Here is a 53,213-nt window from a genome sequence, read left to right as displayed (position 1 = left end):
TATTACCCTGGTCGATACCAATGGCGACCGTTTGCGCGGTCTGCAGGATAAGTTCGATCTCCGCGTCGTTCAGGGCCACGGTTCTCATCCGCGCGTGCTGCGTGAAGCTGGCGCCGATGATGCCGATATGCTGGTCGCCGTGACCAGCTCAGATGAGACCAACATGGTGGCCTGTCAGGTCGCCTATTCGCTGTTTAATACGCCGAATCGTATCGCCCGAATTCGTTCACCGGATTACGTTCGCGATGCCGATAAACTTTTTCATTCAGAAGCGGTACCAATTGACCATCTGATTGCTCCGGAGCAATTAGTCATCGATAACATCTACCGTCTGATTGAATATCCGGGCGCGCTTCAGGTAGTGAACTTCGCTGAAGGGAAAGTGAGCCTGGCCGTTGTGAAGGCTTATTACGGTGGACCACTGGTCGGTAATGCACTATCAACGATGCGTGAACATATGCCGCACATCGACACGCGCGTTGCGGCAATTTTCCGCCACGACCGACCAATTCGCCCACAGGGATCAACCATCGTTGAAGCTGGCGACGAAGTCTTCTTTATCGCCGCATCGCAACATATTCGCGCAGTAATGAGCGAACTCCAACGTCTGGAGAAACCCTACAAGCGCATTATGCTGGTCGGCGGCGGCAACATCGGCGCGGGTCTCGCGCACCGCCTGGAGAAAGACTACAGCGTGAAGTTGATCGAGCGCGATCAACAGCGTGCCGCTGAGCTTGCCGAAAAGCTGCAGAATACGATCGTCTTTTATGGCGATGCGTCGGATCAAGAGTTACTGGCGGAAGAGCATATCGATCAAGTCGATCTCTTTATTGCCGTCACCAATGATGACGAAGCCAATATCATGTCGGCAATGCTGGCCAAGCGGATGGGCGCGAAGAAGGTCATGGTGCTGATCCAGCGTCGCGCTTATGTCGATCTGGTTCAGGGAAGCGTGATTGATATTGCTATATCGCCGCAGCAAGCCACTATTTCTGCACTGCTGAGCCACGTACGTAAAGCTGATATTGTCGGTGTTTCGTCGCTACGCCGCGGCGTTGCCGAAGCGATTGAGGCCGTCGCGCATGGCGATGAAAGCACCTCTCGGGTAGTTGGCCGTTCAATTGATGAAATTAAACTGCCGCCGGGAACGATTATTGGCGCGGTAGTGCGCGGTAATGACGTAATGATCGCCAATAATAATTTACGTATTGAGCAAGGCGACCACGTAATTATGTTCCTGACCGACAAGAAATTTATCTCCGACGTTGAGAGACTATTCCAGCCGAGCCCGTTCTTCCTGTAATTACAATGGGCGTCGCTCAGACGCCTTTTTATTATCCCTTATTTATCAATGGATAATATTTTCCGGCAATTATTCAACAGCAATGGAAAATGGAAATACATTTGATAAACTTATCAATGTCAGCTGGCTCAAGGAGAGTAAAATGGGTATGTTAAAAGAATTCCGCGAATTCGCAATGCGCGGGAATGTTGTCGATTTGGCAGTGGGTGTCATCATTGGTGCAGCATTCGGTAAAATTGTATCGTCTTTAGTGGCCGATATTATTATGCCTCCGCTGGGTTTGCTCATTGGCGGGATCGACTTTAAACAGTTCGCCGTTACGCTACGCGATGCGCAGGGAGATGTCCCGGCCGTTGTCATGCATTATGGCGTGTTTATTCAGAACGTCTTCGATTTCATCATCGTCGCCTTCGCGATTTTCATGGCGATCAAACTGATGAATAAACTGAACCGTAAGAAAGAAGAAGCGCCTGCCGCTCCGGCGCCGAGCAAAGAAGAAGTACTTCTGAGTGAAATCCGCGATCTGTTAAAAGAACAAAATAACCGTTCTTAATCAGCACACAGAAAGCAGAAGGCCAGTGGTAAAAAAGCGATTCGCTTGCTTGCCGCTGGCCTCCCGGTCATTACGTCCTGCATGTTTTTCTTTACGTTGATAGCTTCCTTTCCCTTTCTTATTTTTCTCAACGCGCTGTCTGAATAATGGGTCATGCAGTAATGCCTCAATCGCATTATCTTTAATTTGCCCTTTGGTATGCTGATAGCGACTCATAGTAACTCCAGTGAATGTATGAATTCGGCGCGAGTGTAGATCCGCGCGCGGAAAAAATCAACGCCCGGCATGGCTACCGCTGGCGCCTTGCTCTAAAGCTTCAAGAATTGAGCAGTAAACGCTACTGTGCGCCGTGCCGCAGCAGGCATCATTCAGCCGCTGTAAAGAACGCCGCATCGTTTCCAGTTCTTTAATACGCGCTTCGACTTCACTTAGCCGGGCCTGGACGATCCCTTTAGACTCCTGGCAAGTATGATGTTCGGGATCGATACGGATCGATAACAGTTCGCGGATCGACTCTAGTGTAAAGCCTAATTGCCGGGCATAACGGATAAAACGCAGTCGCTGCAGATCGTTATCCGAATAGAGGCGAAAACCGCCTTCAGTGCGGATGTCGTGATCCATCATTTGCTGCTTTTCATAATAGCGGATGGTATCCGGGGTGACATCAGCCAGTTTGGCCAGCTCGCCAATACGATACATAGCTACTCCTCGTTCATTTTGTGCCACAGTCTATCGGCATAATCACCGCGTAGAAAATCGGTATTCATCCCTGCCTGACGTAATTTCAGCTCAAACAGAGTCAAGCGACGGTTTAACTCGGCATACCGCGGGTCGTCATGCTCAACGGTCTTGAGTAGGTCGCTCAACGCCATGGCATCTCTACGTAACTCGAGTTCAGGTGGTAAACAGCCGGCATTTTTTAATAAGCGGTAACCGGCGCGTAGTTCCGGCGGCACATGTGAATCATCATCCAGCGCCAGCGGTTCGCCGCTGCCCGTCAGATTATCAAACTCGCCTTTAGATTGTGCGTCGAGGATGTGGCGTTCTGCCCACTGGTCCAGTAACCACATTATACGGCTCCCAGGGATGAACAAAAAGAGTACAGATAGTGTAATGAAGTGGGGTGGCGGTAGATATAAAAAAACCCGCCGGGGCGGGTTTTTTTACGTTACTACAGATTACTCTGCAGCAGCTTCTGCTTTCAGCTCAGCACGATCAACCAGCTCGATGTATGCCATCGGCGCGTTGTCGCCTGCACGGAAGCCACACTTCAGAATGCGAGTGTAACCACCGGCGCGGCTCGCGAAACGCGGGCCCAGCTCGTTAAACAGTTTTGCCACGATCTCGTTATCACGAGTGCGGGCGAATGCCAGACGACGATTAGCAACGCTATCAGTCTTGGCAAGAGTAATCAGCGGCTCAACTACGCGACGCAGTTCTTTCGCTTTCGGCAGGGTCGTCTTGATGATCTCATGACGAACCAGCGAACCTGCCATGTTACGGAACATAGCCTGGCGATGGCTGCTGTTGCGGTTCAGTTGACGACCACTCTTACGATGGCGCATGACCTTATCCTTCTCAGTAAAACCTTAACCTGTGATCCGGTTACTCGTCAGCAATGCTTGCCGGCGGCCAGTTTTCCAGGCGCATGCCCAGAGACAGACCACGTGAAGCCAGCACGTCTTTAATCTCGGTAAGAGATTTTTTACCCAGGTTCGGCGTTTTCAGCAACTCAACCTCGGTACGCTGTACCAGATCACCGATATAGTGGATAGCTTCTGCCTTGAGGCAGTTAGCAGAGCGGACAGTCAATTCCAGATCGTCAACAGGGCGCAGCAGGATCGGATCGAACTCTGGTTTCTCTTCTTTCACTTCCGGCTGACGTACATCACGTAAGTCAACGAAAGCTTCCAGTTGTTCAGCCAGAATGGTTGCCGCACGACGAATCGCCTCTTCAGGATCGATTGTGCCGTTGGTTTCCATCTCGATGACCAGCTTGTCCAGGTCGGTACGCTGCTCAACACGCGCGGCTTCAACATTGTAGGCAATACGCTCTACAGGGCTGTAGCAGGCGTCGACCAGCAGACGGCCGATTGGGCGCTCATCTTCTTCCGAATGAATTCGGGCAGAAGCCGGCACATAACCGCGACCGCGCTGAACTTTGATGCGCATGCTAATAGATGCGTTCTCATCGGTCAGGTGGCAGATCACGTGCTGCGGCTTGACGATTTCGACATCACCGTCGTGGGTAATGTCGGCTGCAGTCACAGGGCCAATGCCAGATTTATTCAAAGTAAGGATGACTTCATCTTTACCCTGAACTCTCACCGCCAGCCCTTTCAGGTTGAGCAGGATTTCAAGGATGTCTTCCTGAACGCCTTCTTTGGTGCTGTACTCGTGCAGTACACCATCAATCTCAACCTCGGTCACCGCGCAACCCGGCATCGATGAGAGCAGAATACGGCGCAGTGCGTTACCCAGAGTATGGCCGAAGCCACGCTCTAAAGGCTCAAGGGTCACCTTGGCGTGCGTCGAACTCACTTGCTCGATATCGACCAGGCGCGGTTTTAGAAACTCTGTCACAGAACCCTGCATTGTGTCCTCTCTTTGGTACTAAGCTTTACTTGGAGTAAAGCTCGACGATCAGGTGTTCGTTAATGTCCGCAGACAGATCAGAACGCTCCGGCTGACGCTTGAACGTACCTTCCATCTTGCCAGCATCAACTTCCAGCCAGGTTGGCTTTTCACGCTGCTCAGCCAGCTCCAGAGCGGCTTTCACGCGAGATTGCTTTTTCGCTTTCTCACGGATGCTAACAACGTCATTCGCTTTTACCTGATAAGAAGCGATGTTAACAACACGACCGTTTACCATGATAGCCTTGTGGCTAACCAGCTGGCGTGCTTCAGCACGAGTGGCGCCGAAGCCCATACGGTATACAACGTTGTCCAGACGACCTTCCAGCAGAGCCAACAGGTTTTCACCGGTGTTGCCTTTCAGACGTGCTGCTTCTTTATAGTAGTTACGGAACTGACGCTCCAGCACACCGTACATACGGCGAACTTTTTGCTTTTCACGCAACTGCACACCATAGTCAGACAGACGCGGCTTACGCGCACCGTGCTGGCCAGGAGCTTGTTCAATTTTACACTTGGTATCGATCGCGCGAACGCCAGACTTAAGGAATAAGTCAGTGCCCTCACGACGGCTCAGCTTGAGCTTAGGACCCAAATATCTTGCCATTTTCTTTCTCCAACAATCCTAGAAACGAGGCGTTATACGCGACGTTTTTTCGGCGGACGACAACCGTTATGAGGGATCGGAGTCACATCAGTAATATTAGTGATGCGGAAACCAGCGGCGTTCAGTGCACGAATAGTAGATTCGCGACCTGGACCCGGACCTTTAACCATAACTTCCAGATTCTTGATGCCGTATTCTTTTACGGCTTCTGCGCAACGCTCTGCTGCAACCTGAGCTGCAAACGGAGTGGATTTGCGAGAACCACGGAAACCGGAACCACCGGCTGTTGCCCAACCCAGCGCGTTACCCTGACGATCAGTGATGGTAACGATGGTGTTGTTAAAAGAAGCATGGATATGAGCCACGCCATCAGAGACTTGTTTTCTTACACGCTTACGTGCACGAACTGGTGCCTTTGCCATTATTCAATCACCCCGATTATTTCTTGATCGGTTTACGCGGACCCTTACGGGTACGTGCGTTGGTCTTAGTACGCTGACCGCGAACCGGAAGACCACGACGATGGCGTAAACCACGGTAGCAACCAAGGTCCATCAGACGCTTGATGCTAAGGGTGATTTCACGGCGCAGATCACCTTCAACGACAAATTTACCTACTGCTTCACGCAGAGAATCAATCTGTTCTTCAGACAGCTCACTGATCTTAACATTTTCAGCGATACCCGTTTCAGCGCAGATGGCTTTAGAGCGGGTCTTGCCGATACCAAAAATTGCGGTTAAAGCAATTACGGTATGTTTCTGATCAGGAATGTTAATGCCTGCTATACGGGCCACTATGCACTCCTACTATTTAATATGTACGTACCATGCTGAAAAGCCCGTTTTCAGGATACTCAAATGGAAACGTACAGACATACAAAAGATTGGCTGGCTAATCTAGCCAGCTCAACCCAACTTTGCAAGAAAAATATGCGAATAAATCAGCCTTGGCGCTGTTTATGCTTTGGCTCGGCACTGCAAATCACACGGATGACACCATCACGCTTAACGATTTTGCAGTTACGGCATAATTTCTTGACGGAAGCACGAACTTTCATTTTTACTCTCCGTAACTTCTCGGGCGACCAGTTAGCGGCCGTAGCCTTTCAGGTTCGCCTTCTTCAATGCAGACTCATACTGACTAGACATCATCAGAGTTTGCACTTGAGCCATAAAGTCCATAATCACGACGACAACAATAAGCAGCGAGGTTCCACCGAAGTAGAACGGCACTTTCATTGCATCACGCATGAACTCCGGGATCAGGCAGATAAAAGTGATATACAACGCACCGACCAGAGTCAGGCGGGTCATTACTTTATCGATATACTTCGCCGTTTGTTCTCCCGGACGAATTCCTGGTACAAATGCACCGGACTTCTTCAGGTTATCTGCTGTTTCACGCGGGTTGAAAACCAACGCCGTGTAGAAGAAACAGAAGAAGATGATTGCAGACGCATAGAGTAACACATAAAGCGGTTGCCCAGGCTGCAAATACAGCGAAATTGTTGTCAGCCAGTTCCAACCAGTACCGCCCCCGAACCATGACGTGATGGTCGCCGGGAACAGAATAATACTGGAAGCGAAAATTGCCGGGATTACCCCCGCCATATTCACTTTCAGCGGTAAATGTGTGCTCTGTGCAGCATAGACACGACGACCCTGTTGACGCTTAGCGTAGTTTACCACAATGCGGCGTTGACCACGTTCAACGAATACAACGAAGAAGGTCACTGCAAATACTAATACTGCAACCAACAGCAACAGGAGGAAGTGCAGGTCGCCTTGACGCGCTTGCTCGATAGTATGGGCGATGGCCGGCGGGAGTCCCGCAACGATCCCGGCGAAGATCAGGATCGAGATACCGTTTCCGATACCGCGTTCGGTGATCTGTTCGCCGAGCCACATCAGGAACATAGTCCCTGTGACCAGACTAACAACAGCGGTGAAATAGAATGCAAAGCCCGGATTAATCACCAGGCCCTGCATACCAGGCATATTCGGCAGACCGGTAGCAATACCGATCGACTGGAATATAGCCAGCACCAGAGTACCGTAGCGGGTGTACTGGCTGATCTTACGACGACCAGACTCCCCTTCTTTCTTCAGTTCTGCCAGCGGTTGATAAACAACGGTCAGCAGCTGGACAATGATCGACGCCGAAATATACGGCATGATCCCCAGAGCAAAGATAGAAGCACGGCTGAGAGCACCACCAGAGAACATGTTAAACATTTCAATGATGGTGCCTCGCTGTTGCTCAAGCAGTTTGGCAAGTACAGTGGCATCAATACCAGGGATCGGAATAAAAGAGCCAATACGGAACACAATCAGCGCACCGATAACAAACAGAAGTCTGCGTTTCAGTTCGCCAATTCCACCTTTGGCACTTTGAAAATCTAATCCCGGTTGTTTAGCCATCTGCTACTTATTCCTCAATTTTACCGCCAGCAGCTTCGATAGCAGCACGAGCGCCTTTAGTCACGCGCAGGCCACGAACAGTTACCGGACGAGTTACCTCACCAGACAGGATCACTTTCGCGAACTCGATCTGGATACCGATAATGTTAGCCGCTTTCAGCGTGTTCAGGTCTACCACATCGCCTTCTACGTGAGCCAGATCAGACAGACGAACTTCTGCGGTGATCATTGCTTTACGAGAAGTGAAGCCGAATTTCGGCAGACGACGGTACAGTGGCATCTGACCACCCTCGAAACCGCGACGTACGCCACCGCCAGAACGAGAGTTCTGACCTTTGTGACCACGACCACCGGTTTTACCGAGGCCAGAACCGATACCACGACCCAGGCGTTTACCCGCCTTTTTGGAGCCTTCGGCCGGAGACAGAGTATTTAAACGCATCTCTTACTCCTCAACTTTAACCATGAAGGAAACCGCGTTGACCATACCACGAACAGCAGGAGTATCCTCGCGCTCTACGGTGTGACCAATACGACGCAGACCCAGGCCAAGCAGCGTTGCCTTGTGTTTCGGCAAACGACCGATTGCACTGCGGGTTTGAGTAATTTTAATAGTCTTTGCCATGGTTTATTTCCCCAGAATTTCTTCAACGGATTTACCACGCTTGGCAGCGACCATATCTGGAGACTTCATATTTTCCAGGCCATCAATAGTTGCACGAACCACGTTGATCGGGTTGGTGGAACCATATGCTTTAGCCAGAACGTTACGAACCCCAGCGACTTCCAGAACGGCGCGCATTGCACCACCGGCGATGATACCGGTACCTTCGGAAGCCGGCTGCATGAATACACGAGAACCCGTGTGAGTACCCTTAACCGGGTGCTGCAGGGTGCCAGTATTCAGCGCGACGTTAATCATATTGCGACGGGCTTTTTCCATCGCTTTCTGGATCGCTGCTGGAACTTCACGCGCTTTACCGTAACCAAAACCTACGCGACCGTTACCGTCACCAACTACAGTCAGAGCTGTGAAGGAGAAAATACGACCACCTTTAACGGTTTTAGATACGCGGTTAACCGCGATCAGCTTTTCCTGCAGTTCGCCAGCTTGTTTTTCGATGTGAGCCATCTTACACCTCTACCTTAGAACTGAAGGCCAGCTTCACGGGCAGCATCTGCCAGTGCCTGGACACGACCATGATATTGGAACCCGGAACGGTCAAAGGAAACATCTTTGATGCCTTTTTCCAGAGCGCGTTCAGCAACAGCTTTACCCACAGCTGCAGCCGCGTCTTTGTTACCGGTGTACTTCAGTTGTTCAGAGATAGCTTTTTCTACAGTAGAAGCAGCTACCAGAACTTCAGAACCATTCGGAGCAATTACCTGTGCGTAAATATGACGCGGGGTACGATGTACCACCAGGCGAGTTGCACCCAGCTCCTGGAGCTTGCGGCGTGCGCGGGTCGCACGACGGATACGAGCAGATTTCTTATCCATAGTGTTACCTTACTTCTTCTTAGCCTCTTTGGTACGCACGACTTCGTCGGCGTAACGAACACCCTTGCCTTTGTAAGGCTCAGGACGACGGTAGGCGCGCAGATCTGCTGCAACCTGGCCGATCACCTGCTTATCAGCGCCTTTCAGCACGATTTCAGTTTGAGTCGGACATTCTGCAGTGATACCGGCCGGCAGCTTATGTTCAACAGGATGAGAGAAACCTAAAGCCAGGTTTACTACATCCCCTTTGACCGCTGCACGATAGCCTACACCAACCAGCTGAAGCTTTTTAGTGAAGCCTTCGGTAACACCGATAACCATTGAGTTCAGCAGGGCACGCGCGGTACCAGCCTGAGCCCATCCGTCTACGTAACCATCACGCGGACCGAAGGTCAGAGCATTATCTGCATGTTTAACTTCAACAGCATCGTTGAGAGTACGAGTCAGCTCGCCATTCTTACCTTTGATCGTAATAACCTGACCGTTGACTTTAACGTCAACGCCGGCAGGAACAACGACCGGTGCTTTAGCAACACGAGACATTTTTTCCTCCGATTAGGCTACGTAGCAGATAATTTCGCCACCAAGACCAGCTTGGCGCGCTGCACGATCAGTCATAACACCTTTAGAGGTAGAAACAACTGCGATACCCAGACCCGCCATAACTTTCGGCAGCTCATCTTTACGTTTGTAGATGCGCAGACCTGGGCGGCTGACACGCTGAATGCTTTCTACAACAGCTTTACCCTGGAAATACTTAAGAGTCAGTTCCAGTTCCGGCTTGATGTCGCCTTCAACTTTAAAATCTTCAATAAAGCCTTCTTCCTTCAGCACGTTGGCAATTGCCACTTTCAGCTTGGAGGAAGGCATGGTGACCGCAGCTTTATTCGCGGCCTGACCGTTACGGATACGGGTCAGCATATCCGCGATCGGATCTTGCATGCTCATCTGTCTTTACTCCCGTGATTCAATTGGTGACAATTACCAGCTAGCCTTTTTCAGACCCGGGATTTCACCGCGCATAGCGGCTTCACGGACCTTGATACGGCTCAACCCGAACTTCCGCAGGAAACCATGCGGACGACCTGTTTGACGGCAGCGATTACGCTGACGAGACGGGCTGGAATCACGCGGCAGAGTCTGCAGCTTGAGAACAGCGTTCCAACGATCTTCGTCGGTTGCGTTCACATCAGAGATGATAGCTTTCAGTTCAGCGCGTTTAGCGAAGAATTTATCAGCTAAAGCCACGCGCTTTACTTCGCGTGCTTTCATTGATTGCTTAGCCATTAAGTAACCCTACCTTACTTGCGGAACGGGAAGTCAAAGGCAGCCAGCAGAGCGCGGCCTTCTTCATCAGATTTCGCAGTAGTGGTAATGGTAATATCCAAACCACGAACGCGGTCGACTTTATCGTAGTCGATTTCTGGGAAGATGATCTGCTCACGGACACCCATGCTGTAGTTACCACGACCGTCGAAAGACTTAGCGGACAAGCCACGGAAGTCACGGATACGCGGTACAGCAATAGTGATCAGGCGCTCAAAGAACTCCCACATGCGCTCGCCGCGCAGAGTTACTTTACAGCCGATCGGATAGCCCTGACGGATTTTGAAGCCTGCAACTGATTTGCGTGCTTTGGTGATCAGCGGTTTTTGACCGGAGATTGCTGTCAGGTCAGCTGCTGCGTTATCCAGCAGTTTCTTGTCAGCGATCGCTTCACCAACACCCATGTTCAGGGTGATCTTCTCGACCCGAGGGACTTGCATGACAGAATTGTAGTTAAACTCAGTCATGAGTTTAGCGACTACTTCGTCTTTGTAGTAATCATGCAGTTTCGCCATCGTACTACTCCAAATTACTTGATAGTTTCGCTATTAGATTTGAAGAAACGGACTTTTTTGCCGTCTTCGAATCTAAAGCCTACACGGTCAGCCTTGCCGGTTGCCGCGTTGAAGATAGCAAGGTTAGAGACTTGAATAGCTGCTTCTTTCTCTACGATGCCGCCTGGTTGGTTCAGGGCCGGAACCGGCTTCTGATGTTTCTTAACCAGGTTGATACCTTCAACAATGACCTTGCCGGAAGACAGGACATTTTTAACTTTACCGCGTTTACCTTTATCTTTACCGGTTAACACGATAACTTCGTCATCACGACGGATTTTCGCTGCCATGATTCGCTCCTTAGAGTACTTCTGGTGCCAGAGAGATAATTTTCATGAACTTCTCGTTACGAAGTTCACGAGTTACCGGCCCAAAAATACGCGTACCGATAGGTTGCTCGCTGTTATTGTTTAAAATAACGCATGCATTACCATCGAAGCGAATGACAGAACCGTCCGGGCGACGAACACCCTTCTTGGTGCGCACCACTACCGCCTTCAGCACATCACCTTTCTTGACCTTACCACGCGGAATTGCTTCTTTGATGGTGATCTTGATGATGTCGCCTACGCCTGCGTAGCGACGGTGCGAGCCACCCAGAACCTTGATACACATTACGCGACGTGCACCGGAGTTGTCGGCGACGTTCAGCATAGTCTGTTCTTGGATCATTTTAGTGCTCCGCTAATGTCAACTACTACTGGGACCCAAAAGCTGGGTCGTTAAAAAGCCCCATATCGAGGGCGCGGCATTATAACACCGCTTCTGCAATATGGGTAGAAAAAATAAACGGCCCATCGCTGAGCCGTTTATTCGTATTGAGAATGCGTACTCTATTACAGAACCGCTTTCTCTACAACGCGAACCAGCGTCCAGGACTTAGTCTTGGACAGTGGACGGCATTCACGGATTTCAACCTTGTCGCCGATACCACATTCGTTGTTCTCGTCATGTACGTGCAGTTTGGTCGTACGTTTGATGAATTTACCGTAGATCGGGTGTTTCACAAAACGTTCGATAGCAACAACAATGGATTTCTCCATTTTGTCGCTAACTACGCGACCTTGCAGAGTACGGATTTTATCGGTCATTACGCACCCGCCTTCTGAGTCAGTAAAGTCTTAACGCGTGCAACATCACGACGCACTTGCTTCAGCAGATGAGTCTGTTGCAGCTGGCCACTTGCAGCCTGCATACGCAGGTTGAACTGCTCACGCAGCAGGTTCAGCAGCTCAGCGTTCAGCTCTTCAACGCTTTTTTCACGCAGCTCTTTTGCTTTCATTACATCACCGTCTTAGTTACAAAGGTGGTTTTGATCGGCAGTTTCGCTGCTGCCAGGCCGAATGCTTCACGGGCCAGCTCTTCCGGTACGCCGTCCATTTCATAAAGGACTTTACCCGGCTGAATCAAGGCAACCCAGTACTCCACGTTACCTTTACCTTTACCCATACGAACTTCCAGCGGCTTCTCGGTGATCGGTTTGTCCGGGAATACACGGATCCAGATCTTACCTTGACGCTTAACTGCACGGGTCATAGCACGACGTGCTGCTTCGATCTGACGTGCAGTCAGACGACCACGGCCAACAGCTTTCAGACCGAAAGTGCCGAAGCTAACATCCGTACCCTGCGCCAGACCACGGTTGCGGCCTTTGTGCACTTTACGGAATTTTGTACGCTTTGGTTGTAACATCAGCGACGCTCCTTATTTACGGCCTTTACGCTGCTGCTTTTTAGGTTGAGCAGCCGGTTCCGGTTGTTCAACAGCAGCCATACCACCCAGGATCTCACCTTTGAAGATCCATACCTTAACGCCGATTACACCGTAAGTGGTGTGCGCTTCAGAGGTGTTGTAGTCGATGTCAGCACGCAGAGTGTGCAGCGGTACGCGACCTTCACGGTACCATTCGGTACGTGCGATTTCCGCGCCGCCCAGACGGCCGCTAACTTCAACTTTGATACCTTTAGCGCCCAGACGCATTGCGTTCTGTACAGCACGCTTCATAGCACGACGGAACATAACGCGACGTTCCAGCTGAGAAGTGATGCTGTCAGCAACCAATTTAGCGTCCAGTTCAGGCTTACGAACTTCGGCAATATTGATCTGTGCAGGAACGCCAGCGATATCCGCTACGACCTTGCGCAGTTTTTCTACGTCTTCGCCTTTCTTACCGATAACGATACCCGGGCGAGCAGTGTGAATGGTCACACGGATGCTCTTAGCCGGACGCTCGATAACGATGCGAGATACAGACGCTTTAGCCAGCTCTTTAGTTAAGAACTGACGTACTTTAAAATCGCTGTCCAGGTTGTCAGCGAATTCTTTGGTGTTCGCGAACCAGGTAGAGTTCCATGGTTTGACAATACCCAGGCGAATACCATTAGGATGTACTTTCTGACCCATTGCTAGTCTCCAGAGTCTCAGCGATCGGACACAACCACAGTGATGTGGCTGGTGCGCTTCAGGATGCGATCTGCACGACCTTTAGCACGCGGCATAATGCGCTTCATGCTCGGGCCTTCGTCTACGAAAATTTTCGCAACTTTCAGATCATCAATGTCAGCGCCATCGTTGTGTTCAGCGTTAGCAATGGCAGATTCCAGTACCTTCTTGACCAGTACAGCAGCTTTTTTGTTGGTGTAGGTCAGAATATCCAGGGCCTGCGACACTTTCTTACCGCGAATCAGGTCAGCTACAAGGCGAACCTTCTGAGCAGAAGAACGAGCATGGCGATGTTGAGCTAAAGTTTCCATCTCTTCCTCCTACCTTATTTCTTCTTCGCTTTTTTATCAGCAGCGTGGCCGCGATAAGTACGAGTCGGTGCGAATTCACCCAGTTTGTGACCAACCATTTCGTCGGAAACAAAGACTGGAACGTGCTGACGACCATTATGGACAGCGATGGTCAAACCGATCATGTTAGGAAAGATCGTTGAACGACGGGACCAAGTGCGCAGGGGCTTCTTGTCTCCGCTTTCCACCGCTTTCTCTACCTTCTTCAGCAAGTGCAGGTCAATAAAAGGACCTTTCTTGAGAGAACGTGGCATGGCTTATCCTCTAAAATTATTTGCTACGGCGACGTACGATGAATTTATCAGTACGCTTGTTGCTGCGGGTCTTCTTACCTTTGGTCTGCAGGCCCCACGGGGATACCGGGTGCTTACCAAAGTTACGACCTTCACCACCACCATGTGGGTGATCGACTGGGTTCATCGCAGTACCGCGAACGGTAGGACGAACACCACGCCAGCGTGCAGCACCTGCTTTACCCAGAACGCGCAGCATATGCTCAGCATTGCCAACTTCGCCCAGAGTAGCGCGGCAGTCTGCTTCGACTTTACGCATTTCACCAGAACGCAGACGCAGGGTGACATAAGCACCGTCACGAGCAACGATCTGAACGTAAGTACCAGCGGAACGAGCCAGCTGACCGCCTTTACCTGGTTTCATTTCTACGTTATGAACGGTAGAACCAACCGGGATATTGCGCATCGGCAGGGTGTTGCCTGCTTTGATTGCAGCATCAACGCCAGACTGAATCTGGTCGCCAGCTTTCAGGCCTTTCGGGGCCAGAATGTAACGGCGCTCACCGTCTTTGTACAGAACCAGCGCGATGTTCGCGGAACGGTTCGGATCGTACTCAAGACGTTCAACAACTGCCGGGATACCATCTTTGTTGCGTTTGAAGTCAACAATACGGTAAGCCTGCTTGTGACCACCACCGATATGACGAGTGGTGATACGGCCATTGTTGTTACGACCGCCGGATTTGCTGTTTTTTTCAACCAGCGGAGCAAAAGGTTTGCCCTTGTGCAGCTCTGGGTTGACCACTTTAACAACGTGGCGACGACCCGGAGATGTCGGTTTACATTTAACAACTGCCATTGTATTACTCCTCCGACTTACTCAGCGCCGCCGACGAAGTCCAGATTCTGGCCTTCCTTCAGGGTGACGTAAGCTTTTTTCCAGTCGCTACGACGACCGATACGCTGTCCGTGACGTTTAACTTTCCCTTTAACTACCAGGGTGTTAACGACTTCGACTTCGACTTCAAACAGTTTCTGCACAGCAGCTTTGATTTCTGCTTTGGTCGCGTCTTTAGCAACTTTGAGAACGATGGTGTTGGTTTTTTCCATCGCAGTAGACGCTTTTTCAGAAACGTGCGGTGCGCGCAGCACCTTCAGCAGACGTTCTTCACGAATCATGCCAGCATCTCCTCAACTTGCTTAACAGCATCAGCAGTCATTACGACTTTGTCGAAGGCGATCAGGCTAACCGGGTCGATACCAGTCGCATCGCGTACGTCAACCTTGTGCAGGTTACGTGCGGCCAGGAACAGGTTCTCGTCCAGCTCACCGGTGATGATCAGCACATCTTCCAGAGCCATGTCTTTCAGTTTCTGAGCCAGCAGCTTAGTTTTAGGCGCTTCTACAGAGAACTTCTCGACAACGATCAGACGATCCTGACGTACCAGTTCGGACAGAATGCTTTTCAGCGCGCCGCGGTACATCTTCTTGTTAACTTTTTGACTGTGGTCCTGCGGACGAGCAGCGAAGGTTACGCCACCGGAACGCCAGATCGGGCTCTTGATAGAACCTGAACGCGCACGGCCGGTACCTTTCTGGCGCCATGGCTTTTTGCCTGAACCAGTTACTTCAGCACGAGTCTTCTGAGCACGAGTACCCTGACGCGCACCAGCTGCATAAGCAACAACAACCTGGTGAACCAGCGCTTCGTTGAAATCACGACCGAAGGTAGTTTCGGAAACAGTCAGCGCGCTCTGCGCGTCTTTCAATACTAATTCCATTGCTATCCCCTTACGCCTTCACAGCTGGTTTAACGATCAGGTCGCAGCCGGTTGCACCCGGAACACCACCTTTAACCAGCAGCAGGTTGCGCTCAGCGTCAACACGTACTACGTCCAGGCTCTGAACAGTAACGCGTTCGTTGCCCAGCTGACCTGCCATTTTCTTGCCTTTGAACACTTTGCCCGGAGTCTGGTTCTGACCGATAGAACCCGGAACGCGGTGAGACAAGGAGTTACCGTGGGTAGCGTCCTGGGTACGGAAGTTCCAGCGCTTAACGGTACCAGCGAAACCTTTACCTTTAGAGGTACCGGTTACGTCAACTTTTTTAACGTCAGCAAACAGTTCAACGCTAATGTTCTGACCAACGGTGTATTCTTCACCATCTGCCAGACGGAACTCCCACAGGCCGCGGCCAGCTTCTACGCCAGCTTTAGCAAAGTGACCAGCTTCCGGCTTAGTTACACGGTTAGCTTTTTTAGCACCAGTGGTAACCTGAATAGCGCGATAGCCATCGTTAGCCAGATCTTTGACCTGAGTAACGCGGTTTGCTTCAACTTCGATAACGGTTACTGGGATAGAGACGCCATCTTCAGTGAAGATGCGGGTCATACCCACTTTTTTACCGACTAAACCAATCATTGTATCAACCTCTCAATCGCTCGATGACCTGATTAACCCAGGCTGATCTGCACGTCTACACCGGCAGCCAGGTCCAGACGCATCAGAGCATCAACGGTTTTTTCAGTTGGCTCAACGATGTCAACCAGACGCTTGTGAGTACGAATCTCGTACTGATCACGCGCATCTTTGTTGACGTGCGGAGAGATCAGAACGGTGAAACGCTCTTTGCGGGTCGGCAGCGGGATCGGACCACGGACTTGCGCACCAGTGCGCTTAGCAGTCTCGACGATTTCCGCGGTTGATTGATCGATCAGACGATGATCAAACGCTTTAAGGCGGATACGGATTCTTTGGTTCTGCATGAGACCAGAGCTCCAATTATTTTATAGACGAAATGATTACTCCTCATACCCATTACGATTGATGGGAGAGTGTAACCGTTCTTACAGAGTTCCCCGATTGGGAACATTGTTAGGTAGCAAACTGCGCTACCAGGGCTCATATCGAACCGGCCGTCAATTTTGACAGGCCCGCGCATTATACGCAAATTCAGGCGCGACGCAAGTGCTGATTAGAAAATCATCACCACAATTTGCGCGTCTTCTCGCGCAGGCGCTCAGCAATGCAATAACACGATAAATAAGTCAGGAAGAAGCCTTCCATCTTGCACAAATGCGCTTTGCGCAAACGCGCGACGATAAGCAAAGTGAGCGCATTATCCCCGAACAGGAGTGTTCCATGCTTACCGTCCTCCCCTTCTTAGTTTGCTACTGTGCATTAACCCTGGCGTTGTGCCGGCAGGACCTGCTTCACGGTCTTCTTCCCGACAGTCTCACCTGCCCGCTGCTGTGGAGTGGTTTAGTTTTTTACCTGTGTCTTGCGCCGCAGCGGCTAGAAGATGCCGTCTGGGGGGCTATTGCCGGCTATCTTTTTTTTGCCCTGCTCTATTGGCTATATCGCATGTTTCGCAGCTATGAGGGATTAGGATACGGCGACGTTAAATATCTTGCCGCCCTCGGCGCCTGGCACGGTTGGCAAAAGTTGCCACAGCTGGTATTGGTCGCCTCGCTGTTTGCCGGGATGACATGGATGACATTGGCGTTGGTCAGGAGGAGGAAGCAACAACGATGGGATTTGAACAACCCGCTGCCGTTTGGGCCATTTCTGACTGCAGCGGGTTTTTGGTGCGGTTGGCAGACGTTCGCTAGTCTGACACTTTGATCTGCGATTGAAGGTAATTTTGCAGACCGATTTTGCCGATCAGATCTAACTCGGTTTCCAGCCAGTCAATATGGCCTTCCTCATCCGCAAGGATTTCAATCATCATATCGCGACTGACATAATCATGAACGCTGTCGGCATAGGCGATTGCCTCACGCAGGTTTTGCGCGCCTTCGAGCTCCAGCCGTAAGTCAGACTGCAGCATCTCTTCGACATCCTCACCGATGCCAAGTTTGCCAAGATCCTGCAGGTTAGGCAGCCCTTCAAGAAACAAAATACGCTCGATGTACTTATCGGCGTGTTTCATCTCATCGATAGATTCATGATATTCAATATCGTTGAGGCGCATCAGGCCCCAGTTCTTGAACATTCTTGCATGAAGAAAATACTGGTTAATAGCAACCAGTTCGTTTCCCAATAATTTATTGAGATAACTTATGATTTTGACATCACCTTTCATTATAAAGTCCCTCCGCTTCCACTTATTGAAGCGTAGTCCGGGCTATAAGGATGTCAAAAAGAGAAGGGTCGCGATCAGGCGATTTCTTTGAATTCCGGCATGCTGGTTAATTCATCTTCCATCACTTCACGTGCCGCGCGGACGCACTTACCGCATTGATTTCCAACGGGAATAAACTTGCGTAATTGTTGAAAAGATTGCGGTTGAAATTGACGCACAACCTGGCGGATTTTTTTATCGCTAACGCCATTGCACAAACAAACGTACATATAAACTCCCGTTCAATTTATGCACAAAGTTTAAATGAGAATAGTTATGATTACAATAGACTGTTTATTAATTATCCGTAGCGGCGCACTTTATGAATATTTAAACCAACCTGGCTTATCACCAAATCACCGACAGCAAAAAGGGCGCCGAAGCGCCCTTTTTAATTCAAAGCTAACGAATTAGCCCAGAACTTTAGCTACAACGCCCGCGCCAACGGTACGGCCGCCTTCACGGATTGCGAAACGCAGACCGTCGTCCATCGCGATCGGGTGGATCAGGGTAACAACCATTTTGATGTTGTCGCCCGGCATTACCATCTCTACGCCTTCCGGCAGTTCGATGGTACCAGTCACGTCAGTAGTACGGAAGTAGAACTGCGGACGGTAGCCTTTGAAGAACGGAGTATGACGGCCGCCTTCGTCTTTGGACAGGATGTACACTTCAGATTCGAACTTGGTGTGCGGCTTGATGCTGCCTGGCTTAGCCAGTACCTGACCACGTTCGATTTCTTCACGTTTGATACCACGCAGCAGAACACCAACGTTCTCACCAGCACGGCCTTCGTCCAGCAGTTTGCGGAACATTTCAACGCCAGTACAGGTGGTTTTCGCGGTTTCTTTGATACCAACGATTTCAACTTCTTCACCAACTTTGATGATACCGCGCTCTACACGACCGGTAACAACGGTACCACGACCGGAGATGGAGAATACGTCTTCGATCGGCAGCAGGAACGGCTTGTCAATCGCACGCTCTGGTTCCGGGATGTAAGAATCCAGGAAGCCAGCCAGTTCGATGATTTTAGCTTCCCACTCTGCGTCGCCTTCCAGCGCTTTCAGAGCAGAACCACGAACGATCGGAGTGTCGTCGCCCGGGAAATCGTACTGAGACAGCAGTTCACGAACTTCCATCTCAACCAGTTCCAGCAGCTCTTCGTCATCAACCATGTCGCATTTGTTCAGGAACACGATGATGTACGGAACGCCTACCTGACGACCCAGCAGGATGTGCTCACGAGTCTGCGGCATCGGGCCGTCAGTCGCAGCAACAACCAGGATCGCGCCATCCATCTGAGCAGCACCGGTGATCATGTTTTTAACATAGTCGGCGTGGCCCGGGCAGTCTACGTGTGCGTAGTGGCGAGTCGGGGTGTCATATTCAACGTGGGAAGTGTTGATGGTGATACCACGAGCTTTTTCTTCCGGCGCGTTATCGATCTGGTCGAATGCGCGAGCAGCACCGCCGTAGGTTTTAGCCAGTACGGTGGTGATTGCAGCGGTCAGAGTAGTTTTACCATGGTCGACGTGGCCGATAGTACCAACGTTGACGTGCGGTTTTGTACGTTCAAATTTTTCTTTAGACACGGCTATATTCCTTACTATAGTGCTCTCCCCTCAGGAGAGAGCACGGGACTTAGGTTTTAATCCTGTGGATTATTTACCACGGGCTTCAATAACGGCCTGAGCAACGTTGTTCGGCGCATCATCATACTTCAGGAATTCCATGGTGTATGATGCACGACCTTTGGTCAGAGAACGCAGCTGAGTTGCATATCCGAACATTTCAGACAGCGGAACTTCAGCGTGGATCTTAACGCCAGTTACTTCAGATTCTTGACCGCGCAGCATGCCGCGACGACGGCTCAAGTCACCGATTACGTCACCGGTGTTCTCTTCCGGAGTTTCTACTTCAACCTTCATGATCGGCTCAAGCAGAACTGGTTTCGCTTTCTTAAAGCCTTCTTTAAAGGCGATAGAAGCGGCCAGTTTAAACGCCAGCTCAGAGGAGTCAACGTCGTGGTAAGAACCGAAGTGCAGACGGATACCCATATCAACTACCGGGTAACCAGCCAGCGGACCAGCTTTCAGCTGTTCCTGGATGCCTTTATCAACGGCCGGGATGTATTCGCCAGGGATTACACCACCTTTAATGTCGTTGATGAACTCGTAACCTTTCGGGTTAGAGCCCGGCTCCAGCGGGTACATGTCGATCACAACGTGACCGTACTGACCACGACCACCAGACTGCTTGGCGTGTTTACCTTCAACATCGGTAACTTTCTGGCGAATCGCTTCGCGGTAAGCAACCTGAGGTTTACCGACGTTCGCTTCAACGTTGAATTCACGCTTCATACGGTCAACGATGATGTCGAGGTGCAGCTCACCCATACCGGCGATGATGGTCTGGTTAGACTCTTCGTCAGTCCATACGCGGAATGACGGGTCTTCTTTAGCCAGACGACCCAGAGCCAGACCCATTTTTTCCTGGTCAGCTTTGGTTTTCGGCTCAACGGCGATGGAGATTACCGGCTCAGGGAATTCCATACGCTCCAGAATGATCGGCGCATCCGGGTCACACAGGGTGTCACCAGTGGTTACGTCTTTCAGACCGATAGCGGCAGCGATATCGCCCGCGCGAACTTCTTTGATCTCTTCACGTTTGTTAGCGTGCATCTGAACGATACGACCGAAACGCTCACGTGCAGCTTTCACGGAGTTCAGTACGGTATCACCAGAGTTAACCACACCGGAGTACACACGGAAGAAGGTCAGGTTACCAACAAACGGGTCGGTAGCGATTTTGAACGCCAGTGCAGAGAACGGCTCGTCGTCGCTTGCGTGACGCTCAGCCGGGGTATCTTTACCGTCGTCCAGGATGCCGTTGATTGCCGGAACATCAACCGGGGATGGCAGGTAATCAATTACCGCATCCAGCATCGCCTGAACACCTTTGTTCTTGAACGCAGAACCACAGGTTACCAGGATGATTTCGTTGTTCAGAACGCGCTGACGCAGAGCTTTTTTGATCTCTTCTTCAGTCAGTTCTTCACCACCCAGGTATTTTTCCATCAGCTCTTCGGAAGCTTCCGCAGCGGACTCGATCAGGTTCTGGTGCCATTCGTCAGCCAGGTCCTGCATGTCAGCCGGGATATCTTCGTATTCGAAGGTAACGCCCTGGTCTGCATCGTTCCAGTTGATGGCTTTCATTTTCACCAGGTCAACAACACCGGTGAAACCTTCTTCAGCACCAATTGCCAGCTGCAGCGGAACCGGGTTCGCGCCCAGACGGGTTTTGATCTGACCAACAACTTTCAGGAAGTTCGCACCCATGCGGTCCATTTTGTTAACGAACGCAATGCGCGGAACTTTATATTTGTTTGCCTGACGCCATACGGTTTCAGACTGCGGCTGAACACCACCAACTGCGCAGTAAACCATTACCGCACCATCAAGAACACGCATGGAACGTTCTACTTCGATAGTGAAGTCAACGTGCCCCGGGGTGTCGATGATGTTTACACGGTGCGGTTCATACTGTTTAGCCATACCAGACCAGAATGCAGTAGTCGCAGCGGAAGTGATGGTGATACCACGTTCCTGCTCCTGCTCCATCCAGTCCATGGTAGCGGCGCCGTCATGAACTTCACCGATTTTGTGGTTTACACCGGTGTAGAACAGAATACGTTCGGTAGTAGTGGTTTTACCGGCGTCGATGTGCGCACTGATACCGATGTTACGGTAGCGTGCGATGGGTGTTGTACGAGCCATTTGATTCCTCGTTTATTTCTTTAGGCGTTCAGTTAAGTTATCCAGAGCGGGCGACTCATCTGAAACGCCCGCCTGGTGACTATGACTCCGAAGGGATTACCAACGGTAGTGTGCGAACGCCTTGTTGGCTTCGGCCATACGGTGAACGTCTTCACGTTTCTTAACTGCAGTACCTTTGTTGTCTGCAGCGTCAGTGAGTTCGTTCGCCAGGCGCAGAGCCATGGATTTATCACCGCGTTTACGAGCAGCTTCAACGATCCAACGCATTGCCAGGGCATTACGACGAACCGGACGTACTTCAACTGGAACCTGATAAGTAGAACCACCTACGCGGCGGGACTTAACTTCGACAGTCGGGCGCACGTTTTCGAGTGCAACTTCGAAGGCTTCCAGTTCAGTTTTACCAGAGCGCTGAGCCAGGGTCTCCAGCGCGCTGTATACGATAGTTTCTGCAGTAGATTTTTTACCATCTACCATCAGGATATTTACAAATTTAGCCAGCAGTTCTGATCCGAACTTCGGATCCGGCAGAATTTTACGCTGACCAATGACGCGACGACGTGGCATGGAAATACTCCGTTGTTAATTCAGGATTGTCCAAAACTCAAAGAGTTTAGTTTGACATTAATATAAAACGTTTGGCCTTACTTAACGGAGAACCATTAAGCCTTAGGACGCTTCACGCCGTACTTGGAGCGAGCCTGCTTACGGTCTTTAACGCCGGAGCAGTCAAGCGCACCACGAACGGTGTGGTAACGAACACCCGGAAGGTCTTTAACACGACCGCCACGGATCAGGATCACGGAGTGCTCCTGCAGGTTGTGACCTTCACCACCGATGTAGGAGGTGACTTCGAAACCGTTAGTCAGACGCACACGGCAAACTTTACGCAGTGCGGAGTTCGGTTTCTTAGGAGTGGTGGTATATACGCGAGTACATACGCCACGTTTCTGCGGGCAGGCTTCCAGCGCCGGCACGTTGCTCTTTGCAACTTTGCGCGCGCGTGGTTTGCGTACCAGCTGGTTAACTGTTGCCATTAAATAGCTCCTGGTTTTAGCTTTTGCTTCGTAAACACGTAATAAATCGCCTCATATAATATGAGGACGCAGAATTTTAGGGCGGTGCCGAAAAGGTGTCAAGAAATATACAACGATCCCGCCATTACCAGGCCAACTGACCTTCATGTTTGACCGTTAGACTGACGAAATCAGTATAGTCAACCCTGACGACACTGTCCGCAATTTGACCAGCCAGCCCGCGGGCTTCGATATCGTCTTGCAGAGCATGTAGGGTTATGGGGGCGGATTGCAGGATTTCAAGGAAACGGCCGCCGTCAATCGCCGCGACCACGCCATCGGAGAGCAGCAGCAGATCGTCATCTGGCTTCACCAGACGCAGCATCGCATCGATATCGGCGTGCCAGGGAGAGACACTTAGAGTATGAAGCATGTGGGCCTCAGAATCGTAGAATCACGTTGAACTCGTCAAGCCGGGCGCGCAGCGCTTCTGGCTCGAGGCTTTCTGCATCCACCACCCACGGCGTATCGGCGGCCAGACCGCGTTCGCGGGCAGACGCCGCGCATAGCCAACACTGTTCGATGTCATACAGCGATAACAGCTTGAAGGTGGCGATATAATCACGGGCGAGGATTTTTCCCGGCTGCTGGCCAGGGATAATCTGAAACACGCCGTCGCCGACAAAGAACACGCCGAGATCATCGGTAAGCGCCGAGGTCGCCAGTAAGGCGTCCAGCCCTTCCCTGCCGGCTGCGCTGCCGTGCGGCGCGGAAGAAAATACGAAAGCCACGCGTTTCATCAGAACTGCACCATTCTATCGCAGGTTAACGACGCTTCAGCCAGCGCGCCTAGTCCGCTTAAGGTGAATCCCGGCTGCAGATTCTGCGCCGGCAAACCAAGCTGCTGCGCTTCGCGTTCATCGGTCACGCCGCGGCGTAGCGCGGCTGCCACGCATATGTGCAGCGCAACGGCATGTTCATCATGCAGGCGCTGCCAGTGACGCACCAGGTCTACCTCATCGCTGGCAGGGGCCGTCAGCTGATTGGCGTTGTAGACTCCTTCACGATAGAAAAACACGCAGGCCAGTTCATGCCCTGCGTTAATAACCGCCTGCGCAAACTGCCACGCGCTACTGGCCTGCTGAGTACCGTAGGCAGGCCCGGTTACCGTGATGGCAAAACGCATTACTTATCGAGTCCCTGGAAATCACCGCTTTTAAACTGGCGGATGTAGAGGTACACCGTGTGTTTAGAGATATTCAGGCGATCGGCTACCTGGTTAATCGCATCTTTGATATCGAAGATGCCTTTCTCGTAAAGATTCAACACGATTTGGCGGTTTTTCGCGTTATTCGACACGTTGCGATCGGCATTCACCTCTTCAATGGTGAACTCCAGCGTTTGTGCGACCAGGTCATCTACCGACGAGGCGAAGTTGACCTGCGAGTTGACTTCCGGCGTTTCCGGCGGAATGAAAGTGCTCATAATCTGCGAGAACGGGACATCGAGGTTCATGTTGATACAAAGCAGACCAATCACCCGATGTTCGCGGTTACGTATGGCGATAGTCACCGATTTCATCAGCACGCCGCTTTTCGCGCGGGTAAAATAGCACTTCGATACGCTGCTATCCGCTCCCGTCATATCGTGCAGCATACGTAACGCCAGATCGGTAATCGGCGAGCCAATTTGGCGGCCGGTGTGTTCACCGTTAGCGATACGAATAGCGGAGCATTTTAAATCCTGCAGTGAGTGCAGCACGATTTCACAGTGGGAGCCAATGAGCATCGCTAACCCGTCCACCACCGCTTCATAGGATTTTAGGATATCGAAGTCGGTCTGGTCGAAAGGACGTTGATCCAGCAGGTCAAGCTCGCTGGTTTCGTTGGTTAAAAGCGACCTGGACATGTAAAAAAGCACTCCTTTTCAGGAGCCTGTCGTTATCGTCAGGGCAGGCTCATCATCATTATTAAGCTATCTAAAGTAATACAGCGCCTGAGGAATTTTCCAGTTTTAATTATATCTGCTGCCAATAAAAAAGCCGCCGCCCCTGAAGGCGGCGGCTTATGGCAGATTACTTCTTAGCGTCTGCAGCCGGTGCTTCGGCAGCGGCTTCTGGCTTAGCATCAGCCTTCGGAGCCGGTTTGATGTCCAGCAGTTCTACATCGAATACCAGCGTAGAGTTAGCCGGGATACCCGGAACGCCAGTTTTGCCGTAAGCCAGATCCGGTGGGATGACCAGCTTGATTTTGCCGCCTTTTTTGATGTTTTTCAGGCCTTCGGTCCAGCCCGGGATAACGCCATCAAGACGGAAAGAGAGCGGCTCGCCACGGGTGTAAGAGTTGTCGAACTCTTTACCATCGATCAGCGTACCTTTGTAGTTCACCACGACGGTATCGCTGTCTTTCGGCGCATCGCCGGTACCGGCTTTCTCGACTTTATACATCAGGCCGGATTTAGAAGTTTTCACGCCCTTCTCTTTAGCGAAGGCGTCACGGAACGCTTTGCCTTTGGCATCGTTCTCAGTCGCATCTTTTTCCATCTTCTGCTGAGCGGCGGTTTTCACGCGGGTCTCAAAGGACTGCAGAGTGGTTTCAATTTCTTTGTCGGACAGTTTGCTCTTATCGGCAAACGCATCCTGCACGCCGGCGATCAGCTGGTCTTTATCCAGTTTGATACCCAGCTTCTCTTGTTCTTTCAGGGAGTTTTCCATGTAACGGCCGAGGGATGCACCCAGCGCATAAGCGGATTTTTGATCGTCATTTTTAAATGCCGATTTGCTGTCCGCCGCCGGTGCGGCTTTTGCTGCGGTATCGGCAGCAAAGGTCAGCGGTGCATTCAGGGCAACGGCCATCGTGGTCGCCAGCAGCGTTACTTTAAACAGTGATTTCATCCATTTCTCCAGGGCCGGGGCATCTCACCCCAGGGTTATCATAAAAAGCAAAAAACGTACTATAGAACGTTGCAGAACAAATCTACATACGGACCTACCTGAATATCGCCTCATTTCAGACTATTTTTGTATGAATTAGTTTCCTCTCTGACGTTACGATGCTGCGTTAACGCGGAAACTTGAGTAGAATCCGCCCGCAAACAAGACAGAAGAGGCGACCTATGAACGATAGCACAATGGAGACGCGTCTGGCGGAACTGGAAAGCCGACTGGCGTTTCAGGAGATCACCATCGAGGACCTCAACAAAACCGTCACGGCGCATGAAATAGAAATGGCCAAAATGCGCGAACATATGCGCTTGATGATCGAAAAACTGAAAGCGACGCAGCCGTCGCACATCGCGTCACAGTCTGAAGAGACGCCGCCTCCGCATTATTGAGACGTAAAAAAAGCGGGTCTCCCCGCTTTTTTTAGCTATTCGCGCGAACGCGACGCCATTAGTGGCAACCGCAACCGCCGTTACCGCAACCACCTTTGCCGTGTTCATGGTCGTGACCATGATCGTGGCCGTGGCCGCCGCAGCAACCGTCATGACCGTGGTCATGATCGTGATCGTGGCCATGAGCGCCGTGTACGTGACCGTGTTCCAGCTCTTCTGCAGTGGCTTCGCGCAGGGCGACAACTTCTACGTTGAACTTCAGATTCTGGCCAGCCAGCATGTGGTTGCCGTCAACCACCACGAAATCGTCGCCGACTTCGGTGATTTCTACCGGTACCGGACCCTGGTCGGTTTCAGCCAGGAAGCGCATGCCAACCTGCAGTTCGTCAACGCCCATGAAGACGTCTTTAGGAACGCGCTGAACCAGGTTTTCGTCATACTGGCCGTACGCGTCATTCGCGCCGACTTCGACATCAAATTTGTCGCCCACTTCGTGGCCGTTTAATGCGTTTTCCAGGCCGGAAATCAGGGAACCGTGACCATGCAGGTAGTCCAGCGGCGCACTCACCGGAGACTCATCAACCAACACACCGTCTTCTGTACGTACCTGATAGGCCAGGCTGACCACCAGGTCTTTTGCTACTTTCATGATATCTCCTGAGCATGGGAAGAATAGTGGCGCAGATTGTAGCGGAATTCTGCAGCCGTGTACCCTCTAGCTTAAAAAAAGGCGACAGATAACGCTAGTCCGGATGAAAAATGCCGATCACTTGCTCTTCTTTGCGAACGTGTTCGCGGACCTCTTTATCGGCCTCGCGCATCTGATGTCCGCACTTAACACACTCAACAATATCGACATTATTCTCGCGCCACATCGCCAGTGAATCCTGTGCCTGGCACGCCGGACATTTTGCGCCGGCAATAAAACGTTTACGTACCGCCATTTTGCTCTACCTTCTATTCAAACTCGTCCCAGCCGTCCAGCTGCCGGCTTTCTTTCTGCATCTCACGCTCAAAAATCTCTTCCAGCTCGCGCCGGGCTTCCCGCACGCGGGATATCTGTACGGTATCAGTATGCACCGGCATTAACTCGCGAAGCATTCGCATATCGAGGCGTCGAAAGTGTAACTGCGCGCGCTGCGCCTGATGCGGATGCATTCCCAGGGTCACCAGCGCCTTGCGCCCCAATTCCAGGGCGCTGGAGAAGGTTTCTCGCGAGAACTGCGTCACGCCGGCCTGTAATAGCTCATGCGCCTCTACGCGCCCCCGCGCACGCGCCAGAATATGGAGGTGGGGAAAATGCTGTTGGCACATCTCCACCAGCTTCATGGTATCTTCCGGCTCGTTGCAGGTAATCACAATAGACTGCGCCTCTTCCGCCCCCGCCGAACGCAGCAGCTCAAGCTGCGTCGCATCGCCGAAATAGACTTTGTAGCCATATTTGCGCATCAGGTTGACCGCGCTGATATCGCGTTCAAGCACGGTAATACGCATTTTATTAGCCATCAGCAGACGCCCAATCACCTGACCAAAACGCCCGAAGCCGACGATAATCACCTGTGGCTTATCATCCTCGACCCACGGCGCCTCATCGGTATCTTCCGCCGGGTTAAGCCGTCGCGACAGCACTTTATCAATGATCTTCATCAGGAGCGGCGTGGTCATCATCGATAAGGTTACGGTAACCAGCAGCAGCGCCATCTGATCGTTATGGAACAGTTTCTGCGAAGCCGGCATGGAAAAGAGAACAAAGGCGAACTCGCCGCCCTGGCTCAATACGCCGGCGAACTGCGTGCGCTCGGAGCTGCGCAAACCATATACCCGAGCCAATACATAGAGCACCAACGCTTTCACCGCCACCAGCGCGGCAACGCTTACCACCACCCACAGCAGATGGGTGTAGAGCACGCCAAGATTCAGCGCCATGCCGACGGAGATAAAAAACAGCCCCAGCAGCAGGCCTTTAAACGGCTCAATAGCGATTTCCAGCTCGTGGCGATATTCGCTTTCCGCCAGCAGCACGCCGGCGATAAACGTCCCCAGCGCCATCGACAGCCCCAGGGCGTCCATAAACAGCGCGGAACCCAGCACCAGCAGCAGCGTGGCGGCGGTGAAGACCTCACGCACGCCGGAACCAGCGATAAAGCGGAATACCGGGCGCAGCAGAAAACGGCCGCCAATCAGCATGCCGGCGAATGCCAGCACCTTCATCCCTACCGACATCCAGTTGAAGTTATCGTCGCCGTGTCCGGCGAGCAGCGGGACCAGCGCCAGCGCCGGGATCACCGCTAAATCCTGAAATAACAGAACTGAAAAACCAAGCTGGCCGGATTCGTTACGGCTCATTCCTTTCTCGCGCATCAGCTGCAGCGCCATCGCGGTAGAGGACATCGCCAGACCAATACCGCCCACTACGGCCGCCTGCCACGAAAACCCGGTGACCACCAGCAATCCGCCGAGGATCGCCGCGCTAAACAACACCTGCGCCGCGCCGACCCCGAATATTGAGTTGCGCAGTTGCCACAGTTTGGCGGGGTTGAGCTCAAGGCCGATGATAAACATGAGAAACACGACGCCCAGCTCGGAAAAGTGAAGAATTTCATCCACATCGCTAATAAACCCGAGCCCCCACGGGCCAATCGCAATCCCGGCCAGCAGGTAACCGAGTACGGCGCCAATACCCAGCCGGGCCGCCAGCGGAACCGCCACCACGGCGGCAAACAAAAACAGTACCCCTGCTAATAGCAAATCAGCTCCCGCCATTGGCGCCTCCTGTTGCAACAGGATTCGCGAGCCAATCGCGGTACGCGCGGGCGTGGCTTTGCAAATCTTCCGGCCGCTGTCGGCGCGCCCAGTAGACAATAATCGGACTCAGCCAGTGCATGCGGCACATGCCGGCCGTTAACTCAAAAGGGCGCAGAATATCGTTCATCGGATAGCGGTTAGCATCGCGGCGGTAAGCGCTCTCCGGCTCGCCGGTGGTGATCACGCTACGCCAGTACTTTCCCGCCAGTTGATTTCCTCCCGCGCCGCTGGCGAAGCCGCGGCTCAGCACCCGGTCCAGCCACTCTTTCAACAATGCCGGACAGCTCCACGTATACAGCGGATGTTGGAACACAATCACCTGATGCTGACGCAGGAGATCCTGCTCATGGGCGATATCAATAAAAAAATCTGGATAGTGCGCATAAAGATCGTGCACGGTGACATTCGGCAACTGTAAAGCCGGTTCAAGCAACACCCGGTTGGCCACGGAATCCTGAGATTCTGGGTGGGCATACAGCAGCAACACTTTCGCTGTCTGAGACATCATTCCCCTCCCGAACGTCATCTGGCGGCTTGCGAAGCGGCTGCGTCTCGACGCAACCAGAATGACTTTGTCTATCGTCTTCATTTTGGGCTACCATTGCGGCCCAATGGAGCGTTTCGCTTTCACACTACATTATCATAAAGACAAATTAACATAGTCTGAACATACGGCGCCTTATGATTGTTTTCTCCTCGTTACAAATTCGTCGCGGCGTACGCGTCCTGCTGGACAACGCCACCGCCACCATCAATCCTGGCCAGAAGGTCGGTCTGGTGGGTAAAAACGGCTGCGGTAAATCTACGTTGCTTTCGCTTTTGAAAAACGAGATAAGCGCCGACGGCGGTTCCATGACCTTCCCGAGCAACTGGCAGCTGGCGTGGGTTAATCAGGAAACGCCGGCCCTGCCGCTGCCGGCTATTGATTATGTTATTGATGGCGATCGCGAGTTCCGCAAGCTGGAAGCCGATTTACAGCAGGCCAATGAGCGCGACGACGGCCATGCCATCGCCACCGTCCACGGTAAGCTGGATGCGATTGACGCCTGGACGATTCGTTCCCGCGCCGCCAGCCTGCTGCACGGCCTTGGTTTCAGCAACGAGCAGCTCGAGCGGCCGGTCAGTGATTTCTCCGGCGGCTGGCGTATGCGCTTAAACCTCGCGCAGGCGCTGATCTGTCGTTCCGATCTGCTGCTGCTCGACGAACCGACCAACCACCTCGATCTTGATGCGGTGATCTGGCTGGAAAAGTGGCTAAAGGGCTATACCGGTACGCTGATCCTGATTTCCCACGATCGTGATTTCCTCGATCCGATCGTCGATAAAATTATTCATATCGAACAGCAAACGATGTTCGAATACACCGGTAACTACAGCTCGTTTGAAATCCAGCGCGCGACCCGTCTGTCGCAGCAGCAGGCCATGTATGAAAGCCAGCAGCAGCGCGTAGCCCACTTGCAGAGCTACATCGACCGTTTCCGCGCCAAAGCCACCAAAGCGAAGCAGGCGCAGAGCCGTATCAAAATGCTTGAGCGTATGGAGCTTATCGCCCCGGCGCACGTCGATAACCCGTTCCACTTCAGCTTCCGCGCGCCGGAAAGTCTACCGAACCCGTTACTCAAGATGGAGAAAGTCAGCGCCGGCTACGGCGAACGAATTATTCTCGACTCCATCAAGCTGAATCTGGTACCCGGTTCGCGTATCGGTCTGCTGGGGCGCAACGGCGCCGGTAAATCAACGCTGATTAAGCTGCTGGCCGGCGAACTACAACCGCTGTCCGGTGAAATTGGCCTGGCTAAGGGCATTAAGCTCGGTTACTTCGCCCAGCATCAGCTCGAATTCCTGCGCGCCGATGAGTCGCCGATACAGCATCTGGCCCGCCTGGCGCCGCAGGAGCTGGAACAAAAACTGCGCGACTACCTCGGCGGCTTTGGATTCCAGGGGGATAAAGTCAGCGAAGAGACCCGCCGTTTCTCCGGCGGCGAAAAAGCGCGTCTGGTGCTGGCGTTAATCGTCTGGCAGCGTCCTAACCTGCTGCTGCTCGATGAACCGACCAACCACCTTGATCTTGATATGCGCCAGGCCTTAACCGAAGCGCTGATCGACTTCGAAGGGGCGCTGGTCGTGGTCTCGCACGATCGCCACCTGATCCGCTCCACCACTGACGATCTGTACCTCGTACACGACGGCAAAGTCGAACCCTTTGATGGCGATCTGGAAGATTATCAGCAGTGGCTGAGCGATTCGCAGAAGCTGGAAAACCAGACCTCTGAAGCGCCAAAGGATAACGGCAATAGCGCGCAGGCGCGTAAGGATCAAAAACGCCGCGAAGCCGAACTGCGTACGCAAACGCAACCGCTGCGTAAAGAGATCGCCCGTCTGGAAAAAGAGATGGATAAATTCAACGCGCAGCTGGCGCAGGCGGAAGAGAAACTGGGCGACAGCGAGTTGTATGACGCCTCGCGCAAAGCGGAATTAACCGCATGCCTGCAGCAGCAGGCGAGCGCCAAATCAGGGCTCGAAGAGTGTGAGATGGCGTGGCTCGAGGCGCAGGAACAGCTCGAGCGGATGCTGCAGGAAAGTTAATGAATAACCGCCCGGCGGTGAGAGAAAATTCATCGTCGGGACTTTCTGCTTAGGCATCCCGGGAGAGTTTCCGAAATTCATCGCTCAGCCATTCTCTTGAGCCATTTTCATGTAATCTATACCGATTACCCGCAAGACCACATATTGGCTAACCGCCCACTTTTATGCGCGGTATAGTGTTCTAAAAGTTTCTTAATAATCCTGGTACTATGGTTGAAATAACCCCGACAGCAGTGACGCCCCCCGATAACGACTCGCGTGAATTCCATCCGATGCGCGGCGTGGGCAATCGTCATCTGCAAACCATGCTGCCGCGGATCATCCGCCGCAAGCTCCGATTTACGCCGCACTGGCAACGCCTTGAGCTGCCGGATGGCGATTTCGTCGATCTGGCCTGGAGCGAAGACCCCGCCGGCGCGCGCCACAAACCGCGACTGGTGGTCTTTCACGGTCTGGAAGGCAGCCTGCACAGCCCTTACGCCCACGGTTTGATTCACGCCGCCATGCAGCGCGGCTGGCTCGGGGTGGTGATGCATTTTCGCGGCTGCAGCGGCGAGCCGAATCGCAACAGTCGTATTTATCACTCTGGCGAAACGGAAGACGGTACCTGGTTCCTGCACTGGCTGCAGCGCGAGTTCGGCACAGCGCCGACGGCGGCGGTAGGCTATTCGCTTGGCGGCAACATGCTGGGCTGTCTGCTGGCGAAAGAAGGCGACAATATTCCGCTCGATGCAGCCGTCATTGTCTCGGCGCCCTTTATGCTGGAAGCCTGCAGCTACCATATGGACAAAGGATTTTCGCGCGTCTATCAGCGTTACCTGCTCAACCTGCTGAAAGCCAACGCCGCGCGCAAGCTAAAAGCCTATCCAGGCTCGCTGCCGGTCGATCTTCGCCAGCTTAAAAGCATGCGCCGCATCCGCGAATTCGACGACATGATCACCGCCAAAATCCACGGTTTCGCCGATGCGCTAGACTATTACCGACAGTGCAGCGCGATGCCGCGCTTAAGCGATATCACCAAGCCGACGCTGATCATTCACGCGAAAGACGATCCGTTTATGGACCATCATTCAATTCCGCCGCAGGAACAACTGCCGGCTAACGTCGAATATCAGCTCACGGAACAGGGCGGTCACGTTGGCTTTGTCGGCGGTACGCTGCGAAAACCGCAAATGTGGCTGGAGCAACGTATTCCGGATTGGTTAACCCGCTGGCTGGGAGGACAAGCATGATTATTCCCTGGCAGGATCTCGATCCCGAAACGCTGGATAATCTGATTGAAAGCTTTGTGTTGCGCGAAGGCACCGATTATGGTGAACATGAACGTTCGCTTGCCGATAAAGTCGCCGATGTAAAACAGCAGCTTAAAACTGGGGAGGCCGTGCTGGTGTGGTCAGAACTGCACGAGACGGTCAACATCATGCCCCGCAAGATGTTTAACGGCTAAGCGCCATGCCCCTCTAACCGCGAGTGCCTGGCGCGATACGGCGACACACCATCACTTAATCAGGGAGTTGTTATGTCTGCCAAACATCCAGTGATCGCAGTCACGGGCTCCAGCGGTGCGGGCACCACCACCACCAGCCTCGCGTTTCGCAAAATTTTCTCGCAACTGAACCTGCATGCCGCGGAGGTCGAAGGGGATAGCTTCCATCGCTATACTCGCCCGGAAATGGACATGGCGATCCGCAAGGCGCGCGATCAGGGCAAACACATCAGCTACTTTGGCCCGGAAGCCAACGACTTCAGCCTGCTTGAACGCACCTTTTTAGAGTACGGCGAATTCGGCAAGGGCCAGTCGCGAAAATATCTCCATACCTACGATGAAGCGGTTCCCTGGAATCAGGTTCCCGGCACCTTTACCCCATGGCAACCGCTGCCTGAACCGACCGACGTGCTGTTTTATGAAGGGCTGCACGGCGGCGTGGTGACGCCGCAGCATGACGTGGCGAAACATGTCGACCTGCTGGTCGGCGTGGTGCCGATCGTCAACCTTGAATGGATCCAGAAGCTCATTCGCGATACCAGCGAACGCGGCCATTCGCGCGAAGCGGTGATGGACTCGGTGGTGCGTTCGATGGAAGACTATATCAATTTCATCACCCCGCAGTTCTCACGCACCCATATCAACTTCCAGCGCGTGCCGACGGTCGATACCTCGAATCCGTTTGCCGCCAAAGGCATTCCATCGCTCGACGAAAGCTTCGTGGTGATTCACTTTCGCAATTTGCAGGGGATTGATTACCCCTGGCTGTTGGCGATGCTACAGGGGTCGTTTATCTCGCATATGAACACCCTGGTGGTGCCGGGCGGTAAGATGGGGCTGGCGATGGAGCTCATTATGGCGCCGCTGGTCGAGCGCTTGATGGAAGGCAAAACCATTAGTTAAGGGCAAAATAAAACCCCGGTCGCCGTGCTGCCGGGGTTAGTGTCCCGCTACGTCAATTCGTCTCAGGCTTCGATCACTTCGTAAGAGTGGGTGATGTTGACGGCCTTTTCCAGCATCAGCGCCACCGAGCAGTACTTCTCCGCGGATAAATCCACCGCCCGGGACACCGCCGCATCCTTCAGCTCTTTACCGGTGACGATAAAGTGCAGATTGATATGGGTGAACAGGCGCGGCGCCTCTTCACGGCGTTCAGAGGTCAGCTTCACTTCGCAGTTAGTGACGTTTTGACGCCCTTTTTGCAGGATAGACACTACGTCAATTGCGCTACAGCCGCCCGCCGCCATTAACACCATCTCCATCGGGCTGGGCGCTTTGTCCCCGGAGTTGCCATCCATTAAAATCTGGTGGCCGGAGGCCGACTCACCGATGAAGGTTAGACCTTCCACCCATTTCACACGCGCTTGCATAAAATTTAACTCCGCTGTTGCAATTTTCCTGACAGATTACGCGCACATAACAAATCTCGCAACGGAAGGCGACCTGGGTCATGCTGAAGCGAGACACCAGGAGACATGCGGTGAAAGCTATGCTAAAACAGTCTGGATGCTACAGTAATACATTGATGTACCGCATGTATGCTGAGGAGTTCACATTACAGGCTGCATAAATTGAGCAGCCAGCTTCCCAGGCATAGGGAAAAATACGATTGCATGCCCGGATGCCGTGTAGTGTCGGCGTCCGGAGATAGCTTATAACAGAGGATAACCGCGCATGGTGCTTGGCAAACCGCAAACAGACCCTACCCTTGAATGGTTCTTGTCTCATTGCCACATTCATAAGTACCCATCAAAGAGCACGCTGATTCACCAGGGTGAGAAAGCGGAAACGCTTTACTACATCGTAAAAGGCTCCGTGGCTGTACTCATCAAGGATGAAGAAGGTAAAGAGATGATCCTCTCTTACCTCAACCAGGGCGATTTCATCGGTGAATTAGGCCTGTTTGAAGAAGGTCAGGAACGTAGTGCCTGGGTACGTGCGAAAACCGCATGTGAAGTGGCCGAGATCTCTTACAAAAAATTCCGTCAGTTAATCCAGGTGAACCCGGACATCCTGATGCGCCTCTCTTCTCAGATGGCGCGTCGTCTGCAGGTCACTTCCGAGAAAGTCGGTAACCTTGCTTTCCTCGACGTGACGGGCCGTATCGCTCAGACCTTACTGAATCTGGCGAAACAGCCTGATGCCATGACCCACCCGGACGGGATGCAGATCAAAATCACCCGCCAGGAAATTGGCCAGATCGTCGGCTGTTCTCGTGAGACGGTTGGCCGTATTCTGAAGATGCTGGAAGATCAAAATCTGATCTCCGCACACGGTAAAACTATCGTCGTCTACGGTACCCGTTAAGTCGCTAAACGGCGTATTGCTCCGCGCAGTACGCCGTTTTTGTTTCTCCCATGTGGCGCAGGCTGATTTACCACCCGGAAGTCAACTATGCACTGCGGCAAACGCTGGTGCTGTGTCTACCTGTGGCCATCGGGCTTATGCTCGGCCATCTGCAGCAGGGGTTGCTGTTCTCATTAGTTCCTGCCTGTTGCAATATCGCCGGTCTCGACACCCCGCATAAACGCTTTTTCAAACGCCTGATCGTTGGCGGCTGCCTGTTTGCCGGCAGCAGCCTGATTGTGCAATTGCTTCTGGCGCGGGACATCCCTTTGCCGCTTATCCTCAGCGCGCTGGCGCTGATTCTCGGCGTGACGGCGGAAATCAGTTCGCTGCACGCTCGCTTGTTGCCGGCATCGCTTATCGCCGCCATTTTTACCTTAAGCCTGGCCGGCAATATGCCCATCTGGGAGCCGCTGCTTATCTATGCGCTGGGAACCTTGTGGTACGGACTCTTTAACTGGTTCTGGTTTTGGCTCTGGCGAGAGCAGCCGCTGCGCGAGTCGTTAAGCCTGCTTTACCGCGAACTGGCTAATTATTGCGAGGCCAAATATAGCCTCCTGACGCAGCACACTGACCCGACGACCTCCCTGCCGCCGCTGCTTACCCGCCAGCAGAAGGTGGTCGATTTAATTACCCAATGCTACCAGCAAATGCATATGTTAGCCGCCAACCAGCGTAGCGATCATAAGCGCCTGCTGCGCGCGTTCCAGGTTGGGCTGGATCTGCAGGAACATATTTCAGTGAGCCTGCACCAGCCGGAAGAGGTGCAAAAACTGGTGGAGCGCAGCCATGCGGAAGCGGTTATCCGCTGGAACGCGCAGACCGTCGCCGCGCGTCTGCGGGTGCTGGCGGATGATATTCTCTACCACCGCTACCCGCGTCGCTTCCAGATGGATAAGCAAATCGGCGCGCTGGAAAAAATCGCTTATCAGCATCCCGATAACCCGGTAGGCCAGTTCTGCGCCTGGCACTTCAGTCGTATCGCCCGCGTGCTGCGCACCCAGCGCCCGCTGTACGCACGGAATCTGATGGCGGATAAAGAACGGCGCCTGCCGCTACTACCGGCGCTGAAGAACTACCTGTCATTGAAATCCCCGGCGCTGCGCAACGCCGCGCGCATCAGCGTAATGTTGAGCATCGCCAGCCTGATGGGCAGCGCCCTACATCTACCGAAGCCGTACTGGATCCTGATGACCGTGCTGTTCGTGACGCAAAACGGTTACGGCGCCACCCGCGTGCGGATTGTCCACCGGGCGGCAGGCACCCTGGCGGGCCTGGTGATCGCCTGGCTGACCCTACATTTCCACGTACCGGAGAGCTACACGTTAAGCGGTATGTTGTTCATCACGCTGCTGAGCTATCTCATCATCCGTAAACACTACGGCTGGGCGATGGTGGGCTTTACCGTCACCGCGGTATATACCCTGCAGTTGCTAACGCTTAACGGCGAGCAGTTCATCGTCGCCCGCTTTATTGATACCATTATTGGCTGTCTGATCGCCTTTGGCGGAATGGTCTGGCTATGGCCGCAATGGCAGAGCGGCCTGCTGCGTAAAAACGCCCACGATGCCCTGGAGGCCGATCAGGAGGCTATTCGGCTGATCCTTAGCGCCGATCCGCAGGCCCCGGCGTTGGCCTACCAACGTATGCGCGTCAACCAGGCGCACAACGCCCTGTATAACTCGCTTAACCAGGCGATGCAGGAACCGGGCTTTAACTCGCACTATCTGGAAGATATGAAGCTGTGGGTAACCCATAGCCAGTTTATCGTTGAGCATATCAACGCCATGACCACGCTGGCACGCGAGCATACGATGCTAACGCCTGACCTGGCGCAGCGGTATCTGGAGTCTTGTGAAATTGCCCTGCAGCGCTGTCAGCAGCGTCTGGATTCAGACGGGCCGGGCAGCGCGGGCGATGTGAATATTATGGAATCCCAGGACGGGGAAGTGTTGCGTGGGCCGCTCAGCACCCTTGAGCAGCATTTGCAGCGGATCCTCGGCCATCTGAACACCATGCACACCATTTCGTCGGTGGCATGGCGTCAGCGTCCGCATCACGGCATCTGGCTACGCACGACTAAGCGCTAAGTACGTTTTTAACCGCCTGCGCGAAGCGCGCCATCCCTTCGGCGATATCGCTATCATCAATCACCAGCGACGGCACAAAGCGCATTACGTCCGGCCCGGCGTTTAACACCATCACCCCGGCCTCCGCCGCAGCATAGAGGAAATCGCGCGCGCGTCCGTGATGCTGCGGCTTAAGCGCGGCGCCGATTAACAGTCCCATGCCGCGGATGTCGCTGAACAGATCAAACTGCGCATCGATCTGCTGCAGGTGTTCGACAAACAGCGCCCGTTTGGCATTGACGCCCGCCAGCACCTGCGGCGTGTTAATCAGGTTGAAAGCCGCGGTCGCCACCGCACAGGCCAGCGGATTGCCGCCGTAGGTGGAGCCATGGGAACCGGCATGGAAGGCGCTGGCGATTTCATTGGTGGTTAACATCGCGCTAATCGGGAAACCGCCCCCGAGCGCTTTCGCGCTGGTCAGGATGTCCGGCGTCACGCCGTAATGCATATAGGCGAACAATGAACCGGTACGGCCCATACCGCACTGCACTTCATCAAATACCAGCAGCGCCTGATGCTGGTCGCACAGATCGCGCAGCCCCTGCAGGAACGCTGGCGTCGCCGCCATCACCCCGCCCTCGCCCTGAATCGGCTCAACCACCACCGCGCAGGTATGGTCATCGATCACCGCTTTCACCGCCTCGAGATCGTTAAATGGAACATGCACGATATCTGCCGGTTTCGGCCCGAAACCGTCAGAGTATTTCGGCTGACCGCCGACCGAGACGGTGAACAGCGACCGTCCGTGGAAAGCATTATGGAAAGCGATGATTTTGGTTTTGTACGGACTATGGCGAGTGATCGCGTAATGACGCGCCAGCTTGAACGCCGTTTCGTTGGCTTCCGTTCCGGAGTTCATAAACACCACGCGCTCGGCAAAAGTGGCATCTACCAGCTGGCGCCCCAGGCGCAGCGCCGGCTCGTTGGTAAAAACGTTGCTGGTGTGCCACAGGGTCTCGCCCTGCTCGTGCAGCGCCGCCACCAGCGCCGGGTGACAGTGGCCCAGCGCGGTCACCGCAATCCCGCCGGCAAAATCAACGTACTCTTTGCCCTGCTGATCCCAAACGCGGCTGCCTTTCCCCTTCACCGGAATAAACTCCGCCGGTGCATAAATCGGCAGAATGACTTCATCGAATGTGGCGCGGGTGATTGCCGGTTGATCTGTTGCCATGTGATGCCCATCCTTCTGTGTAATGTGCAATGATTGCGATGTTTTAATCACAAAATATGCATAATAAATCACATCATGGCAACTACAAATCAGCGTTTAAGGAAGTTTTCCAGCAACTGGTGTCCCTGTTCGCTAAGAATGCTCTCCGGGTGGAACTGCACGCCTTCGAGATCCCACTGGCGATGGCGGATACCCATGATTTCACCGCTGGCGCTGCGGGCGGTAACGATAAAATCCGCGGGAAGGGTCGGCGGGTCGATAACTAATGAATGGTAGCGCGTAACGGTAAGCGGGTTGTTTAGTCCCTGAAAAACGCCCTCGCCGTTGTGCTCAATCAGCGACGTTTTACCATGCATGACCTGCGCGGCGCGTACGATGGCGGCGCCAAAGACCTGGGCGATGGCCTGATGACCCAGACACACGCCGAGCAGCGGTGTTTTACCGGCATAGCGGCGGATAACGTCCAGCGAAATACCGGACTCATCCGGCGTGCAGGGGCCCGGCGAAATGACGATTTTCTCCGGCGCCAGCGACGCTATCTCTTCCAGCGTTAACTCATCGTTACGCTTAACCAGCACCTCCGCCCCCAGTTCGCAAAAGTACTGGTACAGATTCCAGGTGAAAGAGTCATAGTTATCGATTAGCAGGATCATAGCGGCTCCGGAAAAAACAAAACCGGGCTATTCTACTCAGATTCCCGCGCTTCGCTCACCACTTTACGAAAGATCCGCTCCAGCGGCTCCGGGTCGCCCATCGCGCCCAGCTGGTTAGCCTGGCTCCACGCATCCGGATCGATGCCCCGCCAGTCGAGCAGGTAGCCGGCGTGAATGGCCAACTGTTCGAAGAAGATCCTTTGCGTCAGGCCGTTGCCAAGGCGGAACGGATGCAGAACATTGATTTCGCCGTAGTACCAGCTCAGGCGCTCGACGAAGGTCTCCCGGGGGAGTTCACACAGATAGTCCTCTTCTTCCAGCTTGCGCATCAGCGCGTTACCCTCTTTCTCTATCCACGCGAAGTGGCAAAATGGCGTATCGCCCTGGTAGATATCGATTTCCCGCAGTTTGCCCGCCCATTCAAAGAGATCCTGATAAAGTTGCCGGTGAATGGCGCAGAGATGCGGTAAGCCGCGGCCGCGCGGGCCCAACGGGATCGTCGCCGCACGCAGCGAAGTGAATTCCCATACAGTTTGTTCCAGCCGTTGCGCCTGATGGATACCCAGCCGGTTACGCAGCACATCCAGCGCCGGATAGAGATAGGGGTCGCGACCGTCGCCATATTTATCGCTCATGACGCCTCCTCAGCTCGGCAAGACGCGCCAGCGCTTCCTCAGCCGTCAGGCTAACCAGCGGTACCGTCGCGCCTTCAAGGCGTCTGCTGGCCTGAAAATTGGCGTTGCGGGTCTGTTCCCAGAGCCGGGATTTTTGCTTATCGGTGAGTAAACGCATGGTCGCCTCCCTTATCGTCCCCTGTGTGCCACAAGTATAAGCAGCAATTTCAGGTTACGCAGAGAGGCAAGCCAGGCGCAGGCGGACCGCCCGCGCCAGAAGAGGGTTACGGCAGCACTTTCGCCGAAAGAATAACGACCGGTTTGGACGGAACATTTTGGTACGGGCCGACGTTGTGGGTCGGAACCTGAGAGATTTTGTCGGCGACGTCCATACCCTTCACCACTTTACCAAATACCGCGTAGCCAAAATCACGCTGGCCGTGGTCGAGGAAGGCGTTATCCGCCACGTTGATGAAGAACTGGCTGGTCGCGCTGTCCTGATCGGCGGTACGCGCCATGGCGATCGTCCCGCGGGTATTACGCAGGCCATTGTCGGCTTCGTTTTTAATCGGCGGGTTAGGCTGCTTTTGCTGCATCTGCTCGTTAAAGCCGCCGCCCTGCACCATAAAGCCTGGGATCACCCGGTGGAAGGTCGTGTTGTTATAGAAACCGCTGTTCACGTACTTCAGGAAGTTATCGACAGAAATCGGCGCCTTCTGGCTATTCAGCTCCAACTCGATGTTGCCAGCAGAAGTGGTCAGCAGTACGTGCGGGTCGCCCTTGGCCGCCATGGCGGGGGAGAATGCTGAAATGGCGAATACGGCAGCCATCGCCGCCAGAGTGGATTTGAGCATGGAAATTCCTTAACGGAGCAGAGTAAAAAGCAAGTGCCTTGATTCTAAAGAGCCTTTGCATAGCGGGCTAGCCTTTTACCTAATTTTACTTAGCTGAAACACTTGTTACGAACTGACTCAATCCTCTCGCCGATCACTAATGTGATGGAGATCACATAAATCCATGCAATAAATTCTACATTTCAATATAAACGTTTGCCTTCATCACTTGAATGAATAAAATCTGTGCGCCCGGCGCAGCGTCAACGCGCTTTACCTATCTATTCACAGGCCTGTCATGACTAACAGCAATCGTATCAAGCTCACATGGATCAGCTTTTTCTCCTACGCCCTGACCGGCGCGTTGGTGATCGTCACCGGGATGGTGATGGGGAACATCGCAGATTATTTCCATCTGCCGGTGTCCAGTATGAGTAACACCTTTACCTTCCTCAATGCCGGTATTCTGATTTCTATCTTCCTCAATGCCTGGCTGATGGAGATCGTGCCGCTGAAAACCCAGCTGCGCTTCGGCTTTATCCTGATGCTGTTAGCCATCGCCGGGCTGATGTTCGGCCACAGCCTGACGCTGTTCTCCGCGTCGATGTTCGTGCTCGGTCTGGTCAGCGGGATCACCATGTCGATTGGGACTTTCCTGATTACCCACATGTATGAAGGCCGCCAGCGCGGCGCGCGTCTGCTGTTCACGGACTCCTTCTTCAGCATGGCAGGGATGATCTTCCCGATGGTCGCCGCCGTGCTGCTGGCGCGCAGCATCGAGTGGTACTGGGTTTACGCCTGTATCGGCCTGGTCTACGTCGCTATTTTCGTGCTGACTTTCGGCTGTGAGTTCCCGGTGCTTGGCAATAAAGCGCTGGCGGAAAACAGCCAGCCGGTAGTGAAAGAGAAATGGGGCATCGGCGTGCTGTTCCTTTCCATCGCCGCGCTATGCTACATCCTCGGCCAGTTGGGCTTTATCTCCTGGGTACCAGAGTATGCCAAAGGCCTCGGCATGAGCCTCGGCGACGCCGGTAAGCTGGTCAGCGATTTCTGGATGTCCTATATGATCGGCATGTGGTCGTTCAGCTTCATCCTGCGCTTCTTCGACCTGCAGCGCATCCTGACCGTGCTGGCGGGTCTGGCGACAGTCCTGATGTATCTGTTCATTAACGGTTCGCCGGAGCATATGCCGTGGTTCATCCTGACCCTTGGCTTCTTCTCCAGCGCCATCTATACCTCGATCATTACCCTGGGCTCGCAGCAGACCAAAGTCGCTTCACCGAAGCTGGTGAACTTCATTCTGACCTGCGGCACCATCGGCACCATGCTGACCTTCGTGGTGACCGGGCCGATCGTCGCGGCTAGCGGCCCGCTGGCCGCGCTGCACACCGCGAACGGCCTCTATGCCGTGGTATTCGTGATGTGTCTGCTCCTTGGCTTCGTTTCCCGCCACCGTCAGAACGCGTCGGCGCACTAAGCCTTAGGCCCCTTTGCTTCGGCAAAGGGGCTATTTTTGGTAAAAAACAACTCCTCGCCGCCTTTATCGGTCTGTATCCACGTCTGCGCCAGCTGCGTAGTCGCAATGACCCTTCCCTGACGAATTGACCAACGTACCGGCACCTGGCAGCGTACGGCTTCAAAACCGTTTTCCGCCGGCAAGATCACCAGATTAGCCGGGTTGCCGGTAGCGATGCCGTAATCATTGAGCCCAAAGGTTCTGGCGCTGTTGTGGGTAATCAGCTGTAGACTGTCGTTAATCTGCTGATAGCCCATCAGTTGGCAAACGTGCAGCCCCATATGCAGCACCTGTAGCATGTTGCCGGTTCCCAACGGATACCATGGGTCGAACACATCATCGTGGCCAAAACAGACATTAATGCCGGCCGCCATCAGCTCCTTGACCCGCGTCACGCCGCGCCGCTTCGGGTAGTCATCAAAGCGCCCCTGCAGATGAATATTGACCAGCGGGTTGGCGACGAAGTTAATGCCCGAGAGTTTTAACAGGCGGAACAGCCGCGAGGTATAAGCGCCATTGTAGGAGTGCATCGCGGTCGTATGACTCGCGGTCACCCGGGGGCCGATTCCCTCTTTTAACGCCAGCGCGGCGACCGTTTCGACAAAGCGCGACTGTTCATCGTCTATTTCATCGCAGTGGATATCCAGCGGACGCTGGTATTTCTGCGCCAGACGGAAGGCGATATGCAGCGATTCCACTCCGTATTCACGAGTAAATTCGAAATGCGGGATCGCCCCGACCACATCGGCGCCCAGTCGTAATGCCTCCTCCAGCAAACTCTCACCATTGGGGTAGGATAAAATCCCTTCCTGGGGGAAGGCGACTATCTGCAAATCGACCCACGGCGCTACCTCTTGTTTGACTTCCAGCATCGCTTTCAGCGCGGTCAACGATGGGTCAGAAACATCGACATGGGTGCGAACAAACTGGATGCCGTTGGCGATTTGCCAGCGCAGCGTTTTCCACGCACGGGCTTTCACATCCTCATGGCTTAGCAGCGCTTTACGCTCGGCCCAACGCTCAATCCCTTCGAACAGCGTCCCGGACTGGTTCCAGTTTGGCTCTCCCGCCGTCTGCGTGGTATCGAGATGAATGTGCGGTTCGATAAACGGCGGGATGGCCAATCCGCCGCGGGCGTTAAGCACTTCGTAGCTCTCGCTGCGTGCCTCTCCCATCGGCGTAATGTCGCCGAACCGCCCTTTATCAATCGCAATCTGCCACAACCCTTCCCTCTTTGGCAGATGGACGTTCTGAATTAACCACAGCGGCGTTGTCGACATAGTTTGCTCCCCTGAATATTGCTCATTTCTTCCGCTGCCTTTGTACATAAAAAGAACAGAACGGAAAAGCCTGATTTTTCCATCACTTAGAAAAATCATTATAAATCATGAATATACTCATTAAGTGGTAGGTAAGTTCTAAATTGATTTGTATCAATGAGTGTAGTAGCTGAATCGTTAAGGTAGGCGGTAATAGAAAAGAAATCGAGGCAAAAATGAGCAAAGTCAGAATCGCTATTATCGGTAACGGCATGGTCGGCCATCGCTTTATCGAAGAGCTTCTTGATAAGGCGCCTGCCGGACAATTCGACATTACCGTGTTCTGTGAAGAGCCGCGTATCGCCTATGACCGTGTCCACCTGTCGTCTTACTTCTCCCATCACACTGCGGAAGAGCTGTCGCTGGTACGCGAAGGTTTCTATGAGAAACACGGCGTCAAGGTGCTGGTCGGCGAACGCGCGATTACCATCAACCGCCAGGAAAAGGTTATCCACTCCAGCGCTGGCCGTACCGTTTTCTACGACAAGCTGATTATGGCGACTGGCTCATACCCGTGGATCCCGCCGATTAAAGGCGCGGAAACCCAGGATTGCTTCGTCTATCGTACTATTGAAGATCTTAACGCCATCGAATCCTGCGCCCGTCGCAGCAAACGCGGCGCGGTGGTCGGCGGCGGTCTGCTCGGTCTGGAAGCAGCCGGCGCGCTGAAAAATCTCGGGGTGGAAACCCACGTGATCGAGTTTGCGCCGATGCTGATGGCCGAGCAGCTCGATCAGATGGGCGGCGAGCAGCTGAAGCGTAAGATCGAAAGCATGGGTGTGAAGGTTCACACCAGCAAAAACACCAAAGAGATCGTTCAGCAGGGCACCGAGGCGCGCAAAACGATGCGCTTCGCCGACGGTAGCGAACTGCAGGTCGATTTCATCGTCTTCTCTACCGGTATCCGTCCGCGCGACAAGTTGGCTACCCAGTGCGGGCTGGCGGTCGCCCAACGCGGCGGCATCATGGTCAACGATAGCTGCCAGACCTCCGACCCGGATATCTACGCTATCGGCGAATGCGCCAGCTGGAATAACCGCGTGTATGGTCTTGTCGCCCCGGGCTACAAAATGGCGCAGGTGACGGTTGACCATATCCTCGGCAACGATAATCTGTTCACCGGCGCCGACCTCAGCGCCAAGCTGAAACTGCTCGGCGTTGACGTTGGCGGTATCGGCGACGCCCACGGGCGTACGCCGGGCGCGCGTAGCTACGTCTATCTCGACGAAAGCAAAGAAGTCTACAAACGGCTTATCGTCAGCGAAGATAACAAAACCCTGCTTGGCGCGGTACTGGTCGGCGACACCAGCGATTACGGCAACCTGCTGCAGCTGGTGCTGAACGCCATCGAATTACCGGAAAACCCGGATTCGCTGATCCTCCCGGCCCACGCCGGCAGCGGCAAGCCGTCTATCGGCGTTGATAAACTGCCGGACAGCGCGCAGATTTGTTCCTGCTTCGACGTCAGCAAAGGCGACCTGATCGCCGCTATCAATAAAGGCTGTCACACCGTGGCGGCGCTGAAAGCGGAAACCAAAGCCGGAACCGGCTGCGGCGGTTGTATTCCGCTGGTAACGCAGGTGCTCAACGCCGAGCTGGCGAAACAGGGTATCGAAGTGAACAACAATCTGTGCGAGCACTTCGCCTACTCTCGCCAGGAACTGTTCCACCTGATCCGCGTGGAAGGCATCAAAACCTTCGACGAGCTGCTGGAAAAACACGGTCAGGGCTACGGCTGTGAAGTCTGTAAGCCGACCGTCGGTTCCCTGCTGGCCTCCTGCTGGAATGAGTACATCCTCAAACCACAGCACACGCCGCTGCAGGACACCAACGATAACTTCCTCGCCAACATCCAGAAAGATGGCACCTACTCGGTTATCCCGCGCTCCGCAGGCGGCGAAATTACGCCAGAAGGCCTGGTTGCCGTCGGTCGCATCGCGCGCGAATTTAATCTGTATACCAAAATCACCGGCTCCCAGCGTATCGGTCTGTTCGGCGCGCAAAAAGATGACCTGCCGGAGATCTGGCGTCAGCTGATTGAAGCCGGCTTCGAAACCGGCCATGCCTACGCCAAAGCGCTACGTATGGCGAAAACCTGCGTCGGCAGTACCTGGTGCCGCTACGGCGTCGGCGATAGCGTCGGCTTCGGCGTAGAACTGGAAAACCGCTATAAAGGCATCCGTACTCCGCACAAAATGAAGTTCGGCGTCTCCGGCTGCACCCGTGAATGCGCGGAAGCCCAGGGTAAAGACGTTGGGATCATCGCCACCGAGAAAGGCTGGAACCTGTATGTGTGCGGTAACGGCGGGATGAAACCACGCCACGCCGATCTGCTGGCCGCGGACCTCGATCGCGATACGCTCATCAAATATCTCGACCGCTTTATGATGTTCTACATCCGCACCGCCGATAAGCTGACCCGTACCGCGCCGTGGCTGGACAACATGGAAGGCGGCATCGACTATCTGCGCAGCGTCATCATCGACGATAAGCTGGGCCTGAACGATCACCTTGAAGAAGAGCTGGCTCGCCTGCGCGCCGCTTTCGCCTGCGAATGGACCGAGACCGTCAATAACCCGGCGGCGCAGACGCGCTTCAAACACTTTATCAACAGCGACCAGCGCGACCCGAACGTTCAGGTGGTGCCGGAACGTGACCAGCATCGCCCGGCCACGCCCTATGAGCGCATCCCGGTCACGCTGGTGGAGGAAAACGTATGAGCCAGTGGGTAAACATCTGCAAAATTGACGACATCCTGCCGGCGACCGGCGTCTGCGCGCTGCTGGGGCAACAGCAGGTGGCTATCTTCCGTCCGTACCATGACGACAGAGTGTTCGCCATCAGCAATATCGATCCGTTCTTCAATGCCAGCGTGCTGTCCCGCGGGATCATCGCTGAGCATGACGGCGCGCTGTGGGTTGCCAGCCCGCTGAAAAAGCAGCGCTTCCGCCTCAGCGACGGGTTGTGCATGGAAGATGAGAGCCACTCCATCGCCCATTACGAAGCCCGTGTTAAAGATGGCAAAGTGCAGCTGAAAGCCTGATGCCGCAAGGTTCCCTCCGCGCCGCGGGGGGAACCATATCATCGGCTTATAACCACTACTAAGTAGAGGCGGCAAAATTCATATCTCCGTGATTCCCTCTGCTGCTATGCTACGACCGCACTCCCTTTCCCCCCTTGCCGTGAGGATCTGCCGTGGACCACTTACCTATTTTTTGCCAACTACGCGATCGCGACTGCTTGCTGGTCGGCGGCGGCGATGTCGCTGAACGCAAGGCGCGTCTGTTGCTCGACGCCGGCGCCCGGTTAACGGTGAACTCACGCCAGTTTACTCCGCAGTTTCAGGTGTGGGCCGAGGCGCAGATGCTGACGCTGGCGCAAGGCGATTTCAATCCTGCGCTGCTCGATAACTGCTGGCTGGCGATCGCCGCCACCGACGATGATGTCGTTAATCAGCAGGTCAGCGAGGCCGCTGAATCACGGCGTATTTTCTGTAACGTGGTGGATGCGCCCCGTCAGGCCAGCTTTATTATGCCTTCAATTATCGACCGCTCGCCTCTGATGGTCGCCGTGTCTTCCGGTGGTACCTCGCCGGTGTTGGCGCGCCTGCTGCGTGAAAAGCTCGAATCGCTGCTGCCGCTGCATCTCGGACAAATCGCCCGCTATGCCGGGCAGCTGCGCTCAAGGGTGAAAAAGCAGTTCGCTACCGTCGGCGAGCGCCGCCGCTTCTGGGAAAAGCTGTTTGTTAACGATCGTCTCGCCCAATCGCTGGCGAACGATGATCGTCAGGCCGTCGCCGATACCACGGAACGGTTACTGAATGAACCACTGGAACATCGCGGCGAAGTGGTGCTGGTTGGCGCCGGTCCGGGCGATGCCGGTCTGCTCACCCTCAAAGGGCTGCAGCAGATCCAGCAGGCCGATGTGGTGGTCTACGACCGGCTGGTCTCCGACGATATTATGAATCTGGTGCGCCGCGACGCCGATCGGGTATTTGTCGGCAAACGCGCAGGCTATCACTGCGTGCCGCAGGAGGAAATTAACCAAATCCTGCTGCGCGAAGCGCAAAGCGGCAAACGTGTCGTGCGCCTGAAAGGCGGCGATCCGTTTATTTTTGGCCGCGGCGGCGAAGAGCTGGAGACCCTCTGCGCGGCAGGTATTCCGTTCTCGGTGGTGCCGGGGATCACCGCCGCATCCGGCTGCTCAGCCTACTCAGGTATTCCGCTTACCCACCGCGATTTCGCCCAGGGCGTACGTCTGATCACCGGCCATCTGAAAACCGGTAGCGATCTCGACTGGCAAAATCTGGCGGCGGAAAAACAGACGCTGGTGTTCTATATGGGGCTAAACCAGGCGCCGGCGATCCGTGAAAAGCTGATCGCCCACGGCATGGCGGCGGATATGCCGGCCGCCATCGTCGAGAACGGCACCGCGGTCAACCAGAAGGTTGTCGCCGGCACTCTGGATCGGTTGGATATTCTGGCGCAGCAGATGGCCAGCCCGGCGTTGATTATCGTGGGCCGCGTGGTGGCGCTACGCGACAAGCTGAACTGGTTTTCTCACCATTAAGCTAATGCGCTCTAACAGACACAAAAAAACCGGGATTATCCCGGTTTTTTTACCTTCAGCGAGCCTTGTTACGGCTTAGCGACAAAGCCAATCGCTTCATACACCGCTTTCAGGGTCTTAGAAGCGTGCGCGCTGGCTTTTTCCGCCCCCTCTTTCATCACCTGATTAAGGAACGCTTCGTCGTTGCGGAAACGGTGATAGCGCTCCTGCAGCTCGGTCAGCATACCGGAAACCGCTTCGGCGACTTCGCCTTTCAGGTGGCCGTACATTTTACCTTCAAAGTGCTGTTCCAGTTCCGGAATGCTCTGGCCGGTCACGGCGGAGAGGATATCCAGCAGGTTGGAAACGCCCGCTTTGTTTTGCACATCGTAACGGACAACCGGCGGCTCGTCGGAGTCGGTCACCGCGCGTTTAATCTTCTTAACTACCGATTTCGGGTCTTCCAGCAGACCAATGACGTTGTTGCGGTTGTCATCGGACTTGGACATCTTCTTGGTCGGCTCCAGCAGGGACATCACGCGCGCGCCGGACTTAGGAATAAACGGCTCCGGCACTTTAAAGATATCGCCATAGATAGCGTTAAAGCGCTGCGCGACGTCGCGGCTCAGCTCAAGATGCTGTTTCTGATCTTCGCCTACCGGTACCTGGTTGGTCTGGTACAGCAGAATATCAGCGGCCATCAGTACCGGGTAGTCAAACAGACCGGCGTTGATGTTCTCGGCGTAGCGCGCGGACTTGTCCTTAAACTGGGTCATGCGGCTCAGCTCGCCGAAATAGGTGTAGCAGTTCAGCGCCCAGCCCAGTTGGGCGTGTTCCGGCACGTGAGACTGGACGAAAATGGTGCTCTTTTGCGGATCGATACCACAGGCCAGGTACAGCGCCAGCGTATCCAGCGTCGCTTTACGCAGGTTCTGCGGATCCTGACGCACGGTGATCGCGTGCTGGTCAACGATGCAGTAAATACAGTGATAGTCATCCTGCATGTTTACCCATTGACGCAGCGCACCCATATAGTTGCCAATGGTCAATTCACCTGAGGGCTGTGCGCCACTAAAAACGATGGGCTTAGTCATTTTTTAATTCCTGAGTTTCACTGTACGGTAGCCCAAGAGCGGGCAAGAGTTCATTAAATTGGTCAAAGATAAAATCCGGCTCGCTCAACGCAATCGGCTCGCCGTAGTTGTAGCCGTAAGTCAGACCGATAGAGCAACAGCCCGCCGCTTTCGCCGCCTGAATATCGTTGCGCGAATCCCCGACGAACAGGAGTTCGGCTGGCGTCAGAGAGAGCTTTTGCGCCACCAGCAGCAGCGGATCCGGATGCGGCTTTTTATTCTTCACATCGTCGCCGCCGATCACCACGCTAAAGTATTTCGCGATATCGAGGGCCTCGAGCAAGGGCGCCACGAACGGTGTCGGTTTGTTGGTAACCAGCGCCAGCGGCAGGCCTTTTGCGTGCAGCGCGCCGAGCGTATCGGCCACTGCCGGGAACAAGAAACTGCCTTCTTCCGCCGCTTCGGCGTAATAGCGGTCGAACAGTTTACGCAAAACGCGTAGCTGTTCGTCTTGCGGTATATCATGATCGTCGACGGAAGGTTTCCCCATCGCCGCGCGTAACGTGGCACGCTCCTGGCGAGCCCAATTCAGCGCCCGCTCCATCAGGACGTCTGCGCCGTTGCCAATCCAGGTCACGACGCGCTCTTCACCTGCCACCGGCAGTTCCAGCGCGTAAAGCGCGCTATCAACGGCAGCGGTTAAACCCGGCGCGCTATCGACCAGCGTACCGTCCAGGTCAAATGCCACGCCGCGGATGGCCTGTAATTTATCCATGACTAACCTTCGCTAATTCACTGCGCATTTGATCAATAACTTTTTTGTAGTCCGGCTGGCCGAAGATCGCCGAACCGGCGACAAACATATCCGCACCGGCCGCGGCAATTTCACCAATGTTGCTGGCTTTCACGCCACCATCGACTTCAAGGCGAATGTCGTAGCCGGATTGATCGATAAGCTGACGCACCTGACGCAGTTTTTCAAGAGTGTGCGGAATAAAGGACTGGCCGCCAAAGCCTGGGTTAACCGACATCAGCAGGATCACATCCAGCTTATCCATAACGTAATCGAGATAGCTCAGCGGCGTTGCCGGGTTGAATACCAGCCCCGCTTTACAGCCGTGCTCTTTGATAAGCTGCAGGCTGCGGTCGACGTGTTCAGAGGCTTCCGGGTGGAAAGTGATAATGCTGGCGCCGGCTTCGGCAAAATCAGGAATGATGCGGTCGACCGGCTTTACCATCAGGTGCACATCGATCGGCGCGGTAATGCCGTAGTTGCGCAGCGACTTCAGCACCATCGGGCCAATCGTCAGATTCGGCACGTAGTGGTTGTCCATGACGTCGAAGTGTACGACATCCGCGCCCGCCGCCAGTGCCTTAGCGGTATCCTCGCCCAAACGGGCAAAATCAGCCGACAGAATCGAAGGGGCAATCAAATACTGCTTCATCCGCATCTCCTTGAAATTTATTTGGTCTTCGGCGGACGGTACAGCGCTAAGAGCTCGTCCACCTTTTTACGCGTACCACCGTTGCTGCTGATGCTGCGCCGAACCTTCACAATATGCGTTTCCGCCGCGTTTTTATACCACTCCTGCGTCAGCGGCGTGCGGTGGTTTGAGATAAGCACCGGGATCCGCTTTTTCATCAACGATTCCGCCTTTTTCGCCAGCATTACCTGCTGATCAAGGTTGAAACTGTTGGTGTGGTAGGCGGTAAAATTCGCCGTCGCCGTCAGCGGCGCGTACGGCGGGTCGCAATAGACCACCGCCCGGCTATCGGCTCGCTTCATGCACTCTTCATAAGATTCGCAGTAAAATTCGGCGTTCTGCGCCTTGGCGGCGAAGTGATAGAGTTCAGCCTCGGGGAAATAGGGCTTTTTGTAGCGGCCAAACGGCACGTTGAACTCGCCGCGCAGGTTGTAGCGGCACAATCCGTTGTAGCCATGGCGATTCAGATACAGGAACAGCACCGCGCGACGCAGGGGATCCTGACTCTGGTTGAATTCATCACGGTACTGGTAGTAGCGCTCCGCGGCGTTGTTTTCCGGCGTAAACATCTCGCGTGCGGCGCTGACGTATTCGTCAGTGCGCAATTTGACGATGTTATACAGACCGATCAGATCGCTATTGATATCCGCGAGGATATAACGAGAAAAGTCGGTATTCAGGAATACCGACCCGGCGCCCACAAAGGGCTCAATTAAGCATTCACCTTCCGGCAAATGCTTTTTAATATCGTCAAGCAGGGGGTATTTCCCCCCTGCCCACTTCAGAAAAGCGCGATTCTTTTTCATGCTGCCTAACTAATTACACTTTCTCCGGCTGTGGAGAAATCGCTCCGACAGCATCCTGCGCTTAAGACTACTCGCGGCATTACTTCAGGTCAGCTTGTACCTGATGCAGCGGTTTTGCCCATGGATTTTTCGCCTGAACATCCGCAGGGAGCGTGGCGACGGCACGTTTCGCTTCATCTTTCGAAGCGTAGATCCCGCTGACCAGCACATACCACGGTTGACCGTTGCGAGTCGTCTCATAGACAACATATTTTTCCAGCTTCTCTTTCTTCGCCCAGTTGTTCAGGTTGTTGTAGTTAGAGGAGCTGCTGAGCTGCAACGTATAGTTACCTGACGGCGCAGACTTCATCGAACCAACATCGCCAGCCGTTTTGCTACCAGCCGCTGCGGTCGCCGCAGGCGCAGTGGCCGCCGGGGTGGAGGTCGTTGCGGCAGGCGCAGTCGCGGTAGCCGTTGGCGCGGTTGTCGCAGCCGGTTTAGTCTGCGCAGTGGCGACAGGCTTGCTGGCGGCAGCCACCGGCGCGCTCTCTACGCGCTTAGGTTTGGTTTCAACCGGCGCTTTGGCGGTAGCCTGCGGCTTGCTTTGCGGTTTCGGTTCAATCACCACCTGTTTACGCTCGGCAGGACGCGGCGCGGCAGCCGTCTGGCGTTCGGTCGTTTGACGCGGCGCGGCGCCATTACGCATTGGCGCAACGGTCGCAGGTTCGGTCGGTAAGGTGGAGTTAGCAACGGCGCTATCCAGTTGACCCTGCTGCTGAGTCAGCGCGTTGTTCAGGTCGCCCTGAACTTCCACACGCTGCTGGCCCTGCGGCTCAGAGGCGGGTTGACCCTGAGTCGGATTAGAGGCGATCGGCGGCAGAGAAACGTCCTGCGGCTGTTGCTGGTTGGTGTTGCCCGCAGTTTGATCGACCGGCTGCGCGGCATTGTTGTTCTGGTCAGCGGTCATGCTTTGATCGCCTGACAGGTTAACGCTCTTCTCACCAGAAGCGGATTCATTGGAAGAAGATGGCGATTTCAGCGCCGAACCCACGCCGACAATCAGCAGCAGGAGTACCAGCACCCCGACGCCCATCATGACATACTGGCGGGAAGCCGGTTTAGCAGGGGCCTTTTTGCGTTTACGCGGACGGCGTTCAACCTGCTGCTCTTCTTCTGCTTCTTCTTCGGACTCAAGGTCCTCTTCATACTCTTCTTCATCGCGTTCACGACGGGCTTTGTTCGCGCGCGTCGGACGGCTTTCATCAGCCTCGAGATCGAGATCGTCGAAATTGATCTGCGGATCGGCGTCACGCTCGGAAGACTGACGGGAACGACCAGTACGACGATCGTTGCGATCGGCTTTCATATCGTCTTCTGGTTTGAAATCATCCATTTAACACCCCACTAAAAGGCTTATGCTCACGATTATTGCATGTTGCCCGAAATGATAACGCCGCGCGGACGCGGCTAGACCTTCTTATTGTTGCGCCTGCTGAGTATCAGCAATCGCGCCAAGAACTACATCGTGCGACACTCCGCCGCGGACCTCGCTCTTTCCTATAGCGAGCGGCAATACCAGGCGCATTTCGCCTGCCAGTACCTTTTTATCACGCATCATGTGAGGCAAGTACGCTTCTGCAGACATTTCCTGCGGCCCGCGTACCGGCAACCCTGCACGTTGCAACAGCGCA

General features: G+C 54.0%; 73 protein-coding genes (2 of these 73 only partly in view). 14 read left to right on the top strand and 59 right to left on the bottom strand.

The features are described 5' to 3' along the window. Both trkA and mscL read left to right on the top strand, forming a co-directional pair. A protein-coding gene (trkA, locus tag PGS10_RS11020) for a Trk system potassium transporter TrkA (protein WP_015369435.1) crosses the window boundary here: on the top strand, positions 1–1,303 show its 3' portion. Its footprint begins 74 nt before the window's first position; the window shows 1,303 of its 1,377 coding nt (coding positions 75–1,377); the start codon falls outside the window, past its left edge; the stop codon is at positions 1,301–1,303. 142 nt (positions 1,304–1,445) lie between these two features. Beyond that, positions 1,446–1,856 (top strand): large-conductance mechanosensitive channel protein MscL, encoded by a 411-nt coding sequence (gene mscL, locus PGS10_RS11015; RefSeq protein ID WP_015369434.1) that lies wholly within the window; start codon positions 1,446–1,448, stop codon positions 1,854–1,856. Here mscL and PGS10_RS11010 read toward each other — a convergent pair whose 3' ends face one another. The 31 genes from PGS10_RS11010 to rpsJ all read right to left on the bottom strand — a co-directional run bounded on the left by PGS10_RS11010 (position 1,857) and on the right by rpsJ (position 16,688). Beyond that, on the bottom strand, positions 1,857–2,072 hold the full coding sequence (locus PGS10_RS11010; protein ID WP_045397936.1) for an alternative ribosome-rescue factor A: 216 nt from the start codon (positions 2,070–2,072) through the stop codon (positions 1,857–1,859). A 57-nt stretch (positions 2,073–2,129) separates the two neighbouring features. After that, positions 2,130–2,555, bottom strand: a complete 426-nt coding sequence (gene zntR, locus PGS10_RS11005) for a Zn(2+)-responsive transcriptional regulator (protein ID WP_015369432.1) — start codon at positions 2,553–2,555, stop codon at positions 2,130–2,132. A 2-nt stretch (positions 2,556–2,557) separates the two neighbouring features. Beyond that, positions 2,558–2,926, bottom strand: a complete 369-nt coding sequence (locus PGS10_RS11000) for a DUF1992 domain-containing protein (RefSeq protein WP_047078581.1) — start codon at positions 2,924–2,926, stop codon at positions 2,558–2,560. 108 nt (positions 2,927–3,034) lie between these two features. After that, positions 3,035–3,421: a 50S ribosomal protein L17 gene (gene rplQ / locus PGS10_RS10995; RefSeq protein WP_004868344.1), complete on the bottom strand. Its 387-nt coding sequence runs from the start codon at positions 3,419–3,421 to the stop codon at positions 3,035–3,037. Between the two features lie 40 nt (positions 3,422–3,461). Beyond that, positions 3,462–4,451, bottom strand: a complete 990-nt coding sequence (locus tag PGS10_RS10990) for a DNA-directed RNA polymerase subunit alpha (protein WP_002438685.1) — start codon at positions 4,449–4,451, stop codon at positions 3,462–3,464. A gap of 25 nt (positions 4,452–4,476) precedes the next feature. After that, positions 4,477–5,097 (bottom strand): 30S ribosomal protein S4, encoded by a 621-nt coding sequence (gene rpsD / locus PGS10_RS10985; RefSeq protein WP_002919224.1) that lies wholly within the window; start codon positions 5,095–5,097, stop codon positions 4,477–4,479. Positions 5,098–5,129: 32 nt separating this feature from the next. Beyond that, positions 5,130–5,519 (bottom strand): 30S ribosomal protein S11, encoded by a 390-nt coding sequence (rpsK, locus tag PGS10_RS10980; RefSeq protein WP_004388621.1) that lies wholly within the window; start codon positions 5,517–5,519, stop codon positions 5,130–5,132. Positions 5,520–5,535: 16 nt separating this feature from the next. Then, the gene (gene rpsM / locus PGS10_RS10975; RefSeq protein ID WP_015369429.1) at positions 5,536–5,892 is read right to left on the bottom strand and encodes a 30S ribosomal protein S13; all 357 of its coding nucleotides are present in this window, start codon (positions 5,890–5,892) and stop codon (positions 5,536–5,538) included. 146 nt (positions 5,893–6,038) lie between these two features. After that, positions 6,039–6,155, bottom strand: coding sequence for a 50S ribosomal protein L36 (gene rpmJ, locus PGS10_RS10970; RefSeq protein ID WP_000868187.1), 117 nt, complete (start codon positions 6,153–6,155; stop codon positions 6,039–6,041). A 31-nt stretch (positions 6,156–6,186) separates the two neighbouring features. Beyond that, positions 6,187–7,518: a preprotein translocase subunit SecY gene (gene secY, locus PGS10_RS10965; RefSeq protein WP_015703640.1), complete on the bottom strand. Its 1,332-nt coding sequence runs from the start codon at positions 7,516–7,518 to the stop codon at positions 6,187–6,189. Positions 7,519–7,525: 7 nt separating this feature from the next. Next, positions 7,526–7,960, bottom strand: a complete 435-nt coding sequence (rplO, locus tag PGS10_RS10960; protein ID WP_015369426.1) for a 50S ribosomal protein L15 — start codon at positions 7,958–7,960, stop codon at positions 7,526–7,528. Between the two features lie 3 nt (positions 7,961–7,963). Continuing rightward, positions 7,964–8,143, bottom strand: a complete 180-nt coding sequence (gene rpmD, locus PGS10_RS10955) for a 50S ribosomal protein L30 (RefSeq protein WP_001140434.1) — start codon at positions 8,141–8,143, stop codon at positions 7,964–7,966. A gap of 3 nt (positions 8,144–8,146) precedes the next feature. Then, positions 8,147–8,650 carry a 30S ribosomal protein S5 gene (gene rpsE / locus PGS10_RS10950; RefSeq protein ID WP_015703641.1) on the bottom strand — a complete coding sequence of 168 codons (504 nt, stop codon included), beginning with the start codon at positions 8,648–8,650 and terminating at the stop codon, positions 8,147–8,149. 14 nt (positions 8,651–8,664) lie between these two features. Then, positions 8,665–9,018, bottom strand: coding sequence for a 50S ribosomal protein L18 (rplR, locus tag PGS10_RS10945; protein WP_006817270.1), 354 nt, complete (start codon positions 9,016–9,018; stop codon positions 8,665–8,667). A gap of 9 nt (positions 9,019–9,027) precedes the next feature. Beyond that, positions 9,028–9,561, bottom strand: coding sequence for a 50S ribosomal protein L6 (rplF, locus tag PGS10_RS10940; protein WP_008807049.1), 534 nt, complete (start codon positions 9,559–9,561; stop codon positions 9,028–9,030). Positions 9,562–9,573: 12 nt separating this feature from the next. Next, a complete protein-coding gene (gene rpsH, locus PGS10_RS10935) occupies positions 9,574–9,966 on the bottom strand; it encodes a 30S ribosomal protein S8 (RefSeq protein WP_008807048.1) in 393 nt (130 codons plus the stop codon). Positions 9,967–9,999: 33 nt separating this feature from the next. Continuing rightward, the gene (gene rpsN, locus PGS10_RS10930) at positions 10,000–10,305 is read right to left on the bottom strand and encodes a 30S ribosomal protein S14 (RefSeq protein WP_002919667.1); all 306 of its coding nucleotides are present in this window, start codon (positions 10,303–10,305) and stop codon (positions 10,000–10,002) included. A 14-nt stretch (positions 10,306–10,319) separates the two neighbouring features. Continuing rightward, positions 10,320–10,859 carry a 50S ribosomal protein L5 gene (rplE, locus tag PGS10_RS10925; protein WP_003031123.1) on the bottom strand — a complete coding sequence of 180 codons (540 nt, stop codon included), beginning with the start codon at positions 10,857–10,859 and terminating at the stop codon, positions 10,320–10,322. Between the two features lie 14 nt (positions 10,860–10,873). After that, entirely contained in the window at positions 10,874–11,188 is a 315-nt protein-coding gene (gene rplX, locus PGS10_RS10920; protein ID WP_015369424.1) for a 50S ribosomal protein L24, read from the bottom strand. 10 nt (positions 11,189–11,198) lie between these two features. Next, complete coding sequence (gene rplN / locus PGS10_RS10915) at positions 11,199–11,570, bottom strand: 50S ribosomal protein L14 (RefSeq protein WP_000613954.1); 372 nt, start codon at positions 11,568–11,570, stop codon at positions 11,199–11,201. Positions 11,571–11,734: 164 nt separating this feature from the next. Beyond that, positions 11,735–11,989 (bottom strand): 30S ribosomal protein S17, encoded by a 255-nt coding sequence (gene rpsQ, locus PGS10_RS10910; protein WP_002438707.1) that lies wholly within the window; start codon positions 11,987–11,989, stop codon positions 11,735–11,737. Continuing rightward, entirely contained in the window at positions 11,989–12,180 is a 192-nt protein-coding gene (rpmC, locus tag PGS10_RS10905; RefSeq protein WP_002919754.1) for a 50S ribosomal protein L29, read from the bottom strand. The genes rpsQ and rpmC overlap by 1 nt, the downstream gene beginning before the upstream one ends. Next, entirely contained in the window at positions 12,180–12,590 is a 411-nt protein-coding gene (gene rplP, locus PGS10_RS10900) for a 50S ribosomal protein L16 (RefSeq protein WP_002919759.1), read from the bottom strand. Before rplP ends, rpmC begins: the two co-directional genes overlap by 1 nt. A 12-nt stretch (positions 12,591–12,602) precedes the next feature. Continuing rightward, positions 12,603–13,301 (bottom strand): 30S ribosomal protein S3, encoded by a 699-nt coding sequence (gene rpsC, locus PGS10_RS10895; protein ID WP_002919766.1) that lies wholly within the window; start codon positions 13,299–13,301, stop codon positions 12,603–12,605. A 17-nt stretch (positions 13,302–13,318) separates the two neighbouring features. Continuing rightward, entirely contained in the window at positions 13,319–13,651 is a 333-nt protein-coding gene (rplV, locus tag PGS10_RS10890) for a 50S ribosomal protein L22 (RefSeq protein WP_002919773.1), read from the bottom strand. Positions 13,652–13,665: 14 nt separating this feature from the next. Beyond that, on the bottom strand, positions 13,666–13,944 hold the full coding sequence (rpsS, locus tag PGS10_RS10885) for a 30S ribosomal protein S19 (RefSeq protein WP_001138115.1): 279 nt from the start codon (positions 13,942–13,944) through the stop codon (positions 13,666–13,668). Positions 13,945–13,960: 16 nt separating this feature from the next. Then, positions 13,961–14,782, bottom strand: a complete 822-nt coding sequence (gene rplB / locus PGS10_RS10880) for a 50S ribosomal protein L2 (protein WP_015369423.1) — start codon at positions 14,780–14,782, stop codon at positions 13,961–13,963. 17 nt (positions 14,783–14,799) lie between these two features. Further along, a complete protein-coding gene (gene rplW / locus PGS10_RS10875; protein ID WP_000617546.1) occupies positions 14,800–15,102 on the bottom strand; it encodes a 50S ribosomal protein L23 in 303 nt (100 codons plus the stop codon). Continuing rightward, positions 15,099–15,704: a 50S ribosomal protein L4 gene (gene rplD, locus PGS10_RS10870; RefSeq protein WP_000424395.1), complete on the bottom strand. Its 606-nt coding sequence runs from the start codon at positions 15,702–15,704 to the stop codon at positions 15,099–15,101. The genes rplW and rplD overlap by 4 nt, the downstream gene beginning before the upstream one ends. A 10-nt stretch (positions 15,705–15,714) precedes the next feature. Further along, positions 15,715–16,344: a 50S ribosomal protein L3 gene (rplC, locus tag PGS10_RS10865; RefSeq protein ID WP_015369422.1), complete on the bottom strand. Its 630-nt coding sequence runs from the start codon at positions 16,342–16,344 to the stop codon at positions 15,715–15,717. 32 nt (positions 16,345–16,376) lie between these two features. Beyond that, positions 16,377–16,688: a 30S ribosomal protein S10 gene (gene rpsJ, locus PGS10_RS10860; RefSeq protein ID WP_001181005.1), complete on the bottom strand. Its 312-nt coding sequence runs from the start codon at positions 16,686–16,688 to the stop codon at positions 16,377–16,379. Positions 16,689–17,064: 376 nt separating this feature from the next. Here rpsJ and PGS10_RS10855 point away from each other — a divergent pair, with 376 nt between their 5' ends. Continuing rightward, on the top strand, positions 17,065–17,547 hold the full coding sequence (locus PGS10_RS10855; protein ID WP_047078586.1) for a prepilin peptidase: 483 nt from the start codon (positions 17,065–17,067) through the stop codon (positions 17,545–17,547). Here the strand turns inward: PGS10_RS10855 and bfr are convergent. From bfr to fkpA, 11 genes are all read right to left on the bottom strand, one after another. Then, positions 17,531–18,007 (bottom strand): bacterioferritin, encoded by a 477-nt coding sequence (gene bfr, locus PGS10_RS10850; RefSeq protein WP_015369420.1) that lies wholly within the window; start codon positions 18,005–18,007, stop codon positions 17,531–17,533. The two genes, PGS10_RS10855 and bfr, sit on opposite strands and share 17 nt — an antisense overlap. A gap of 74 nt (positions 18,008–18,081) precedes the next feature. Then, positions 18,082–18,276, bottom strand: coding sequence for a bacterioferritin-associated ferredoxin (gene bfd, locus PGS10_RS10845; protein ID WP_015369419.1), 195 nt, complete (start codon positions 18,274–18,276; stop codon positions 18,082–18,084). Between the two features lie 180 nt (positions 18,277–18,456). Continuing rightward, positions 18,457–19,641, bottom strand: coding sequence for an elongation factor Tu (tuf, locus tag PGS10_RS10840; protein ID WP_015369418.1), 1,185 nt, complete (start codon positions 19,639–19,641; stop codon positions 18,457–18,459). A 69-nt stretch (positions 19,642–19,710) separates the two neighbouring features. Next, complete coding sequence (fusA, locus tag PGS10_RS10835) at positions 19,711–21,825, bottom strand: elongation factor G (RefSeq protein WP_045375915.1); 2,115 nt, start codon at positions 21,823–21,825, stop codon at positions 19,711–19,713. 96 nt (positions 21,826–21,921) lie between these two features. Continuing rightward, positions 21,922–22,392: a 30S ribosomal protein S7 gene (gene rpsG, locus PGS10_RS10830; RefSeq protein WP_015369416.1), complete on the bottom strand. Its 471-nt coding sequence runs from the start codon at positions 22,390–22,392 to the stop codon at positions 21,922–21,924. A 95-nt stretch (positions 22,393–22,487) separates the two neighbouring features. Beyond that, entirely contained in the window at positions 22,488–22,862 is a 375-nt protein-coding gene (gene rpsL / locus PGS10_RS10825) for a 30S ribosomal protein S12 (protein WP_000246815.1), read from the bottom strand. A 124-nt stretch (positions 22,863–22,986) separates the two neighbouring features. Further along, a complete protein-coding gene (gene tusB, locus PGS10_RS10820; protein WP_047047273.1) occupies positions 22,987–23,274 on the bottom strand; it encodes a sulfurtransferase complex subunit TusB in 288 nt (95 codons plus the stop codon). A gap of 7 nt (positions 23,275–23,281) precedes the next feature. Then, complete coding sequence (tusC, locus tag PGS10_RS10815) at positions 23,282–23,641, bottom strand: sulfurtransferase complex subunit TusC (RefSeq protein ID WP_045394885.1); 360 nt, start codon at positions 23,639–23,641, stop codon at positions 23,282–23,284. Further along, positions 23,641–24,027 (bottom strand): sulfurtransferase complex subunit TusD, encoded by a 387-nt coding sequence (gene tusD, locus PGS10_RS10810; protein WP_045394884.1) that lies wholly within the window; start codon positions 24,025–24,027, stop codon positions 23,641–23,643. The genes tusC and tusD overlap by 1 nt, the downstream gene beginning before the upstream one ends. Continuing rightward, positions 24,027–24,749 (bottom strand): helix-turn-helix transcriptional regulator, encoded by a 723-nt coding sequence (locus PGS10_RS10805; RefSeq protein ID WP_004868391.1) that lies wholly within the window; start codon positions 24,747–24,749, stop codon positions 24,027–24,029. The genes tusD and PGS10_RS10805 overlap by 1 nt, the downstream gene beginning before the upstream one ends. 166 nt (positions 24,750–24,915) lie before the next feature. Then, the gene (fkpA, locus tag PGS10_RS10800; protein WP_015369412.1) at positions 24,916–25,734 is read right to left on the bottom strand and encodes an FKBP-type peptidyl-prolyl cis-trans isomerase; all 819 of its coding nucleotides are present in this window, start codon (positions 25,732–25,734) and stop codon (positions 24,916–24,918) included. A 221-nt stretch (positions 25,735–25,955) separates the two neighbouring features. Between fkpA and PGS10_RS10795 the strand changes: the two genes are divergently transcribed. After that, the gene (locus PGS10_RS10795; protein WP_015369411.1) at positions 25,956–26,174 is read left to right on the top strand and encodes a protein SlyX; all 219 of its coding nucleotides are present in this window, start codon (positions 25,956–25,958) and stop codon (positions 26,172–26,174) included. A 58-nt stretch (positions 26,175–26,232) separates the two neighbouring features. Here the strand turns inward: PGS10_RS10795 and slyD are convergent, their stop codons facing one another. The 4 genes from slyD to kefG form a co-directional block, all read right to left on the bottom strand. Beyond that, the gene (slyD, locus tag PGS10_RS10790) at positions 26,233–26,823 is read right to left on the bottom strand and encodes a peptidylprolyl isomerase (RefSeq protein WP_015369410.1); all 591 of its coding nucleotides are present in this window, start codon (positions 26,821–26,823) and stop codon (positions 26,233–26,235) included. Between the two features lie 94 nt (positions 26,824–26,917). After that, positions 26,918–27,118, bottom strand: coding sequence for a YheV family putative zinc ribbon protein (locus PGS10_RS10785; protein WP_004106389.1), 201 nt, complete (start codon positions 27,116–27,118; stop codon positions 26,918–26,920). A gap of 13 nt (positions 27,119–27,131) precedes the next feature. After that, positions 27,132–28,937 carry a glutathione-regulated potassium-efflux system protein KefB gene (gene kefB / locus PGS10_RS10780; RefSeq protein WP_047065852.1) on the bottom strand — a complete coding sequence of 602 codons (1,806 nt, stop codon included), beginning with the start codon at positions 28,935–28,937 and terminating at the stop codon, positions 27,132–27,134. Further along, entirely contained in the window at positions 28,924–29,487 is a 564-nt protein-coding gene (gene kefG, locus PGS10_RS10775; RefSeq protein ID WP_047065853.1) for a glutathione-regulated potassium-efflux system ancillary protein KefG, read from the bottom strand. Before kefG ends, kefB begins: the two co-directional genes overlap by 14 nt. 173 nt (positions 29,488–29,660) lie before the next feature. On the opposite strand from kefG, the gene PGS10_RS10770 reads away from it, so the two are divergent. From PGS10_RS10770 to PGS10_RS10755, 4 genes are all read left to right on the top strand, one after another. After that, positions 29,661–31,565, top strand: a complete 1,905-nt coding sequence (locus PGS10_RS10770; RefSeq protein ID WP_316422858.1) for an ABC transporter ATP-binding protein — start codon at positions 29,661–29,663, stop codon at positions 31,563–31,565. A 209-nt stretch (positions 31,566–31,774) separates the two neighbouring features. Further along, positions 31,775–32,797: a hydrolase gene (locus tag PGS10_RS10765; protein ID WP_049053451.1), complete on the top strand. Its 1,023-nt coding sequence runs from the start codon at positions 31,775–31,777 to the stop codon at positions 32,795–32,797. Then, on the top strand, positions 32,794–33,012 hold the full coding sequence (locus PGS10_RS10760; protein ID WP_015369405.1) for a YheU family protein: 219 nt from the start codon (positions 32,794–32,796) through the stop codon (positions 33,010–33,012). The genes PGS10_RS10765 and PGS10_RS10760 overlap by 4 nt, the downstream gene beginning before the upstream one ends. 72 nt (positions 33,013–33,084) lie before the next feature. Next, the gene (locus PGS10_RS10755) at positions 33,085–33,954 is read left to right on the top strand and encodes a phosphoribulokinase (RefSeq protein ID WP_015369404.1); all 870 of its coding nucleotides are present in this window, start codon (positions 33,085–33,087) and stop codon (positions 33,952–33,954) included. A gap of 62 nt (positions 33,955–34,016) precedes the next feature. Here the strand turns inward: PGS10_RS10755 and PGS10_RS10750 are convergent, their stop codons facing one another. Then, entirely contained in the window at positions 34,017–34,421 is a 405-nt protein-coding gene (locus tag PGS10_RS10750; protein ID WP_015703648.1) for an OsmC family protein, read from the bottom strand. 304 nt (positions 34,422–34,725) lie between these two features. Between PGS10_RS10750 and crp the strand changes: the two genes are divergently transcribed. Continuing rightward, on the top strand, positions 34,726–35,358 hold the full coding sequence (gene crp, locus PGS10_RS10745) for a cAMP-activated global transcriptional regulator CRP (RefSeq protein WP_000242758.1): 633 nt from the start codon (positions 34,726–34,728) through the stop codon (positions 35,356–35,358). Between the two features lie 50 nt (positions 35,359–35,408). After that, positions 35,409–37,487 carry a YccS/YhfK family putative transporter gene (locus tag PGS10_RS10740; RefSeq protein WP_316422857.1) on the top strand — a complete coding sequence of 693 codons (2,079 nt, stop codon included), beginning with the start codon at positions 35,409–35,411 and terminating at the stop codon, positions 37,485–37,487. Here the strand turns inward: PGS10_RS10740 and argD are convergent. The 5 genes from argD to ppiA all read right to left on the bottom strand — a co-directional run bounded on the left by argD (position 37,477) and on the right by ppiA (position 40,818). Continuing rightward, positions 37,477–38,697 carry a bifunctional acetylornithine/succinyldiaminopimelate transaminase gene (argD, locus tag PGS10_RS10735; protein ID WP_047078894.1) on the bottom strand — a complete coding sequence of 407 codons (1,221 nt, stop codon included), beginning with the start codon at positions 38,695–38,697 and terminating at the stop codon, positions 37,477–37,479. The two genes, PGS10_RS10740 and argD, sit on opposite strands and share 11 nt — an antisense overlap. Positions 38,698–38,786: 89 nt before the next feature. Further along, the gene (pabA, locus tag PGS10_RS10730) at positions 38,787–39,350 is read right to left on the bottom strand and encodes an aminodeoxychorismate synthase component 2 (protein ID WP_047048025.1); all 564 of its coding nucleotides are present in this window, start codon (positions 39,348–39,350) and stop codon (positions 38,787–38,789) included. 32 nt (positions 39,351–39,382) lie between these two features. Further along, a complete protein-coding gene (locus PGS10_RS10725) occupies positions 39,383–39,985 on the bottom strand; it encodes a putative adenosine monophosphate-protein transferase Fic (RefSeq protein ID WP_047078893.1) in 603 nt (200 codons plus the stop codon). Continuing rightward, entirely contained in the window at positions 39,975–40,142 is a 168-nt protein-coding gene (locus tag PGS10_RS10720) for a YhfG family protein (RefSeq protein WP_064571555.1), read from the bottom strand. The genes PGS10_RS10725 and PGS10_RS10720 overlap by 11 nt, the downstream gene beginning before the upstream one ends. Positions 40,143–40,248: 106 nt before the next feature. Further along, entirely contained in the window at positions 40,249–40,818 is a 570-nt protein-coding gene (gene ppiA, locus PGS10_RS10715; RefSeq protein WP_015369397.1) for a peptidylprolyl isomerase A, read from the bottom strand. 277 nt (positions 40,819–41,095) lie between these two features. On the opposite strand from ppiA, the gene tsgA reads away from it, so the two are divergent. Beyond that, positions 41,096–42,274 (top strand): MFS transporter TsgA, encoded by a 1,179-nt coding sequence (tsgA, locus tag PGS10_RS10710; protein ID WP_015369396.1) that lies wholly within the window; start codon positions 41,096–41,098, stop codon positions 42,272–42,274. Here tsgA and PGS10_RS10705 read toward each other — a convergent pair. Then, positions 42,271–43,593, bottom strand: coding sequence for a cytosine deaminase (locus tag PGS10_RS10705; protein WP_032715192.1), 1,323 nt, complete (start codon positions 43,591–43,593; stop codon positions 42,271–42,273). The two genes, tsgA and PGS10_RS10705, sit on opposite strands and share 4 nt — an antisense overlap. Before the next feature lie 215 nt (positions 43,594–43,808). Between PGS10_RS10705 and nirB the strand changes: the two genes are divergently transcribed. The 3 genes from nirB to cysG all read left to right on the top strand — a co-directional run bounded on the left by nirB (position 43,809) and on the right by cysG (position 48,201). Next, entirely contained in the window at positions 43,809–46,352 is a 2,544-nt protein-coding gene (nirB, locus tag PGS10_RS10700) for a nitrite reductase large subunit NirB (protein WP_015369394.1), read from the top strand. Then, on the top strand, positions 46,349–46,675 hold the full coding sequence (gene nirD, locus PGS10_RS10695; RefSeq protein ID WP_015369393.1) for a nitrite reductase small subunit NirD: 327 nt from the start codon (positions 46,349–46,351) through the stop codon (positions 46,673–46,675). The genes nirB and nirD overlap by 4 nt, the downstream gene beginning before the upstream one ends. Before the next feature lie 152 nt (positions 46,676–46,827). After that, positions 46,828–48,201, top strand: a complete 1,374-nt coding sequence (gene cysG / locus PGS10_RS10690) for a siroheme synthase CysG (RefSeq protein ID WP_047048016.1) — start codon at positions 46,828–46,830, stop codon at positions 48,199–48,201. A gap of 68 nt (positions 48,202–48,269) precedes the next feature. Here the strand turns inward: cysG and trpS are convergent, their stop codons facing one another. The 6 genes from trpS to aroB form a co-directional block, all read right to left on the bottom strand. After that, the gene (gene trpS, locus PGS10_RS10685) at positions 48,270–49,274 is read right to left on the bottom strand and encodes a tryptophan--tRNA ligase (RefSeq protein ID WP_015369391.1); all 1,005 of its coding nucleotides are present in this window, start codon (positions 49,272–49,274) and stop codon (positions 48,270–48,272) included. Continuing rightward, positions 49,267–50,028 (bottom strand): phosphoglycolate phosphatase, encoded by a 762-nt coding sequence (gph, locus tag PGS10_RS10680; RefSeq protein WP_045394865.1) that lies wholly within the window; start codon positions 50,026–50,028, stop codon positions 49,267–49,269. Before gph ends, trpS begins: the two co-directional genes overlap by 8 nt. After that, the gene (rpe, locus tag PGS10_RS10675) at positions 50,021–50,698 is read right to left on the bottom strand and encodes a ribulose-phosphate 3-epimerase (protein WP_015369389.1); all 678 of its coding nucleotides are present in this window, start codon (positions 50,696–50,698) and stop codon (positions 50,021–50,023) included. The genes gph and rpe overlap by 8 nt, the downstream gene beginning before the upstream one ends. 17 nt (positions 50,699–50,715) lie before the next feature. Further along, positions 50,716–51,543, bottom strand: coding sequence for an adenine-specific DNA-methyltransferase (dam, locus tag PGS10_RS10670; protein ID WP_045394863.1), 828 nt, complete (start codon positions 51,541–51,543; stop codon positions 50,716–50,718). Between the two features lie 79 nt (positions 51,544–51,622). After that, positions 51,623–52,915, bottom strand: coding sequence for a cell division protein DamX (damX, locus tag PGS10_RS10665; RefSeq protein ID WP_049060882.1), 1,293 nt, complete (start codon positions 52,913–52,915; stop codon positions 51,623–51,625). An 84-nt stretch (positions 52,916–52,999) separates the two neighbouring features. Next, positions 53,000–53,213: the end of a 3-dehydroquinate synthase gene (gene aroB / locus PGS10_RS10660; RefSeq protein ID WP_015369386.1), read on the bottom strand. It continues 881 nt past the right edge of the window; the window shows 214 of its 1,095 coding nt (coding positions 882–1,095); its start codon lies off the right edge, out of view — the gene reads right to left on this strand; it ends in the stop codon at positions 53,000–53,002.

The organism is Klebsiella sp. 141153, from assembly GCF_032601995.1.
GTDB classification, from domain to species: domain Bacteria; phylum Pseudomonadota; class Gammaproteobacteria; order Enterobacterales; family Enterobacteriaceae; genus Klebsiella; species Klebsiella aerogenes.
Note: the sequence above shows the minus strand (reverse complement) of the source record. Positions and strands in the feature narration are given on the sequence as shown.

Bases quoted from the DNA above. Each gene is read 5' to 3' on its own strand.
- rpsD (WP_002919224.1), bottom strand. From the start codon at position 5,097: ATGGCAAGATATTTGGGTCCTAAGCTCAAGCTGAGCCGTCGTGAGGGC.
- rplF (WP_008807049.1), bottom strand. From the start codon at position 9,561: ATGTCTCGTGTTGCTAAAGCACCGGTCGTTGTTCCTGCCGGCGTTGAC.
- rplN (WP_000613954.1), bottom strand. From the start codon at position 11,570: ATGATCCAAGAACAGACTATGCTGAACGTCGCCGACAACTCCGGTGCA.
- tusB (WP_047047273.1), bottom strand. From the start codon at position 23,274: ATGCTTCATACTCTAAGTGTCTCTCCCTGGCACGCCGATATCGATGCG.
- rpsQ (WP_002438707.1), bottom strand. From the start codon at position 11,989: ATGACCGATAAAATCCGTACTCTGCAAGGTCGCGTAGTTAGCGACAAA.
- PGS10_RS10855 (WP_047078586.1), top strand. From the start codon at position 17,065: ATGCTTACCGTCCTCCCCTTCTTAGTTTGCTACTGTGCATTAACCCTG.
- crp (WP_000242758.1), top strand. From the start codon at position 34,726: ATGGTGCTTGGCAAACCGCAAACAGACCCTACCCTTGAATGGTTCTTG.
- PGS10_RS10750 (WP_015703648.1), bottom strand. From the start codon at position 34,421: ATGCAAGCGCGTGTGAAATGGGTGGAAGGTCTAACCTTCATCGGTGAG.
- kefG (WP_047065853.1), bottom strand. From the start codon at position 29,487: ATGATGTCTCAGACAGCGAAAGTGTTGCTGCTGTATGCCCACCCAGAA.
- PGS10_RS10760 (WP_015369405.1), top strand. From the start codon at position 32,794: ATGATTATTCCCTGGCAGGATCTCGATCCCGAAACGCTGGATAATCTG.
- PGS10_RS10755 (WP_015369404.1), top strand. From the start codon at position 33,085: ATGTCTGCCAAACATCCAGTGATCGCAGTCACGGGCTCCAGCGGTGCG.
- PGS10_RS10720 (WP_064571555.1), bottom strand. From the start codon at position 40,142: ATGCGTTTACTCACCGATAAGCAAAAATCCCGGCTCTGGGAACAGACC.
- gph (WP_045394865.1), bottom strand. From the start codon at position 50,028: ATGGATAAATTACAGGCCATCCGCGGCGTGGCATTTGACCTGGACGGT.
- dam (WP_045394863.1), bottom strand. From the start codon at position 51,543: ATGAAAAAGAATCGCGCTTTTCTGAAGTGGGCAGGGGGGAAATACCCC.
- rplP (WP_002919759.1), bottom strand. From the start codon at position 12,590: ATGTTACAACCAAAGCGTACAAAATTCCGTAAAGTGCACAAAGGCCGC.
- PGS10_RS10795 (WP_015369411.1), top strand. From the start codon at position 25,956: ATGAACGATAGCACAATGGAGACGCGTCTGGCGGAACTGGAAAGCCGA.
- rpsK (WP_004388621.1), bottom strand. From the start codon at position 5,519: ATGGCAAAGGCACCAGTTCGTGCACGTAAGCGTGTAAGAAAACAAGTC.
- PGS10_RS10770 (WP_316422858.1), top strand. From the start codon at position 29,661: ATGATTGTTTTCTCCTCGTTACAAATTCGTCGCGGCGTACGCGTCCTG.
- rpsC (WP_002919766.1), bottom strand. From the start codon at position 13,301: ATGGGTCAGAAAGTACATCCTAATGGTATTCGCCTGGGTATTGTCAAA.
- rplX (WP_015369424.1), bottom strand. From the start codon at position 11,188: ATGGCAGCGAAAATCCGTCGTGATGACGAAGTTATCGTGTTAACCGGT.
- rplW (WP_000617546.1), bottom strand. From the start codon at position 15,102: ATGATTCGTGAAGAACGTCTGCTGAAGGTGCTGCGCGCACCGCACGTT.
- PGS10_RS11000 (WP_047078581.1), bottom strand. From the start codon at position 2,926: ATGTGGTTACTGGACCAGTGGGCAGAACGCCACATCCTCGACGCACAA.
- pabA (WP_047048025.1), bottom strand. From the start codon at position 39,350: ATGATCCTGCTAATCGATAACTATGACTCTTTCACCTGGAATCTGTAC.
- bfd (WP_015369419.1), bottom strand. From the start codon at position 18,276: ATGTACGTTTGTTTGTGCAATGGCGTTAGCGATAAAAAAATCCGCCAG.
- trpS (WP_015369391.1), bottom strand. From the start codon at position 49,274: ATGACTAAGCCCATCGTTTTTAGTGGCGCACAGCCCTCAGGTGAATTG.
- PGS10_RS10725 (WP_047078893.1), bottom strand. From the start codon at position 39,985: ATGAGCGATAAATATGGCGACGGTCGCGACCCCTATCTCTATCCGGCG.
- zntR (WP_015369432.1), bottom strand. From the start codon at position 2,555: ATGTATCGTATTGGCGAGCTGGCCAAACTGGCTGATGTCACCCCGGAT.
- tusC (WP_045394885.1), bottom strand. From the start codon at position 23,641: ATGAAACGCGTGGCTTTCGTATTTTCTTCCGCGCCGCACGGCAGCGCA.
- bfr (WP_015369420.1), bottom strand. From the start codon at position 18,007: ATGAAAGGTGATGTCAAAATCATAAGTTATCTCAATAAATTATTGGGA.
- rplV (WP_002919773.1), bottom strand. From the start codon at position 13,651: ATGGAAACTTTAGCTCAACATCGCCATGCTCGTTCTTCTGCTCAGAAG.
- PGS10_RS10740 (WP_316422857.1), top strand. From the start codon at position 35,409: ATGTGGCGCAGGCTGATTTACCACCCGGAAGTCAACTATGCACTGCGG.
- PGS10_RS10705 (WP_032715192.1), bottom strand. From the start codon at position 43,593: ATGTCGACAACGCCGCTGTGGTTAATTCAGAACGTCCATCTGCCAAAG.
- rplR (WP_006817270.1), bottom strand. From the start codon at position 9,018: ATGGATAAGAAATCTGCTCGTATCCGTCGTGCGACCCGCGCACGCCGC.
- rplQ (WP_004868344.1), bottom strand. From the start codon at position 3,421: ATGCGCCATCGTAAGAGTGGTCGTCAACTGAACCGCAACAGCAGCCAT.
- rplB (WP_015369423.1), bottom strand. From the start codon at position 14,782: ATGGCAGTTGTTAAATGTAAACCGACATCTCCGGGTCGTCGCCACGTT.
- PGS10_RS10805 (WP_004868391.1), bottom strand. From the start codon at position 24,749: ATGTCCAGGTCGCTTTTAACCAACGAAACCAGCGAGCTTGACCTGCTG.
- rpsH (WP_008807048.1), bottom strand. From the start codon at position 9,966: ATGAGCATGCAAGATCCGATCGCGGATATGCTGACCCGTATCCGTAAC.
- rpsL (WP_000246815.1), bottom strand. From the start codon at position 22,862: ATGGCAACAGTTAACCAGCTGGTACGCAAACCACGCGCGCGCAAAGTT.
- PGS10_RS10785 (WP_004106389.1), bottom strand. From the start codon at position 27,118: ATGGCGGTACGTAAACGTTTTATTGCCGGCGCAAAATGTCCGGCGTGC.
- secY (WP_015703640.1), bottom strand. From the start codon at position 7,518: ATGGCTAAACAACCGGGATTAGATTTTCAAAGTGCCAAAGGTGGAATT.
- rpmJ (WP_000868187.1), bottom strand. From the start codon at position 6,155: ATGAAAGTTCGTGCTTCCGTCAAGAAATTATGCCGTAACTGCAAAATC.
- slyD (WP_015369410.1), bottom strand. From the start codon at position 26,823: ATGAAAGTAGCAAAAGACCTGGTGGTCAGCCTGGCCTATCAGGTACGT.
- rpmC (WP_002919754.1), bottom strand. From the start codon at position 12,180: ATGAAAGCAAAAGAGCTGCGTGAAAAAAGCGTTGAAGAGCTGAACGCT.
- PGS10_RS10765 (WP_049053451.1), top strand. From the start codon at position 31,775: ATGGTTGAAATAACCCCGACAGCAGTGACGCCCCCCGATAACGACTCG.
- tsgA (WP_015369396.1), top strand. From the start codon at position 41,096: ATGACTAACAGCAATCGTATCAAGCTCACATGGATCAGCTTTTTCTCC.
- rplC (WP_015369422.1), bottom strand. From the start codon at position 16,344: ATGATTGGTTTAGTCGGTAAAAAAGTGGGTATGACCCGCATCTTCACT.
- rplO (WP_015369426.1), bottom strand. From the start codon at position 7,960: ATGCGTTTAAATACTCTGTCTCCGGCCGAAGGCTCCAAAAAGGCGGGT.
- argD (WP_047078894.1), bottom strand. From the start codon at position 38,697: ATGGCAACAGATCAACCGGCAATCACCCGCGCCACATTCGATGAAGTC.
- damX (WP_049060882.1), bottom strand. From the start codon at position 52,915: ATGGATGATTTCAAACCAGAAGACGATATGAAAGCCGATCGCAACGAT.
- nirB (WP_015369394.1), top strand. From the start codon at position 43,809: ATGAGCAAAGTCAGAATCGCTATTATCGGTAACGGCATGGTCGGCCAT.
- fusA (WP_045375915.1), bottom strand. From the start codon at position 21,825: ATGGCTCGTACAACACCCATCGCACGCTACCGTAACATCGGTATCAGT.
- rpsS (WP_001138115.1), bottom strand. From the start codon at position 13,944: ATGCCACGTTCTCTCAAGAAAGGTCCTTTTATTGACCTGCACTTGCTG.
- fkpA (WP_015369412.1), bottom strand. From the start codon at position 25,734: ATGAAATCACTGTTTAAAGTAACGCTGCTGGCGACCACGATGGCCGTT.
- kefB (WP_047065852.1), bottom strand. From the start codon at position 28,937: ATGGCGGGAGCTGATTTGCTATTAGCAGGGGTACTGTTTTTGTTTGCC.
- rpsJ (WP_001181005.1), bottom strand. From the start codon at position 16,688: ATGCAGAACCAAAGAATCCGTATCCGCCTTAAAGCGTTTGATCATCGT.
- rpe (WP_015369389.1), bottom strand. From the start codon at position 50,698: ATGAAGCAGTATTTGATTGCCCCTTCGATTCTGTCGGCTGATTTTGCC.
- tusD (WP_045394884.1), bottom strand. From the start codon at position 24,027: ATGCGTTTTGCCATCACGGTAACCGGGCCTGCCTACGGTACTCAGCAG.
- rpsG (WP_015369416.1), bottom strand. From the start codon at position 22,392: ATGCCACGTCGTCGCGTCATTGGTCAGCGTAAAATTCTGCCGGATCCG.
- rplE (WP_003031123.1), bottom strand. From the start codon at position 10,859: ATGGCGAAACTGCATGATTACTACAAAGACGAAGTAGTCGCTAAACTC.
- PGS10_RS10990 (WP_002438685.1), bottom strand. From the start codon at position 4,451: ATGCAGGGTTCTGTGACAGAGTTTCTAAAACCGCGCCTGGTCGATATC.
- rpmD (WP_001140434.1), bottom strand. From the start codon at position 8,143: ATGGCAAAGACTATTAAAATTACTCAAACCCGCAGTGCAATCGGTCGT.
- rpsN (WP_002919667.1), bottom strand. From the start codon at position 10,305: ATGGCTAAGCAATCAATGAAAGCACGCGAAGTAAAGCGCGTGGCTTTA.
- mscL (WP_015369434.1), top strand. From the start codon at position 1,446: ATGGGTATGTTAAAAGAATTCCGCGAATTCGCAATGCGCGGGAATGTT.
- nirD (WP_015369393.1), top strand. From the start codon at position 46,349: ATGAGCCAGTGGGTAAACATCTGCAAAATTGACGACATCCTGCCGGCG.
- rpsE (WP_015703641.1), bottom strand. From the start codon at position 8,650: ATGGCTCACATCGAAAAACAAGCTGGCGAACTGCAGGAAAAGCTGATC.
- ppiA (WP_015369397.1), bottom strand. From the start codon at position 40,818: ATGCTCAAATCCACTCTGGCGGCGATGGCTGCCGTATTCGCCATTTCA.
- rplD (WP_000424395.1), bottom strand. From the start codon at position 15,704: ATGGAATTAGTATTGAAAGACGCGCAGAGCGCGCTGACTGTTTCCGAA.
- PGS10_RS11010 (WP_045397936.1), bottom strand. From the start codon at position 2,072: ATGAGTCGCTATCAGCATACCAAAGGGCAAATTAAAGATAATGCGATT.